Origin of the sequence: Microcystis sp. M144S2, from assembly GCF_020246065.1 — a bacterium.
Lineage (GTDB): Bacteria > Cyanobacteriota > Cyanobacteriia > Cyanobacteriales > Microcystaceae > Microcystis > Microcystis ichthyoblabe_A.
In genome coordinates this window covers 1-57671 of the sequence record NZ_JADBTR010000050.1, presented here as the reverse complement: position 1 = coordinate 57671, position 57671 = coordinate 1, and the positions used below count along the sequence as shown (strand labels likewise).

General features: G+C 42.9%; 51 protein-coding genes (1 of these 51 running past the window's edge). 16 read left to right on the top strand and 35 right to left on the bottom strand.

Going from position 1 to position 57671, the window contains the following annotated elements; genetic code table 11:
* Positions 1-196, top strand: the 3' end of a protein-coding gene (locus tag IM462_RS06905) for a universal stress protein (RefSeq protein WP_287703692.1). Its footprint begins 659 nt before the window's first position; only the last 196 of its 855 coding nucleotides appear in the window; its start codon lies beyond the left edge, outside the window; it ends in the stop codon at positions 194-196.
* A 76-nt stretch (positions 197-272) separates the two neighbouring features.
* Here the strand turns inward: IM462_RS06905 and IM462_RS06900 are convergent, their stop codons facing one another.
* Entirely contained in the window at positions 273-797 is a 525-nt protein-coding gene (locus tag IM462_RS06900) for a DUF2062 domain-containing protein (protein WP_149987772.1), read from the bottom strand.
* 64 nt (positions 798-861) lie between these two features.
* Here IM462_RS06900 and mnmE point away from each other — a divergent pair, with 64 nt between their 5' ends.
* Positions 862-2235 (top strand): tRNA uridine-5-carboxymethylaminomethyl(34) synthesis GTPase MnmE, encoded by a 1374-nt coding sequence (mnmE, locus tag IM462_RS06895; RefSeq protein ID WP_287703690.1) that lies wholly within the window; start codon positions 862-864, stop codon positions 2233-2235.
* Positions 2236-2297: 62 nt separating this feature from the next.
* Here mnmE and IM462_RS06890 read toward each other — a convergent pair whose 3' ends face one another.
* The 4 genes from IM462_RS06890 to IM462_RS06875 all read right to left on the bottom strand — a co-directional run bounded on the left by IM462_RS06890 (position 2298) and on the right by IM462_RS06875 (position 3833).
* On the bottom strand, positions 2298-2615 hold the full coding sequence (locus IM462_RS06890; RefSeq protein ID WP_287703688.1) for a polyhydroxyalkanoate biosynthesis repressor PhaR: 318 nt from the start codon (positions 2613-2615) through the stop codon (positions 2298-2300).
* A gap of 112 nt (positions 2616-2727) precedes the next feature.
* Positions 2728-3024, bottom strand: a complete 297-nt coding sequence (locus IM462_RS06885; protein WP_221275376.1) for a polyhydroxyalkanoate biosynthesis repressor PhaR — start codon at positions 3022-3024, stop codon at positions 2728-2730.
* Between the two features lie 112 nt (positions 3025-3136).
* On the bottom strand, positions 3137-3445 hold the full coding sequence (locus IM462_RS06880; RefSeq protein ID WP_287699711.1) for a DUF4164 family protein: 309 nt from the start codon (positions 3443-3445) through the stop codon (positions 3137-3139).
* Between the two features lie 112 nt (positions 3446-3557).
* Positions 3558-3833 carry a polyhydroxyalkanoate biosynthesis repressor PhaR gene (locus tag IM462_RS06875; RefSeq protein ID WP_084990060.1) on the bottom strand — a complete coding sequence of 92 codons (276 nt, stop codon included), beginning with the start codon at positions 3831-3833 and terminating at the stop codon, positions 3558-3560.
* A gap of 346 nt (positions 3834-4179) precedes the next feature.
* On the opposite strand from IM462_RS06875, the gene alr reads away from it, so the two are divergent.
* Both alr and IM462_RS06865 read left to right on the top strand, forming a co-directional pair.
* Positions 4180-5376, top strand: a complete 1197-nt coding sequence (alr, locus tag IM462_RS06870; RefSeq protein WP_287699713.1) for an alanine racemase — start codon at positions 4180-4182, stop codon at positions 5374-5376.
* A gap of 434 nt (positions 5377-5810) precedes the next feature.
* Positions 5811-7115, top strand: a complete 1305-nt coding sequence (locus IM462_RS06865) for a cytochrome P450 (protein ID WP_287699710.1) — start codon at positions 5811-5813, stop codon at positions 7113-7115.
* 90 nt (positions 7116-7205) lie between these two features.
* Here the strand turns inward: IM462_RS06865 and IM462_RS06860 are convergent, their stop codons facing one another.
* The 8 genes from IM462_RS06860 to glyS form a co-directional block, all read right to left on the bottom strand.
* Positions 7206-9197: an ABC1 kinase family protein gene (locus IM462_RS06860; protein ID WP_287699709.1), complete on the bottom strand. Its 1992-nt coding sequence runs from the start codon at positions 9195-9197 to the stop codon at positions 7206-7208.
* A 95-nt stretch (positions 9198-9292) separates the two neighbouring features.
* Positions 9293-9469: a hypothetical protein gene (locus IM462_RS06855; protein ID WP_287699708.1), complete on the bottom strand. Its 177-nt coding sequence runs from the start codon at positions 9467-9469 to the stop codon at positions 9293-9295.
* A gap of 27 nt (positions 9470-9496) precedes the next feature.
* The gene (locus IM462_RS06850) at positions 9497-10591 is read right to left on the bottom strand and encodes a glycosyltransferase family protein (RefSeq protein ID WP_287699707.1); all 1095 of its coding nucleotides are present in this window, start codon (positions 10589-10591) and stop codon (positions 9497-9499) included.
* Positions 10592-10665: 74 nt separating this feature from the next.
* The gene (locus tag IM462_RS06845; RefSeq protein ID WP_002803390.1) at positions 10666-11355 is read right to left on the bottom strand and encodes a retron system putative HNH endonuclease; all 690 of its coding nucleotides are present in this window, start codon (positions 11353-11355) and stop codon (positions 10666-10668) included.
* Complete coding sequence (locus IM462_RS06840; protein WP_287699706.1) at positions 11352-12776, bottom strand: AAA family ATPase; 1425 nt, start codon at positions 12774-12776, stop codon at positions 11352-11354. The genes IM462_RS06845 and IM462_RS06840 overlap by 4 nt, the downstream gene beginning before the upstream one ends.
* Positions 12777-12846: 70 nt before the next feature.
* Positions 12847-13920 carry a magnesium chelatase ATPase subunit I gene (gene bchI / locus IM462_RS06835; RefSeq protein WP_002760148.1) on the bottom strand — a complete coding sequence of 358 codons (1074 nt, stop codon included), beginning with the start codon at positions 13918-13920 and terminating at the stop codon, positions 12847-12849.
* Between the two features lie 83 nt (positions 13921-14003).
* Positions 14004-14393, bottom strand: a complete 390-nt coding sequence (locus IM462_RS06830) for a hypothetical protein (protein WP_287699705.1) — start codon at positions 14391-14393, stop codon at positions 14004-14006.
* A gap of 210 nt (positions 14394-14603) precedes the next feature.
* Positions 14604-16736: a glycine--tRNA ligase subunit beta gene (gene glyS / locus IM462_RS06825; protein WP_287699704.1), complete on the bottom strand. Its 2133-nt coding sequence runs from the start codon at positions 16734-16736 to the stop codon at positions 14604-14606.
* A gap of 132 nt (positions 16737-16868) precedes the next feature.
* Here glyS and IM462_RS06820 point away from each other — a divergent pair, with 132 nt between their 5' ends.
* On the top strand, positions 16869-17453 hold the full coding sequence (locus IM462_RS06820) for a MiaE family protein (RefSeq protein ID WP_287699703.1): 585 nt from the start codon (positions 16869-16871) through the stop codon (positions 17451-17453).
* A gap of 28 nt (positions 17454-17481) precedes the next feature.
* On the opposite strand, the gene IM462_RS06815 is transcribed toward IM462_RS06820, so the two are convergent.
* Both IM462_RS06815 and IM462_RS06810 read right to left on the bottom strand, forming a co-directional pair.
* On the bottom strand, positions 17482-18672 hold the full coding sequence (locus tag IM462_RS06815; RefSeq protein WP_287699702.1) for a GNAT family N-acetyltransferase: 1191 nt from the start codon (positions 18670-18672) through the stop codon (positions 17482-17484).
* A 36-nt stretch (positions 18673-18708) separates the two neighbouring features.
* Positions 18709-19389: a RibD family protein gene (locus tag IM462_RS06810; RefSeq protein ID WP_287699701.1), complete on the bottom strand. Its 681-nt coding sequence runs from the start codon at positions 19387-19389 to the stop codon at positions 18709-18711.
* 91 nt (positions 19390-19480) lie between these two features.
* Between IM462_RS06810 and IM462_RS06805 the strand changes: the two genes are divergently transcribed.
* Positions 19481-21406: a sensor histidine kinase gene (locus IM462_RS06805; protein WP_287699700.1), complete on the top strand. Its 1926-nt coding sequence runs from the start codon at positions 19481-19483 to the stop codon at positions 21404-21406.
* Between the two features lie 41 nt (positions 21407-21447).
* On the opposite strand, the gene pheA is transcribed toward IM462_RS06805, so the two are convergent.
* Both pheA and IM462_RS06795 read right to left on the bottom strand, forming a co-directional pair.
* Positions 21448-22302, bottom strand: coding sequence for a prephenate dehydratase (pheA, locus tag IM462_RS06800; RefSeq protein ID WP_287699699.1), 855 nt, complete (start codon positions 22300-22302; stop codon positions 21448-21450).
* A 114-nt stretch (positions 22303-22416) separates the two neighbouring features.
* A complete protein-coding gene (locus tag IM462_RS06795) occupies positions 22417-23334 on the bottom strand; it encodes a ribonuclease D (RefSeq protein ID WP_287699698.1) in 918 nt (305 codons plus the stop codon).
* A gap of 18 nt (positions 23335-23352) precedes the next feature.
* On the opposite strand from IM462_RS06795, the gene IM462_RS06790 reads away from it, so the two are divergent.
* Positions 23353-23841, top strand: coding sequence for a universal stress protein (locus IM462_RS06790; protein WP_149987986.1), 489 nt, complete (start codon positions 23353-23355; stop codon positions 23839-23841).
* A 9-nt stretch (positions 23842-23850) separates the two neighbouring features.
* On the opposite strand, the gene lepB is transcribed toward IM462_RS06790, so the two are convergent.
* From lepB to IM462_RS06715, 15 genes are all read right to left on the bottom strand, one after another.
* A complete protein-coding gene (lepB, locus tag IM462_RS06785) occupies positions 23851-24426 on the bottom strand; it encodes a signal peptidase I (RefSeq protein ID WP_104395402.1) in 576 nt (191 codons plus the stop codon).
* The gene (gene mazG / locus IM462_RS06780; protein ID WP_287699697.1) at positions 24426-25259 is read right to left on the bottom strand and encodes a nucleoside triphosphate pyrophosphohydrolase; all 834 of its coding nucleotides are present in this window, start codon (positions 25257-25259) and stop codon (positions 24426-24428) included. Before mazG ends, lepB begins: the two co-directional genes overlap by 1 nt.
* A 502-nt stretch (positions 25260-25761) precedes the next feature.
* Positions 25762-26133 carry a hypothetical protein gene (locus IM462_RS06775; RefSeq protein WP_271947410.1) on the bottom strand — a complete coding sequence of 124 codons (372 nt, stop codon included), beginning with the start codon at positions 26131-26133 and terminating at the stop codon, positions 25762-25764.
* A 391-nt stretch (positions 26134-26524) separates the two neighbouring features.
* Complete coding sequence (locus tag IM462_RS06770; protein WP_002803367.1) at positions 26525-26992, bottom strand: nucleotide exchange factor GrpE; 468 nt, start codon at positions 26990-26992, stop codon at positions 26525-26527.
* Between the two features lie 2 nt (positions 26993-26994).
* A complete protein-coding gene (locus IM462_RS06765; protein ID WP_002803365.1) occupies positions 26995-27366 on the bottom strand; it encodes a J domain-containing protein in 372 nt (123 codons plus the stop codon).
* A 14-nt stretch (positions 27367-27380) separates the two neighbouring features.
* Positions 27381-29840 (bottom strand): tetratricopeptide repeat protein, encoded by a 2460-nt coding sequence (locus tag IM462_RS06760; protein WP_287699696.1) that lies wholly within the window; start codon positions 29838-29840, stop codon positions 27381-27383.
* A 20-nt stretch (positions 29841-29860) separates the two neighbouring features.
* Positions 29861-30358 (bottom strand): LysM peptidoglycan-binding domain-containing protein, encoded by a 498-nt coding sequence (locus tag IM462_RS06755; protein ID WP_287699695.1) that lies wholly within the window; start codon positions 30356-30358, stop codon positions 29861-29863.
* Between the two features lie 2 nt (positions 30359-30360).
* Complete coding sequence (locus IM462_RS06750) at positions 30361-32577, bottom strand: Hsp70 family protein (RefSeq protein WP_104395409.1); 2217 nt, start codon at positions 32575-32577, stop codon at positions 30361-30363.
* Between the two features lie 736 nt (positions 32578-33313).
* Positions 33314-33445, bottom strand: coding sequence for a hypothetical protein (locus tag IM462_RS06745; protein WP_287699694.1), 132 nt, complete (start codon positions 33443-33445; stop codon positions 33314-33316).
* A gap of 97 nt (positions 33446-33542) precedes the next feature.
* Positions 33543-33944 carry a phosphomannose isomerase type II C-terminal cupin domain gene (locus tag IM462_RS06740; protein ID WP_287699693.1) on the bottom strand — a complete coding sequence of 134 codons (402 nt, stop codon included), beginning with the start codon at positions 33942-33944 and terminating at the stop codon, positions 33543-33545.
* A 94-nt stretch (positions 33945-34038) separates the two neighbouring features.
* Positions 34039-34335 carry an Asp-tRNA(Asn)/Glu-tRNA(Gln) amidotransferase subunit GatC gene (gene gatC, locus IM462_RS06735; RefSeq protein WP_287699692.1) on the bottom strand — a complete coding sequence of 99 codons (297 nt, stop codon included), beginning with the start codon at positions 34333-34335 and terminating at the stop codon, positions 34039-34041.
* Positions 34336-34441: 106 nt separating this feature from the next.
* A complete protein-coding gene (locus IM462_RS06730) occupies positions 34442-34963 on the bottom strand; it encodes a photosystem I assembly protein Ycf3 (RefSeq protein ID WP_287699691.1) in 522 nt (173 codons plus the stop codon).
* 201 nt (positions 34964-35164) lie between these two features.
* Positions 35165-35818 (bottom strand): PEP-CTERM sorting domain-containing protein, encoded by a 654-nt coding sequence (locus IM462_RS06725; protein WP_287699690.1) that lies wholly within the window; start codon positions 35816-35818, stop codon positions 35165-35167.
* 348 nt (positions 35819-36166) lie between these two features.
* On the bottom strand, positions 36167-37336 hold the full coding sequence (locus tag IM462_RS06720; protein WP_287699689.1) for a GumC domain-containing protein: 1170 nt from the start codon (positions 37334-37336) through the stop codon (positions 36167-36169).
* A 259-nt stretch (positions 37337-37595) separates the two neighbouring features.
* Positions 37596-38537 (bottom strand): glycosyltransferase family 2 protein, encoded by a 942-nt coding sequence (locus tag IM462_RS06715; protein WP_287699688.1) that lies wholly within the window; start codon positions 38535-38537, stop codon positions 37596-37598.
* Between the two features lie 327 nt (positions 38538-38864).
* On the opposite strand from IM462_RS06715, the gene glmM reads away from it, so the two are divergent.
* The 7 genes from glmM (at position 38865) to IM462_RS06680 (ending at position 46244) form a co-directional block, all read left to right on the top strand.
* Positions 38865-40304 (top strand): phosphoglucosamine mutase, encoded by a 1440-nt coding sequence (gene glmM, locus IM462_RS06710; RefSeq protein WP_287699687.1) that lies wholly within the window; start codon positions 38865-38867, stop codon positions 40302-40304.
* 57 nt (positions 40305-40361) lie between these two features.
* On the top strand, positions 40362-42089 hold the full coding sequence (hpsL, locus tag IM462_RS06705) for a hormogonium polysaccharide biosynthesis protein HpsL (RefSeq protein WP_287699686.1): 1728 nt from the start codon (positions 40362-40364) through the stop codon (positions 42087-42089).
* Between the two features lie 367 nt (positions 42090-42456).
* Positions 42457-43452, top strand: coding sequence for a hormogonium polysaccharide biosynthesis glycosyltransferase HpsN (gene hpsN, locus IM462_RS06700; RefSeq protein ID WP_287699685.1), 996 nt, complete (start codon positions 42457-42459; stop codon positions 43450-43452).
* Positions 43449-44618, top strand: coding sequence for a hormogonium polysaccharide biosynthesis glycosyltransferase HpsO (gene hpsO / locus IM462_RS06695; RefSeq protein WP_287699684.1), 1170 nt, complete (start codon positions 43449-43451; stop codon positions 44616-44618). The genes hpsN and hpsO overlap by 4 nt, the downstream gene beginning before the upstream one ends.
* Positions 44619-44764: 146 nt before the next feature.
* Positions 44765-45349 carry a sigma-70 family RNA polymerase sigma factor gene (locus IM462_RS06690; protein ID WP_287699683.1) on the top strand — a complete coding sequence of 195 codons (585 nt, stop codon included), beginning with the start codon at positions 44765-44767 and terminating at the stop codon, positions 45347-45349.
* A complete protein-coding gene (locus IM462_RS06685) occupies positions 45349-45723 on the top strand; it encodes a hypothetical protein (protein ID WP_287699682.1) in 375 nt (124 codons plus the stop codon). Before IM462_RS06690 ends, IM462_RS06685 begins: the two co-directional genes overlap by 1 nt.
* Positions 45724-45743: 20 nt before the next feature.
* Complete coding sequence (locus IM462_RS06680) at positions 45744-46244, top strand: Spy/CpxP family protein refolding chaperone (protein ID WP_287699681.1); 501 nt, start codon at positions 45744-45746, stop codon at positions 46242-46244.
* Positions 46245-46345: 101 nt separating this feature from the next.
* Here IM462_RS06680 and IM462_RS06675 read toward each other — a convergent pair whose 3' ends face one another.
* Positions 46346-47497 carry an NAD-dependent epimerase/dehydratase family protein gene (locus IM462_RS06675; RefSeq protein ID WP_287699680.1) on the bottom strand — a complete coding sequence of 384 codons (1152 nt, stop codon included), beginning with the start codon at positions 47495-47497 and terminating at the stop codon, positions 46346-46348.
* Positions 47498-47944: 447 nt separating this feature from the next.
* Here IM462_RS06675 and IM462_RS06670 point away from each other — a divergent pair, with 447 nt between their 5' ends.
* Both IM462_RS06670 and gloB read left to right on the top strand, forming a co-directional pair.
* Entirely contained in the window at positions 47945-49795 is a 1851-nt protein-coding gene (locus IM462_RS06670) for a polysaccharide deacetylase family protein (RefSeq protein WP_287699679.1), read from the top strand.
* A 45-nt stretch (positions 49796-49840) separates the two neighbouring features.
* Positions 49841-50614, top strand: a complete 774-nt coding sequence (gloB, locus tag IM462_RS06665) for a hydroxyacylglutathione hydrolase (RefSeq protein ID WP_108936741.1) — start codon at positions 49841-49843, stop codon at positions 50612-50614.
* A gap of 384 nt (positions 50615-50998) precedes the next feature.
* Here the strand turns inward: gloB and adhE are convergent, their stop codons facing one another.
* Both adhE and IM462_RS06655 read right to left on the bottom strand, forming a co-directional pair.
* Complete coding sequence (gene adhE, locus IM462_RS06660; RefSeq protein WP_287699678.1) at positions 50999-53665, bottom strand: bifunctional acetaldehyde-CoA/alcohol dehydrogenase; 2667 nt, start codon at positions 53663-53665, stop codon at positions 50999-51001.
* A gap of 240 nt (positions 53666-53905) precedes the next feature.
* A complete protein-coding gene (locus tag IM462_RS06655; protein ID WP_287699677.1) occupies positions 53906-57628 on the bottom strand; it encodes a class I SAM-dependent DNA methyltransferase in 3723 nt (1240 codons plus the stop codon).
* Positions 57629-57671 lie beyond the last annotated feature (43 nt).

The following is a 57671-nucleotide window of genomic DNA, read 5'->3' as shown; positions in this document are numbered from 1 at the left end:
TAAACCGGGGGAACAACTCTGCAAACTCGTCGATGATTATAATGTGGATCTCTTACTGTTGGGTTCGCCCGATCGCCGTCCTTCCGTGGCTAAGAGTTTACCAGATCTCGATCGCCTTCTCGGTACTTCCCTCTCGGATTATGTGCGGGTTAATGTCAATTGTCCCGTCCTTTTAGCTAGAAAAGAAGGGATTTAGCCCGATTTAGCCCACATCGTCTGGGGATGGTGTGGGTAAAAAATGATTGGCTCAAAAATTAAGCAAATAATCCGCTTTATCGGCGTTTTCTACCAGTTTGTCGGCGATGATGCCATTGACTGAGGAGACGATAACTAACAAAATAAGTCATAATGCCCGCCAACAGACCTGTAATCAAACTACCGAAAAATAGCTTTAATAAAAATTCGCCGCTCAAACTCGCCCAATTTTCCGCCCAACTTTGGTTAGAGGCAAAAATACGACTATCGATCGCTTGATTTCCTTGACCTAAAAACAATTCTCCCAATTTATAGTTAAACAAAAACAGGGGAATATAGGTAAAAGGATTACTCACCCAAGTGGCTGCCGCTGCTGCGATTTTATTGCCCCGCACACAGAAAGCTAAAAAAATCGCAATAATGATCTGTAATCCCATCCAGGGAAAGGCCCCAGAAAACACCCCCACCGCTAACCCGCGAGCGATTTCGATCGGATGTCCCTGCAATCGCACCAAGCGAACCCACCAGTAGCGACAGGAGCGCGTCAGACGATTAATTAAGCCATTCCCTTTATTTTTCGCTTTTAATGACCGTGAGCGCATATTTTCGGGATAAATGCTGACAAAATTGATACCAACTTCAATTTTAGCAAGGAGTGATTAAGAGATGTTAAATACAGGGGATACGATCGCCGCCATCGCTACGGCGATCGTTCCGGAACAGGGTAGTATCGGTATTGTCCGTTTATCTGGTAGTCAGGCAGTGGCGATCGCTCGTCGGCTTTTTCATAGCCCCAACCGTCAACCCTGGGAAAGTCATCGTCTTCTCTACGGTTATATCCGGCATCCCCACAGTCAAGCAATTATCGATGAAGCTTTGCTGTTGCTCATGTTAGCGCCCCGCTCTTTCACCCGCGAGGATGTGGTGGAATTTCACTGTCATGGCGGCATTATGCCCGTACAACAGGTGTTACAGTTATGTCTAGAAAATGGGGCGCGTTTGGCACAAGCGGGGGAATTTAGCCTGCGTGCCTTTCTTAACGGCAGAATTGACCTAACTCAAGCCGAAAGCGTCGTCGATCTCGTTGGGGCGCGTTCTCCCCAAGCGGCACAATTTGCCCTCGCTGGGTTGCAGGGGAAACTCGCGCAACCGATCCGGCATTTGCGTGCCACCTGTCTCGATATTTTGGCTGAAATTGAGGCCCGTATTGACTTTGAAGAGGATTTACCGCCCTTGGATCACGAGGCGGTTCTCGATAGCATAGAACAGGTTTTTTGTCAAGTAAATTTAATTTTAGCTACCGCCGAGCGCGGGGAATTGCTGCGTAGTGGTCTGAAAGTGGCGATCGTGGGACGGCCGAATGTGGGTAAATCCAGTTTGTTAAATGCTTGGAGTCGGAGCGATCGAGCGATTGTCACCGATTTACCCGGCACTACCCGCGATATCGTCGAATCTCAGCTAGTTGTGGCGGGAATTCCCGTACAAGTCCTCGATACGGCTGGAATTCGCTCGGCCAGCGATCGAGTTGAACAAATTGGGGTGGAACGTTCCCGTCAAACGGCCCGGTCTGCTGATTTAGTTCTCTTAACCGTCTCCGCAGAGTCAGGATGGACCCAGGAGGACGAGGAAATTTATCGCTCTGTCAGCGATCGCCGATTAATTTTAGTGATTAATAAAATTGATTTAGCTCATCCCGAAACGGTAATTTATCCAGCAGAAATTGAGCGCGTTGTCAAGCTATCCGCCGCCCAAAATCAGGGGATTGAAGACTTAGAAAAAACTATTATTAATGCTGTCCAAAATCAAGAAATACAGGCGGCAAATTTGGATTTAGCCATTAATCAACGACAAGCGGCCGCTTTAACTAGGGCGAAAATTGCTTTGGAACAGGTCAAAAAAACAATTGACCAAAATTTACCTTTTGATTTTTGGTCGATCGATCTGCGTACTGCCATTCAAGCTTTAGGAGAAATTACCGGTGAAGAAGTGACTGAATCGGTACTTGATCGCATTTTTAGCCGTTTTTGTATTGGTAAATAAGCAATTAGGAAATCTGGTCAACTGTGTTGGGTTAACTGTAGTCTTGTTGAGGATTGTATAACTCAGATATTATTGGAAAAAAAGACTTTCCAAGCGGCCGTAATAATGGCACTCCCCAAAAGGATGATCAATGTCCAGACCTGATTTTTTTGGGTTCCTTCCACTGATTTTAGCCGATTGTCGATGCCTTCGATTTTCCCGTCTAAAACTTTAATATCCCCTTTGATATCAGCTTGTCCTATCTCAAGTTTTGTTAAGCGATTATCTAATCGATCAAACCGTTCATCAATCTTATCGAATTTCTGGCTAACTTCCTTGATACTGTCTTTAATTTCTTTAAGGATGACATCAAGGGAATAAGTAACAGTTTCGTTAGACATTGGGTCAACTCCTATACTGCATCTGGTTGGATATAATTTTATCTTAGTCTAGGCTTTAAGAAAATTTTCTTTCAGGAGCGATTAACTGTAGTCTTGTTGAGAATTAGAGAACTCAGATATTACTGGAAAAAAATACTTTCCAAGCGGCCGTAATAATGGCACTCCCCAAAAGAATGATCAATGTCCAGACCTGATTTTTTTGGGTTCCCTCTACCGATATTAGCCGATTGTCGATGCCTTCGATTTTCTCGTCTAAAACTTTAATATCACCTTTGAGATCAGTTACTCCTATTTCTACTTTGGTCAAGCGCTCATCAATCTTATCAAATTTTTGACTAACTTCCTTGATACTGTCTTTAATTTCTTTAAGGACAGCTTCTAGGGAATAAGTAACAGTTTCGTTAGACATTGGCTAAACTCCTATACTGCATCTGGTTGGATATAATTTTATCTTAGTCTAGGCTTTAAGAAAATTTTCTTTCAGGAGCGATTAACTGTAGTCTTGTTGAGAATTAGAGAACTCAGATATTACTGGAAAAAAATACTTTCCATCCGGCCGTAATAATGGCACTTCCCAAAAGGATGATTAATGTCCAGACCTGATTTTTTTGGGTTCCCTCTACCGATATTAGCCGATTGTCGATGCCTTCGATTTTCTCGTCTAACACTTTAATATCCCCTTTGAGATCAGTTACTCCTATTTCTAGTTTGGTTAACCGATCTTCTACCTTGTCAAATCTTTCGTTAACCCGCTTCTCAAGCGAGTCGATCTTTCCCTCAATCCTTGTGAGGACAGCTTCTAGGGAATAAGTAACAGTTTCGTTAGACATTGGCTAAACTCCTATACTGCATCTGGTTGGATATAATTTTATCTTAGTCTATGCTTTAAGAAAATTTTCTTTCAGGAGCGGTTAACTGTAGTCTTGTTGAGAATTAGAGAACTCAGATATTACTGGAAAAAAATACTTTCCAAGCAGCCGTAATAATGGCGCTTCCCAAAAGGATAATCAATGTCCAGACCTGATTTTTTTGGGTTCCCTCTACCGATATTAGCCGATTGTCGATGCCTTCGATTTTCTCGTCTAACACTTTAATATCTCCTTTGAGATCGGTTAATCCTATTTCTACTTTTGTCAAGCGCTCATCAATCTTATCGATCTTCCCCTCAATTCTTGTGAGGACAGCTTCTAGGGAATAAGTAACAGTTTCGTTAGACATTGGCTAAACTCCTGTACTGCATCTGGTTGGATATAATAATTTTATCTTAGTCTAGGCTTTTTGGCATTCCTTACCCTATAGTTAACTTCACTTCTGTCCAACCACTGAGATAGTGTTAGGTGAAAACTTCGCTACTTTCTTGTCACTGATTACCCGTTACTGTTCATTCTCTACGGAAAAACCCTAACTGCCAATTTTTTCGGGAACTTCCTAACATCCCATTCATCTTAAAGCCTAGATTCCGCCTGGAAAAAGGAGGAAATCCAGAGGAGTTTCCGGCTTTTTTCCTAGCCCTCTCGGTTTTCTTTTGGTATAAATTGGGTAATGTGTGCAAAGGAGTGAGCGAGTGGTGTTTAGCATCGAACCAAAAATTATCAATCCGCCCAAAAACCGTCATGATTATCAATTGTCGGAAGTAATTCGCTATCGTGCTTGGGTAGAGATCGATCGCTCTGCCTTACAACAAAACGTGCGAAAAGTCAAGGCCTTATTAGCCCCAAAAACGGAATTAATGGCGGTAATTAAAGCCGATGCTTACGGACATGGGGCAGTTAAGGTGGCTAACAGCGTTTTAGAAGCCGGAGCGCAGTCTTTAGCCATCGCGACTATCGGGGAAGGTATCGAACTACGGGAAGCGGGAATCGTTGCCCCAATTATGATTTTAGGGGCAGTCAATACCCTGGAAGAAGTGGCAGCCTTAGCCCATTGGCAATTGCAACCCACCCTGGTGCAAATCGAACAGGTACAAATTTTTGCCACCGTGATGAGACGCTTAGAACAGCGGCTGCCGGTTCATATCAAACTAGATACGGGGATGTCTCGCTTAGGTACACAATGGCAAAACGGCACAAAATTCGTCGAACAGGTTTTAGAGGCTCCTAACCTGAAAATTGCCAGTATATACTCGCATTTTGCCACGGCTGACGATCCCAATCCCGAGATCATGCAGTTACAACGGCAAAGATTCCAACAAGCGATCGCCGAGTTAAGATCAAAAGGTTATCATCCCCCCTGTCTGCATTTAGCCAACTCTGCCGCTACCCTAAGCGATCGATCTCTGCACTACGATCGAGTTAGAGTCGGATTAGCTCTCTACGGTCTTTATCCCGCCGATCATCTCACCGATAAAGTCCCTTTGCAACCGGTGCTGCAAGTAAAAGCGCGCATTGCCCAAGTCAAAACCATTGCCGCCGGCTCGGGAGTGAGTTATGGTCATCAGTACATAGCGGCAAAAGATACTCGTATTGCTGTGGTCGGTATCGGTTACGCCGATGGAATTCCCCGCAATCTCTCCAATCGTTTAAAAGTATCCCTGAGAGGACGTTTAGTACCCCAAATCGGCGCGATAACCATGGATCAGTTAATGATTGACGTGAGCGAGATTCCAGAGGTAAAAACAGGGGAAATCGTCACACTTATCGGTAAAGACGGACCACAGTGCATTACCGCCGACGATTGGGCGCGGGATTTAGGTACAATATCCTGGGAAATTCTCTGCGGGTTTAAGCATCGTTTGCCGCGAATTATTATTAGCAACGGCTAATTAGGGTTTGCGGCAAAAAGTTTTTCGGTGGGGGCAGGGTGTGGGGTGTAGGGTGTAGGGTGTAGGGTTTTAGCGATTTTGAGGGGGTCAATTACCTAATTTTCAGGGAAAAAGTACCTAAATTTTCCCCCTGATCACTCCCATATATGCTACTTTTTGGTTTCTAAAAAGTCTAAAAGTTTTACCCAACAAGGTTTTCAGATTTATTGATCAAGCCCTAATTATGGCGGTGATCTTAAAAAATGTCAATTGGCGGCAATTCTTATTGTTAACTGACTGGTGAGATCTGTAATTAATTTTGCCTAGATACTTGCCTTGGTCAAGTGCGATCGCTGATTGCTGGGCTAGATGAGGGGATGAATTCTCCGGTGCTTTAGGTTAAAATAAACAGGGTTAATCGACGGCAAATGATTAGTTTTACCCTAGAGGCAGCGATGACTACAAGCAAAGATTTACCCCTACCCCCCGGCAGTTTCGGATTACCCCTATTAGGAGAAACAATCGCTTTTTTGACCGATGGGGATTTTGCCAGTAAACGTCATAATAAATATGGTCAACTTTTCCGTACTCATATTTTTGGCAGTCCCACGATTATTTTATCCGGTGCCGAAGCTAACCGGTTTCTCCTCAGCAACGAGAATAAATACTTTGCAGCAACTTGGCCTAAAAGTACCAAAACTCTCCTCGGCAGCGCATCTTTAGCGGTGCATACAGGAGATGTCCACGCTTCCCGTCGTCGCTTAATCTATCAAGCTTTTCAACCCCGGTCCCTAGCAAGTTATATCCCTACGGTAGAAACAATTACCGCTCGCTATTTAGAGCGTTGGCAAACCGCAAAAACCCTGTCATGGTATCCTGAATTAAGAAACTATACCCTCGATATCGCCTGTAAATTATTTGTCGGTCTTGATCATGGTTCTGCTACCAAATTAGGAGAAGCTTTTGATACTTGGTGTGCGGGACTATTTACCCTTCCCATTCCCCTTCCCTGGACAGCTTTCGGCAAAGCATTACGCTGTCGAGAAGAATTACTGGAAGCCATAGAAACTATCATTTTAGAAAGAAAAAAAAATGATGACTTAGGCCAGGATGCTCTGGCTATCCTTTTACAAGCTAAAGACGAAAACGGTCAAAGTTTATCCCTAGCGGAATTAAAGGATCAAGTGCTATTATTACTCTTTGCTGGTCATGAAACTTTAACCTCTGCTATCGCCACTTTCTGCCTACAAATGGCACTGCATCCCGATATTTTTCAGCTTGTCTTGGAGGAAATAACTAATTTTGATCTATCCACTCCTTTAAGCGTCGATACCCTTAAACAGATGACCTATTTAGATCGCGTTTTAAAAGAAGTTTTACGTTTTACTCCCCCCGTGGGAGGAGGATTCCGTCGGGTAATAGAAGACTGTCAATTTAACGGTTATCATTTGCCGAAAGGATGGACAGTGCAGTATCAAATCACCAATACCCATAAAGATAATAATATTTATTCTCGTCCTGAAACCTTCGATCCCGATCGCTTTTTAGCCGAGGAAAAACCCTACGGATATATCCCCTTTGGTGCGGGATTGCGCGAATGTATCGGCAAGGAATTCGCTCGTTTAGAGATGAAAATTTTAGCCGTCCGTTTAGTACAAAAATACGATTGGCAATTACTCCCCAATCAAGATCTCACCCTCACCTCTATCCCCACTCCTCACCCCCGGGACGGTTTACAAGTTACCTTTAAACCCCGTTAACCGGCTAGGATAAAAAAACTTTTAAAAAAGTTTAGCGTTCTTCTCGTAGCCGTGAAATTTATTTCACGGCATTTATTGACCGAACAGAGGTTAATCAGCAGCGGGTAAAGCTTTCGGTAATTCTCCATTTTGCTGATGATTTGGTGTATCGAATTCGAGAACTAGGTAACGAATCAAACGCGCTAGGGATTTTTGTAGCAAACCTTCAGCAATTTTTTGTCCCATCTGTTGGGTTTCCGGTTTAGCGATTAGTTTAGTCATCACTGGGACCATAGCCATGGCATCGAATCCTTTTGTTTCCTGTAAAATACTAAAGATGTTGCGAAGATGCTCAAAACTCTTGGCATCACCTAACAATTCTGGGGGAGTTTCTTGTACCGCTAAACCCACCTGTTGCCGGAAATTAACTGTGAGATTAAACCAAGTGCGACGGCCGAAGTTATCGAGCGCATTGACTAACTCATTAACTAATTTTTCGCGGATAAATATACCCCTGTCTGAAAGGAGAAAATCTAACGCTTGATCGGTCACTTTCTCGAAGTTAAAATCATTAGAATCTTTAGCATTTCGCAGGAGATTTTCTAAACGATTCCAGCGAAAAGTACCGTCTTTAAACAATAAATCTCGCAGGGAATCTCGCAACTCCGTGGAAGGATCGGTGAGCAGACGTTTAGCAATATAAGGATAGGCTTTACTCAGTACCTTAAAATTAGGATCGATGCCAATTGCTATTCCCTCTAAAGTCACCATCGAGCGAATAATCAGGGCATAATAGGCAGGAACTCGAAAGGGAAACTCATACATCATTGCCGACATTTTATCGGTGATACTTTTAAAGTTTAATTCTGCCACACTCGCCCCTAAAGCATTACCGAAAACTTCCGAAAAAGCGGGAACAATTGGCTCTAAATTGGTAGTTGGTGACAGGAAGTCTAACTTAACGTAATCCTTGGCCAAAGACTCAAAATCCCGGTTGACTAAATGCACCACCGCTTCGATTAAACCGTAGCGTTGATAGGGTTCAATATTGCTCATCATGCCGAAATCAAGATAAGCTAATTTACCGTCGGGAGTCGCTAATAAATTACCCGGATGGGGATCTGCATGGAAAAATCCGTGTTCAAGTAATTGACGCAAAGAACACTGCACCCCCACATTAACTAAGTGGGTGGCATCAATACCCTGAGCTTGAATTTCTTTGATATTAGTTAATTTTGTGCCGTCCACCCACTCCATGGTTAAAACCCGTCGCCCAGTATATTTCCAGTAGATTTTGGGGATGTAAATTTCGGCAATGTGACCATAAAGTTGAGCGAATTTTTCGGCGTTTTGTCCCTCGTGAAGATAATTAATTTCTTCAAAAATACGAGCGGCTAATTCGTCGGTAATTGCCACTAAATCGGAGCGAAGTCTTTTAATATTACCTTTCACCCAAGTCGCCAAACTACGCATGATATACACATCTAAAGTTATACAGCGAATCAAATCGGGACGCTGTACTTTAACGGCGACTTTCTCTCCGGTTTTTAATTTACCTTTGTAAACTTGTCCTAGGGAAGCGGCCGCTATGGGATTGGGGGATAATTCTGCGTAAATTTCCTCGGGAGAATAACCTAATTCTTCCTCGATAAAACGATAGGCAATTTCGTTAGGAAAAGAGGGTATTTGATCCTGTAGAGTGGTTAATTCTTCTAAATATAAAGGTGGTACTAAATCAGGCCGGGTAGAGAGAGCTTGACCGATTTTAATATAGGTCGGTCCCAATTTGGTCAACATTTCCCGCAATTGTACGGCCCGTCTAATTTCATTTTTTGGCGATTTTCCCCGCAGTTTATCCCACCAGATACCGATGACAAAAGATAAAACCGGCAGGGCAATTTCGATTAATCTCCCCACAACGTCTAGAGGTCGCCCACGGTAATAGTCGTTAATAACTTGGGGATTGTAGCGCCAACTCTCGGCTACGTTGTCATCCATGGGGCCGATATCTTCCCGATGCTCTTCGGGAATATGGACCGGCTGCACTTCAACGGTAATCGCTTCTGGGTTTTGCGTCTCTGGGGAGATCATCTGTTCGGACATAGTTCGGTGACGGGGCAGGGTGATTTGTAAACTATTGTAACAAGTATCGGCTTGCTGCCCGATCTTGTTTCTGTCTCCCTAGTTCTAGGTTCAGGTTAGCCATCAACTTTCCCAGGATGTTTATCGGTGTTTTCGACGATTTCGAGGCTGATACTGCCCTGATTATCCTGAATGTAGGTGTCAAAAAATAGGGCGGTAATTTGGCTGATTTCTAGGACTTTGTTAAATAAACTAGGGACGGCTGACCGATAACTAAATTCACCGCTAATCATCCGAGGTTAAATTGGCTAAGTTAATCATTATTGTTGCCTCTCAAAGTATTCTACGATAGCTCTCGCTATCGATTCTGCACCATCTTTAGCCAGTTTAACCTTTAATCTGGGCGGTTGGGGAGCTTGCCGTAAAAAGTCCCAATTACCTTGAAAAAATTCTTCACTGCTAATAATTTGATGATAACTATAATCTTGGATCCCAGCCAATAAAATCGCTGATTCGGCGAAACCTTCTCGCATCAGGGAAACAATCGGAACCTCTAATTTTAAAGCCTCGGCAAAGGTACTATATCCTGGTTTGGAAATAATTCGATCGCACAGGGGCATAAAATCCACAGGACGATAGCTCCGATCTGGTTTATCCTGTAGGCGGATTAAATTGGGCAATTCGGGCGCGTTTTTTTCAAAAGTGATAAATTGCCAATCGGGAAAACTGGCGAGATTATCATAAGGAATTGCTTCTAATCCTAACCCACCAAAACTCAATAAAATAGTTTTTTCTTTAGGTGAATTTAGCTTAAATTCCTGTCGCAATTGTTCTTCACTGTAGCGGGGTGTCCCCCCGGTTAAATTTGCTTCTGTAATGTGAGGAAATGCTGTCATTGCTTCTGCTAAAGGCAGTTTAAACAAGCGATCACATTGATTATAACAACCACTAATCCAATCACTAATACTGGCAAATTCTTCACCCCAATCACGATAGATAAAATCCCAGCCAAAGTTACCGATCATCCAACAAGGAAGCCCAGCGCTTTTGGCAATTAGTGCCGCTAAGGGCGGTAAATCGGCCACAACTAAACCCACACGATTAGTTTTAATAAAATTAACTTCACTGGCAATAATTGACCTTGATTGAGCAATTATTTGTTCTAATTTTTCTTTAGTAGCTAATTTATCCATCGTTAAACTATCCGATTGGATTACCCCCACATCAAACCCCCGATGTCTTTGAATATATTCTCCGGATATATAGGAATCTAATAACCAGCGCGGGGCCGTGGTGACTAATATCGGCAAAATTTCGGGATTAAGTTCAATAATATTAGCTACCACCGAAGCACTGCGGACAGCATGGCCAAAACCATGATTAGTAACGGCAAAATAAACAACAGGACGAGACATAAATATCAAGTAGGGTGAGAATAATAAGCGAGAAATTTTGTTTTTCAGACTGTAGATAATAATTACCCCTGATTTTAGGGAGGCAAATGAGGCAGTATATAAATACTAGCAAAAGCATAATATTCCGCTCCCGATTGACAAGCTTCTTGCAGTAAAGATAAAGCCTCCGAGTCTCCTTGTTTTGCGAAACGTAATAATGCTAACAACCTTTTAATATATTGACTACGATAGTTAATTAATTCTTTTCGTCCACGCATACCATTGAGATCGAACAAATCTTCAACAATTTGACCACGCCGATCCCGACCATAAACACTGGCCAATTTTGCCATTTCATCCCAAACAAATTCAAGATGTGTATTCGGATCGGTTACTCCATCCGTGGGGTCTATTAACAGAGGATTTCCTGTGATATCATCGAGAGGAAAATTTGTGCCTTTGTGATTGGCATCATTACATTTATCACAAGAAAGCAGTAAATTCTCCCAAGTAAAAGTCAGATCAGGATACTGGCTTTTTGGATAAAAATGTTCGATCGCTCCGTAAGTTACCACTGTAATCTTACTTTCACAGTAAGCGCATTTCCCATTAAACATTTTAACTAATGCGTCTTTAACTTGCGGATGACTGTATTTATTTTGTGCTTGGTTAATTTGAGCTTTAGTTGCCTTGTTGTTTGATTTTATTGATTCTAAAGCCTCTAGCCAACGAGCGGCATTTTTAGCTAATACGGGTGGCTCTGATATTCTGGTGACAGGAATCAAGACAAACGCTCCTCTAGTAAGGCATCAATTCGGGATTCTAAACTATTAGGTTGACTAATTTCGCCAAAGGGTTTAACGTCTTGAACAAATAATGACAGTTGTTCATATTCTTGCTTTTCTTCTGCTGCCAGATTTTTATTTTTACGATTTAGTTGGTGGTAACGCTTAATTTTATTTTCTGTCTCAGTGGGAAAGGTTGATTTCAAACCAAAAGCAGCACTTGTTAAAGTACGATCAACATTAGCCGCTAATTCTAAATAAGGAATTTCTACAATCTCTGATTCACCCGCTACCAGATCGATTCGTAGGGTTAAAGACTTTTCCCCCGCACCGGCAGCGATTAAAGGACTATGAGTAGCGACAAAGAATTGAAGGTTGGGAAAAACTTCCTGTAACCATCCAGCAATTTCCCTTTGCCAAGAAGGATGTAAATGAATATCTAACTCATCGATTAAGACGACTCCAGAAGCCTTTGTGGGGTCATCTAGATTGGGGAAGGATTGTAATAATCGCCAAATTAAATCCCCAGCTAAAGCAATCATACTCCGAAAACCATCGGATAAACTAATGGTTGGAACTTTTTGACCGTTAACTAGAAACTGAATCAAGGCATCGGCAGTTACTTCAGCAATTTCTACATTACCGGGTAACAGTTTAGTAATTGCTTCTTCGCCGATTTTTTTCATTTGTTTGGATTTACTATCTTCAGGATTTTTGGCTATTCGATAATCTAAATACACCATCCATCTCTCAAAAGAACTTAAAGATGTATCCTCATTAAATTGGCTGAAAAAGTTGCTAGAGCGTTGCGGGGGTTCAAGACTAGGAACATTCCGTTGATTCTCTCGTGTCAAACGACGGAAAGCTCCATAACCGACGGCAAACCAACCACGACTATCGGAGGCAAAAGCATTGGCTCGCAACCAACCCAAAATTTTGCTATTTTCTTCGATTAATGCTGGTTCTGTATAGGTTTGTTTGTCCTTACTGCCTCCTAATTCTAACCTTTCCTTGCCTGTAACAAAATAGGAATAAGCAAAAGTTTTTCGAGTTTTATCCGTACCATATTTTCCCGCATCCCCATCTTCTTGATGAAGCACTGCGGTTAATTTACCCGGTGTCTTGGGATTACATATCCAACCGGTCGGACGGGGTAATAATTCTTTGGCTGCTTCTGGTCCTGCGAGCAGTAAAGCTAAAGCCTGTAAAATCGTGCTTTTTCCTACTCCATTTTCTCCTAATAAAGTGATCCAATGATAAGGTTCAGCACGCGAACGACGTTGATTCTTGGGATTACTAATAAATTTAATCTCTTGATTCTGGAAGCATTTAATGTTTTCGAGTGTTATACTTTCAACCCACATGGACATTCCCCCAGAGAATAACAGCGATCGATAAAATTCTAGCTTATTTGGCCACATCTAGCCCTTTTTGCCCTTCATCTCTAAATCCAGTCAAAAACCCTCTCTTCGGAGAGAGGGTGAATTAGATTTAGGAATTTTCCTCTAATCCAAAGACGCGATTAAAAGCTTTCAAGACTTTATAACCAGAATCGATCGATTCTAGGGGATCTTTCCGCAAACGGTGACGTAAACAGAGAACAATTACCCGACGGATATCATCTACCGTCACAGTTGTCCGTCCTTCCAAAGCGGCCAGAGCTTTAGCGGCACGATTGGTAACGATATCGCCGCGCAATCCATCCACGTCCAACTCGGAACAAACCTCGGAAATTTTCACCCGCAGATCATAATCAAGCTCCACGGAAGGCAAAAGATTCTGGGCCTCCACGAGCTTTCTTTGCAGTTCTTCCTGTTCTAAGTTATATTTCTCTAAAAACGAGAGGGGATTGCCATCAAATTCCGCACGCTGTTCCACGATTTTGACCCGTAGAGGTGGTTCTTTGACGGTGTGAATCTCGGCGTGCATTCCGAAGCGATCGAGCAGTTGTGGGCGCAATTCTCCCTCTTCTGGGTTGCCTGATCCCACCAAAACAAACCGGGCCGGGTGACGGATGGAAATTCCTTCCCGTTCCACCGTATTCCAACCACTAGCGGCCGAATCCAATAGCACATCGACGAGGTGATCGTCAAGTAAATTGACTTCATCCACATAGAGAATGCCGCGGTTAGCTTTGGCCAGCAAACCCGGTTCAAAAGCTTTTACCCCTTCTGACAGGGCCTTTTCGATGTCAATCGTGCCACAGACCCGATCCTCCGTCGCACCGAGGGGCAAATCTACCATAGTGACTTTTTTCTTGGCAATGGTCAAGGGGATGGCCTCGTCCACCTTTTGCCGCACCTCATCGCTCATTAAATCGGGATCATTGGGGTCAGAATTAAAGGGATCGTTAGCAACTACGTCAATTTCTGGTAAAAGGTCGGCTAAAGCCCTAATTGTGGTCGATTTTCCCGTACCTCGATCCCCCATAATCATCACCCCGCCAATTTTGGGGTCGATGACGTTGAGCATTAGGGATAATTTCATTTCTTCCTGGCCGACAATAGCGGTGAAGGGAAAAACCACGCGGCGAGTTTTCGGAGGAGCTTGGGGAGTCACGGTCATAAGTTGATTCAAAAGTCAAGAGTTTTTGAGTAAAGAATTATATCTAGTGGGGGTTCTAGCCGTCAGCTTTCAGCAAAGCTTTATCATTGTAAGTCTTTTTTCCTGCTTTTTAAGATCCAGCGCCAGAGGGGATGACCCGGCCCTTTGGCCTGAATTTTCTGCACCCGTTGCTCTAAGCGCAGTTTTTCTCTGGGGGAAAGTCCTAAAATAATGTTGCGACTTTGCCAGACTAACACTGCTCCTGTAATGGCAAGACAAAAGGCTAGACCGATAGAAGCCCAGTAATTGAAAGCTAAAGCGTATCTTAGGGCTGTCCAAGTAAAATACTGCCGCATTAAGGCTATATCATCCCTCAAAACCCATAAACTCGCCGAACCAATCCCTAACCAACAACCCAACACGAACAACCAACGACCCCATACCGTCAGTCGATGTAATCTTTGGACCTGTTGCTGTAGTTCGGAATCGGCCATTTTAGTTATCAGTGAGCAGTAATCAGTGGAGGTGTGGGGTGTGGGGTGTGGGGTGTAGGGTGTAGGGTGTGGGGTGTAGGGTGTGGGGTGATGGGGTGATGGGGAGAATCAATAAAGGTAGTCTATTGACAACTGCTCACTGATTACCACTGTCCACTGAAAACTCAAATCTGATAACTGATAACTGATAACTGATAACTGATAACTGAATTATCCCTTGACAATTGCGCCAAAATCTGCTAGGACTCGGGCGTGATTTCGCAGTAAACCCAACAGATTTAAACGATTGCGACGGACAGATTCTTTTTCTGCCATCACTAACACACTATTTTCGCCATCAAAAAAGTCAGCCACCAGGGGAGAAATTGCCGTTAAAGCAGTGACGAGACGCTGATAATCTCTTTGCTCTTTTGCGCTGATAGTTTCGGGAATTAGGGCAATTAAAGCGTCATAAAATGCTGGTTCGGAGGATTGTTCAAATAACTCCGTATCGATGATTGCCTTGGCTTCTAGGGTAGTTGTATCTAAATCTCCTTTTTGTGCTAAACGGGTGGAGCGATTGACGGTTTCATAGATGTTGGCTAACTGACCATCCTGACGAATTTGTGATAAAAAGCGAGCGCGTTCACGGGTATCTAATAAATTTTCTAAAGCGCGAGACTTATACTCCGGATCGTTTTCCCCTAAAACTGCATTAACGAGATCATAATCTATCCTCAAATCATCAATTAAGAGAGTTTGCAGACGTTGTAAAAAGAAATCTTTAATCAGATTGACCGGGTTGGGTTTATCGGGATGACTGGTGACAAAATCCTTAGCTATTTGCTCAATTAATGCCAAAAGATTGATATTAAAATTGGCTGACCAGATAATACTAATTATTGCATTGGCAGCCCGACGGAGAGCGAAGGGATCTGAGGAACCAGTGGGCAGCATTCCCAGTCCAAAAATACCGACTAAAGTATCTAAGCGATCGGCAATTCCCACCACTTGACCGGTTATTGTTTCCGGGAGTATATCCCCGGCATTGCGAGGCAGATAATGTTCAAAAATGCCCCGGGCAACTACGGCCGATTCACCGCTAATTAAAGCATATTTTTCGGCCATTACTCCCTGTAATTCGGGGAATTCGTAAACCATTTGGGTAACTAAATCCGCTTTACAAAGCATGGCAGTGGACTCTATATCACTGCGACTTTGTTCATCGAGATTTAACTGTTCGACGATCATCTGGGCAATTTCCATAATCCGATCGACTTTATCGCGCATGGTTCCCAATTCTTCTTGGAAAGTGACGGTTTCCAGTTGGGGAAGAAAACTATCTAAGGGTTCATCACAATCGGCAGTATAGAAAAATCTGGCATCGGCTAACCGTGCGCGGATAACCCTTTCATTTCCCGCGGAGATAATCTCAGATTTCTGGGGATCGCCATTGGAAATAGTGATGAAATAGGGTGACAAACCCTGGGGAGTTTTCACCGGGAAATAACGCTGATGTGTCACCATCACGGTAATAATTACTTCTGGGGGTAATTCCAGAAATTCATCGTCAAATTTGCCGACAATTGCCGTGGGATATTCGACTAAGTTAGTCACTTCTGCTAATAAATCGGCGGGAATTTCTGCCACTCCCTCCAGTTGTTTGGCCAGGGTGGTAATCTGATCAGTAATTATCTGTTGACGCGCTTGCGGATCTGCTTCCACAAAAATTGATCGCAAACTGGTTAAATATGCTTGGGGGTGACTAATGGCTAGGGATTGCGGGTGTAGAATGCGATGACCAAAAGTTAATCGATCGCTGGTTAAAGTGGTAGAGCCATTAATTAATTCTAGGGGTAAAACTTCCCCATCAACTAAAGTTAATAACCAACGAATTGGCCGGGGAAATCTTAAATCTCCATCTCCCCAACGCATAAAACGTCTTCCTTCCAAACGAGTAATCCATTGGGGAATTAATTCGCTTAAAATCTCGGCTGTTGGACGACCCGGAATCGTTTTTTCAATATAGACAAATTCTCCTTTGTCTGTGGCGCGAATTGAGAAAGCGTCGGTGCTAACTCCCTGTTTTCGAGCAAAACCCTCACCAGCGGGGGTAATTTTGCCATTTTTGTAGGCTGCACTAACTGGCGGTCCTTTGATCTCCTCGCTGCGAGCCTCTTGCTCCGTCGGTAATCCTGTGATTAACACGGCCAAACGGCGCGGGGTTGCGTAAACTTGAATAGCAGTCGCGTCCAGAGATTCCGTCTCTAAACTCTTGCTAACTCTTTCCCGCCATTGTGCGATCGCGCTATCGACAAAATCTGCGGGTAGTTCTTCTGTACCGACTTCCAGTAAAAAATCCATCTGATTGATTGGCCGTGTTTATGCTTCACCAATCATCTAGGCTATCACAGAAGCCGTGTCCTTAGTTTTTGACTGGTGTTGTTCGACTTTTTGGGTTAGGGTGAAAGATGAAGCAAATTGGAATCAGCGACGATGGGAAAGATTAATTTATTAGTCAGTGCCACCTCTGAGGATTGGATAGAACAGGCAATTAATAATTTAGGGATTATTCTGCTCGATCATTCCCATTGTGAGCGAAAAGCGGCAGGAGTGGCCTTAAATCTCATGTTTCGTTATCCTTCCTACGCTTCCCTCGTGCGGAAATTAACGGCGATCGCACAAGAGGAATTAGAACATTTTGAACAGGTCAATCAATGGTTGGATAAATGGGGAATTCCCCTCGCTCCCTTAAATTCTCCCCCTTATGGTGCTAAATTAAAGGCCCAGATTCGTCACCAAGAACCCGATCGCCTTTTGGATTCTCTGTTAATATCAGCTTTAATTGAGGCGCGTTCCCACGAAAGATTAGGTTTATTGGCAGAATATTGTCCCGATCCTCAATTAGCTCAATTTTATCGCGGTTTAATGGCTTCCGAAGCGCGTCATTATGGTATTTATTGGCTATTAGCAGCGGATTATTTTGAACGGACAGTGATCGAGCAACGCTTAGAAACCCTAGCGGCGCTCGAAAGTGAAATTCTCACTACTCTGCACCCGGAACCTCGTATTCATAGTTGATTGCACCCAGGGACAAACCCTATCTAAATCACTCGTTAAACTCAATTTCTCTTTTAGAAAAGGGTAAATCTTGATTGATTGCATCAATTTCTTCCTGTTCCATTTGATTAATTTCCTGTATATAATTGCGGAGAATTTGAGTCATTTTGCCATGATAAAAACGGTGTAAACTGTGATTAGCAGTGGCGGGAAAACCCCGTCTTTTTTTATGTTGTCCTCCCGCACCGGGGTCAAACATGGTAATACCTTGACTAATTGCCCAATCGATCGGTTGATAGTAACAAGCTTCAAAATGTAAACAGTCGTACTCTTGAAAACTTCCCCAGTAACGACCATAAAGATTAGTATCTTTGCGAATACAAAAAGATAAACCCACCGGTTTAGTATCCTTTTCATTTTGGTAGGCAGTAATCAAAACCACTCGCTGACGATAATTCGGATATAATTGTTCAAAAAAATTTTGTGTCAGGTATTTACTTCCCCAGTAAAATTTATCACAGGTACTGCTATAAAACCGATAAATTAACGGGAATAAATGATGGGGAATTTCTTCGGCGGCCAGAGTTTTAATAATTAACCCCGCATTAGTCACCGCTTTCCGTTCCCGTTTAATGTTGCGGCGTTGATTAGCATTAAAAACCGTCAGATAATCTTCAAAACTTTGAAAACCCTTGTTATTCCAAATATAACTATGATGTAACCAGGGAGTAAAGCCAAAATTTTCCATTAAAATTCGCCATTGGGGATCCACAAAAAGAAAATGACAACCCGACAGATTATTTTGATCACAAAAATGATCAATTGCCGCTATCATTAAAGCAGTAATCTCCAGTTCATTTTCCCCCGGAGCAATTAAAAAACGATAACCTACCGCCGGAGTAAAAGGGGTCATTCCTAACAGTTTCGGATAGTATCTAATCCCTAAACGATGGGAAAGATCCGCCCATTGGTGGTCAAAGACAAATTCACCATAACTATGACTTTTAATATACAAAGGAGCGGCGGCAATTAACTCAGTACCGCGCCAAACGGTTAGATGAGCAGGTTGCCACCCCGTCCGTCCCGTGGCGCTGCCGGAAGTTTCGATATTATGTAACCATTCCCACTCTAGAAAGGGAGTAGTTAGGGGTTGAGCGAGAGCATCCCATTTTTGTTGGGGAATCTCACTCATTTTATCAATCCAAGCCACAGAATATTGAGGTTTAAGCTGTTCTACCATGGGACAAGATAAGTCAACCTTTTTATTTAAGGTAATCTAGTTTTGGGATTTGTGGGAATCTCGTTCAAGGGAATAATGTAGGAAAATTTCTGCTTCCACGGTTTCCACGCTCAAAAGTTGTAATTTTCTGGCAGAATCAGCCATAAATCCAGGGCCTCCCAGGGGAGTTGCCGCTTTATTGCCTCCTAACAGCAACGGACAAATGGTTAGATGGATTTCATCGATTAGATCTTCAGCTAAAAGAGAGGCAATTAATTCACCTCCTCCCAAAATCGCCAGCTTTTTGATACCTAGGGCGGTAAATTGACTAAAAATGGTCTTCCAATCGCCGCAGACTAAAACAAGCTCAAATAAACCCCGATTTTCCCATGCCGCCACTTTTTCCGCTGCCGTGATTAACCAGCGAGGGAAAGGCTGCTGAAAAAATTTCATCCGGGGATCAAGCCGGCCTGAATAAGAACAAACGATCTGTATCGGTTGCGGGGATAATCCCCGTTGTTGACGGTATGCGAGAAAATCGCTATGACGGATAGGAAGACTGGTGTGATAAGCACGCAGGGTGTTAGCACCGAATAAAGCGGCATCCATGCGCGATAAATGTTGTTCTAGACGCATTTTATCGGTAGCAGAGGCAAATCTGGCCGCTGACTGGTAAGCGTCGGCAATTTTACCATCGGCACTCATGGCTAAAATAACGGTGGTGTGAGGATGATTCATGGCAAATGATGAGGGATATCACCGGATCCGATTGGTGAATAGGCTAGTATAGTCTGGAGTTTGATAGCAAGAATCAAACCGATTTCTGCCCATGTCTATCGGTCAATCCTCCTTTCGTCGTATTCTGCTCTCTCGCCTACTCCTAGTCAGTGTACCTGTACTACTGATGGGTGTTTATGTCACCTATCGTAAGGCGCGATCGGCTTTTTTGGAAACGGCCCGTCAAAATCTCACCGAAAGTGCCATCAGAAAAGCAGACAATATTGAGCAATCAATTCAACTTTTGCAGGTCAATCTGATCACTGCGGGGGAAAGTCTGGTTTTAAAACAGGGAACCTTAGCCGAAAAACAAGCTTTTTTACAACAATTCACGGCGCAGCTTCCTAATCAGATTAACTGTGTGGAATTAATTGATATTAAAACCAAGAAACCTTTATTAAATCGAGCCTGTGAACCAGAAATTATCAAAGTTTTACCTCTGGAAAGATGGACAGAGAAACGGACTAGCTTTGCTGGAAACATCGAAAATATTTTAATTAAAAGTTTACCTCGACAACTTTTAACCAAATCTCCCAATAATAATCGTCAATTAGAATTAGTTTTTGCTGTTCCCATCTACGATAATCAAGGACAATTACAATCTAGTCTGATTCTGCAAACTTCTCTACTTTACCGTGAGAAGGTTTTACCCGGTTCTTTATCAGGTTATCCCGTGGTTATTTCTGAAAATGGCATTATTCTCGCTCATCCCTATTTTCATCGCATTGGTAGGCATATCAGTCAAGAAGCTGATGCTGAACGCCTCAATCTGATCATCAGTAATGCTGTTAAAGGTCGGCAGAGATTTCTCCATTTATTTTCTTTCGAGAAAGATGGCAAAGAATTAGTCGCAGGTTATAGTTCCCTCCCCAGTCCATTTACGGGAGAATCATCGCAAAAATGGATAGTTTTAGCCATTAGTCCCCTCTCCCAAGCTCTGGCTCCTCTACAACAAATTTGGGAGGCAATTTTTTATCTAATTTCTGGGTTATTATTAGCTTATTTAGTAACTATTGTACTGATTGCCAGGGATTTAGCTATACCTTTAGAAAAACTGCGAGATTATGCCTTAAATATTCAGAAAATTCCTTCCCAAAAGATTAGACCAGAAAACTTTAATATTCGAGAAATTAATCAGTTAGCCTCGGCCCTAGAGGGAATGCTCGAAAGGTTACGTCTTTGGGGAGAGGAAATAGTTAAGAGTCGGCAAGAAGCGGAAAATGCTAATCAATTAAAAAACCAATTTTTGGCTAATACTTCCCACGAATTACGCACCCCTCTTAATGGTATTATTGGCTCAATTCGTTGCGTTATGGATGGATTTTGTAACAGTGAGCAGGAGGAAAAAGAATATCTGCAACAAGCGGATAAGGCAGCCGTACATCTGTTGGAAATTATTGATGATATTCTCAGTATTGCTAAAATAGAAGCGGGCAAACTTTCTGTTAATCATGAACCAGTAGATTTACATCAAATTATCAATGAAGTTATTAATTTACAAACAGCTTCGCTGCAACGTAAGCACTTAAAATTCAATCTACTTTTTTGTCCAGAAATTCCTATAGTCTATGCTGATACTACTAAATTTAAACAGGTAATTTTGAATGTTATTTCTAACTCAATTAAATTTACTGATACAGGCACAATTTCTTTAATAACTCGCCTAGAAAATACACAGGCTATTATTACTATAATCGATACAGGAATCGGTATAGACCCCCAGCAGCAATCAAAATTATTTCGCCCCTTTGTGATGATTGATGGTTCCACAACGAGAAAATTTAGCGGTACGGGTTTAGGATTAGCTATTTCTAAGAATTTTATGAAAATGATGGGGGGAGATATTACTATCTCTAGTCAAGGTCAAGGTTTAGGAACAACTGTGGAAATTATTCTTCCTCTAGTGGGGGAAAAAAAGCTTGATTCTACCCCAGAGGAAAACTCATCTTTGCCGATTCTTCCCTCTCTTAAAAGCTAAAATATCTCTATTTAATTTCTGTAATTTATGAGGAATTTAGTTTATAATTCCTCTAAACTTTCTACAGGCAAATTAACCACCTGATAAGCACCAAAAACCTCGATCGCATCGGTATAATTGGTTAATTCTTCTAAAGTTGCCGCGATTAAATGCTGTTGATCTGGATTAATTTCTAGATCGATAAAAAATATGTATTCACCTAAAGATATTTTAGTTGGTCGCGATTCAATCCGAGATAAATTAAGCTGACGTTTGGCAAAAACTTCTAAAGGTTTCACTAAAGCACCCGGTTGATCTAAAACTTGAAAAGCGAGGGACATTCGCTCCCCTTGGGGATGGGAAGTTAAAGCCATTACCCAAAAACGGGTACAATTATCGGGATAATCATTAATTGGTTGTGTTAATATTGGTACATTATAGAGTTTTGCCGCCCGGGGGGAAGCAATAGCGGCCGAATTAGCCTCTCGATCGAGAATTTGAATCGCTTCTGTGGTAGAATTGGTGGGAATAATTGGCACGTTAGGTAAATTATTTTCTAGCCATTTTTGACATTGGGCTAAAGCTTGGGGATGGGAATAAACGGTTTTAATTTCTGTTAGCGATTGTCTGGGAGATAGAAGTGCATGGGAAATCGGTAAAACTAATTCTTGTTGAATCTGTAACCCAGGTAATTGCCATAAAGCATCAAGAGTCATTACCACACTTCCTTCGGTGGAATTTTCCACCGGGACTACTGCTAAATCGGCCTGATTTTGGACAATTGATCGCAAGGCCAAGGCAATGCTAGGATAGGGTATTAATTGACGAGGCTGGGGTGGTAAACTATTAGCAAATGCTAAAGCGGCTGTTTCTGAATAGGTTCCCACCGGTCCCAGATAAGCGATCTTTACAGTCATTTAGATTATCCCCGCAAGCAATTTTTTCTAGCTATTACAGCCATTCTCATAAATATCAAGTATAACCTAATTTGGTATTTACTCCTATCTCCTATCTGCTGAATTCTGCTATAATCATCTCAAGTCAGCTTCACTTTGTTTGATGGTCAATTGACTGATTTTTTGGCGATTTTCCTCGATGGTTAACCCTTGGGCTAAATCCCCCAATTCTTTGAGCAGATCATTAGTTAAGGAGAGAGATATTTGGCTATCCTGACCCGATAAATAGACAACTTTGGCTAATTCAGCCAGTTTAACTTTTTTGCTGGTGCGATTTTGGTAACTGACCGAAAATCCGTTAATCTCTGCAGCCTCTTGCTCAATCATTGCCGATTTTAAACGTTCCTTGAGATGTTCCATCTCTGTATCTAAAATCTTCCATTGCTGGTAAATTTCCCAATAACGATTAGTTAATCTTTTCAGATTCTCACCGGCAGGATCGGGAGTAATTAAATGGGAAAGCTGCAAAAGACGATGGTGGATTTGGGCCGTATATACGGGGTCTTTTTGTGCATATTCTAGCTGGGCAACAGTTAAAGGTCTTTTGCCCCAGTTTCCCCCCTGTTCAGTCTTATCAATAGGGGGAAAATGACAAAGACATTCAGCCAGGGTTTTTAGTTGATAATTGGGTAAAGGAGCAATATAGTAGGGAACCTTTTTAGCTAACTCTAGGGTACAGGTAATTTTTTTAACTTGGCTTTTACCGCCCAAAAATTTACAATCATAACTAGCATTGTGAAAAACCTTTTCTATCCGGTCAACCAGCATGATTTTAGTGATAAAATAGTTAGTAAAATCCGGTTGATCGAGAACATCCAAAATTGTCACCCGCTCCCCCGTTAAGTCCGTGGAATCAGCCAGAATTTGAATCAGAGACAAACGCGGAGTCTTGCTATTGTAATCGGCCACTTCCGTATCTAACCAAAGAATGGGAAAATGACAAAAGTGATCGATCGCATTACTAATAGCGTCGGATTCCGTTAAATAAGACATGGTTGCAGAGGCTGAAAAATGTATCAAAAAATCTTGATAGCAGTAGATTTATCAGAGATGGGGGAGAGTGTCTTTAAGGAGGCTGTATCCTTAGCCAGTAAGTACGAAGCTAACCTTCTACTACTGCACGTCCTTTCCCCTGAAGAAGATTATAGCCCTTTACCGATTCCACCCAACTTAGCCGATATTTACCCCGCCCAGGGTAATGATCTCACTCTCGATTTTTGGCGGCAACAATGGGAAGAATTCGAGCAGAAAGGGGTGGCCATGTTGCAAAAAAGGGCTAATCAGGCGGGAGAAATGGGTGTTAAGGGAGAATACCGGCAAATTTACGGTCATGCAGCCAAAACTATCTGTAAAGTGGCGCGAGAGGAAAATATTGATTTAATTGTCATTGGTCGGCGTGGGCGATCGGGTCTAGGAGAGTTATTCTTAGGTAGTGTGAGTAATTATGTTCTCCATCATGCCCCCTGTTCCGTCTTAATTGTTCAACATCGTCAGGGCTAAAAATTTCTGTCAGCGATTCCCCCCTAAAATCCCCAAACGATTAAAGGGAAAAAAGCGAAAAACCGCCCTACCAATCACGTTATTTTCCGGTAAAAACCCCCAGATATGGGAGTCATTGCTATTATTGCGATTGTCTCCCATGACAAATAAATTATTTTCCGGCACAAGCAAAGGCATTAAATTATATTGAGGGGATTCGAGAATATAATCCTCTGACAAGGGTTGATTATTCAGGTAAATTTTGCCCTCCTTGACAGCAATCACATCCCCTGCGGTGGCAATCACTCTTTTAATAAAAGCTTGGTCCTTTTGATATCCCTGTAATTGTAATTGTACCGGCGGTTCAAAGACGACGATATCCCCCCGTCGAGGAGGATGGAAATCGTAGGAAAGTTTTTCCACCACTAAGCGATCGCCCTGTTCTAAAGTGGGTAACATAGAATCGGAGGGGATAAAACGAGGTTCAGCCACAAAAGTGCGGATCAGCAGGGCTAAAACCAAAGCTATAGTGATAATTTGCAGATTTTCTCGAATAGAAGCCCAAAAACTCTTAGATTTGTCCTTATTAATTTCTTGCTCTTGCATTATTGCCCGGATGATGGTTGGTGTAACTTAGCTTTCGCTTGCTGCCAAAAAACTGTTAATTCCTCTAGTGTATAGTCATGGAGAGGCTTTTCTGCCACGGATTCCACTAGGGAAAAACGTTGAATAAAACGCAGATTAGTCTCTTGTAAGGCGATGCTGGGGTCCAAATCATACCAGCGAGCCAAATTGACAATAGTAAAGAGTAAATCGCCTAATTCGGCCTGTTGATGCTCTTTATCGCCCGATTCTAGGGACTCTTGCCATTCTGCTAACTCTTCGCCGAATTTTTCCCAGACTCCTGCGATATTTTCCCACTCAAAACCGACTCGCGCCGCTTGCCGAGAAATTTTCATCGCCCCGATCAAGGGTGGTAAAGTTTGGGCATAACGGGTTAATTTGCCGCTAATAGTCGGGTCATTTTTTTCCTCAGCTTTGATTTTCTCCCAATTTTGACGTACCTGTTCGGGATTTTCTAGGGATAGCTGCCCGAAAACGTGGGGATGACGACGAATTAATTTATCAGTGATGCCTCTAGCCACTTCTTCTAGGCTAAAATTACCCTCATCGCTGGCAATTTGGGCTTGTAAAACCACCTGTAGCAGTAAATCGCCTAATTCCTCGGCAATGGCAGTTTTATCACCGCTTTTAATCGCCGCTACCACCTCATAAGCTTCTTCGATAACGTAGGGAATCAGGGTTTCCGGGGTTTGGGCTAAATCCCAAGGACAGCCGCTTTCTGGATCTCGTAAACGGGCAACAACGCTGATTAAATGGTTTAATGCCGCTAAGATGGCCTTGTAACTGGGATTGTCGGTTTCTGGAAGGCTAGACATCGATTTTTTCCGGTTTTCTCGCCCATTATACCGGTTAGTTATCAGTTATCAGTGATCAGTTATCAGTTATCAGTTATCAGATGTGAGTTTTCAGTTAACTGATTACTGTTTAAGTAGTCTTGCAAAATAAATTTCCTAGTGAAGATAGGTAAGAGACAAGAGGCAAAAGGCAAAAGCTTTATCGAAATGTGTAACTAATTTTGCTTAGGTACTTATCAACCACAGCCAAAAAGCTCTCATCTCCCTATCTTCCTAATATTCAGTTACAGCCTTTCTCATAATAGATGAAGTTTAACCTAATTTGAGCGAAGACCTACCCCCAAAACGAAAACTTTGTACCTCACCATTCAGATAACTGCTTTAGTTCAATAACAATGAAAAAACCCGGTAAAACCGGGTTGCACTAGCTTGGAGTGTGTATAATCAACCGATAAGGCAGTTGAAAACTTAAATAAATCTAAATAGAAAAAAGGTAAGCAATTCCGCTGTAAGAAAATCAGATTTAATGAATCATCCCGCAAGTTAGGGGACAAGAAGCATAAACAGCTTGATGAGAAGTTTTTACCTCACCGTGTAACCAGTGCAGCCAGCTAACTTCATGGGGATGAACACCTTTTGCTGCTAACAAAGCGGCACTAATTAGGATAGCCAAAATGTTAATACCAATAATCATTCCCGCCACTAAAAGCACGGAACTAACCGGTAAAACTGACTGTAAGACAATCGCAGACAATGCCCCCACTGTCATCATTAATACTACTAAAGGAAATCCCACTACTAATAAACAGACAGTGAGGACGAAACTCCAGAGAAGAAAGCTTTTTAGCATTGCTAAAGAAACGTGGCCCCAGTTATTTCTTGCGGTTAATTGCATCTTCCTGACCTCTTACAAACTTGGTGGTCTAACTTTTCTGCACGTTGGCTCAAAGTTGATGAAGACCAGTATAGGAAAAACACCGAAGAAAATGAGCTATTCGCAATATAAATTTACAATCATCGCCGATCATCTATGTTATATGTATCGAACTATTACAAGAATCGGCCAGAGGTATCGAAAACTTTACAATCGGTTTCCCTTGATCCCCAATCCAGTTTCCTACTGAAATCCTTGATCCCCGTCGATAATCCTTTCTTGTCTCCCTGCCCTCAGATTTTTCCTCGTCTCCTTGTAACAAATATTTACAAGTACCTCTAGAATTCTCAGAAAATAAGTGGACGGGAGCGCCAGAGTGCCGAGTTGGGAGTGGGAAGTGGCAAAGGGTTATCTATTCTTGTTTAGATGTAATAACCTCCATCGGTCTGAGTAATTTATCCTCGATAGTAAATCCCTGCCTGACTATTTTTGTGATCGTCTGTTCTGCCAAATCGGGGCGTATTTCTCGCTCCACCACCTGACAAATAGTAAAATCTGGCTGATCAGCGGACAGTTCTATTTTCAGCACCTGACGTTTTTCTAGAATACTTAATAATTTTGTCTGTACACTTTTTAAAGATTTCGGTAATCTTTTCCAGACTCGCTCATCTGGTTCGGGTCGATCTTCTAAAAAATTTAATAACGATTCGAGGGTATCAAACACCTCTAATAGTTCTAAAAAAATCTGTTCTTTTTCCGATCGATTGTTCTCTCCTTGCTGCCGTAAAGCTTGTTTTAAACTTGCCTCCTCGTTGATTAAATTTACAATTAGGCTTAATAATTTATTTCTATCTTCTTGGCTAATTTTGTAATTATTCATCCTTAGTCCTCCCCAAAATTTAGGTCTTTGAGTATCGATGAAGCCAGTTCGCCAGCGACTTTTTTAAATTGTTCTTGATCGTAATTATTAATATCATCCATGCTATTTAAGATTTCTAAAGATGGTAAAGGTTCAGACAATTCCGAGAAAGACATGGTTTTCAAGCGTTGAACCAGAGGGAGATGAGGACGTAAATAATCGGCAACTATCCTATCTTGAGGATTCATTAATATCTTACGCGCTTTAGCTATACTATCCATAGAATAGCTACGTCGTTTCATAGCTAGACCAAAAGCTTTAGTGATTTCGGCAGTGGAAGCGGCTGGAGAAATTTCTAGAATATCGTAAGGATTACTATCTAAATTATCGTACATTCATCTAACTCCCATTAAATAATATGAAATAGTTTATATACTTCTCGAAACTCTGGATCGTCGGGGCATAATTCGTAAGCAGATCTAACAAGTTCTATTAGTAATTCTGGGGGTAATTTTTGAGAATTTTCTATTAAAAGAGTGAGACAGAGTTGGGCGGTGATGTGACGGAGTTTTTGCGATCTCGATCGTTTCGCCTTTTCGATCGCCTCGGAAAATCGATTGCGCTCCATCAATCGCCTTACCTCCCTTGCGTCTTTTCTAAAAATAATCTCCTCGATCAATTCGTTTAGTATGGCATTATTGTAATCTATCTGTTTTAATTTCTCCAGTTCGCTTAAAGCTTTGGACTCGTCTATCTTTTGCTCATCCAATCTCCCGACTATTGCCAAGGCTTGATCTCGGACGTAATACATTTTCGAGTTAAGGGTTTGTACTAACTCGTACCAATTTCTATTCATCCTTAATAGATTCTCGAAACCCTCAATCTCCTCCTGTAATTCTAGGTAAAGTCGATCGATCTCTTCAATCCATTCTGGGTGATTTTTAAGGGCTGTTTTCGCCTCTTTTAAAGGATTCTCGGCTTTTTGCCACTGTTTCTGTTGTAGATAATGACAACCTTGATGGAATGATACAAAAGTATTAGCTATCTGTTCGAGAGTAGATTGGCAGGTTAGGGGTTTTAAAGCCACCCCGCGAACCCGATCCCCCTGTAAACAGGCAGCCACAGATTCCCCCCAACGGGTATAGAGAGTCGCCCAGAATTGCTCAGGCAGTTTCACAGTATTTCTATCAGGGTGAGTCCGATACAACCCGGGTAGGATGGTTAACCCTTCGATCTGGATTCCCTCTAGAGGATGATCCCGTAATAACCCTAGGGCCACAGCATCGCGACGGTAAAGATCGCGAAGTTGCAGGTAGTAATTGAGGTCTTCTTTGGTTCGATCGATCAACTCCTCAAGTATTCGGGTTAATTGTGCTTCTAAGTCCCGTATATCACCGTCATCGATAACTTTCCAAACCACATTCCTGACACTGGTGTTAAGATTTAAATTCGCCGTAGCGGATAACCAGACGGGTATTAATTTCTCTAGGGTAGCGGGATTTTCTACCGCTCGATAATAAAGGGCGATTGCTAAATTGTGCAATGATTCCAGATTGCGTTTTTTTTCCCATTCCCTCTCGGCGTTGATAACGATTTTCTCCCGATCCTTAGATCGCCATAATTGCTGATCTATCCGAGGAAGGATATGACTATATAAATTATAGATAACTTGCGGATCATCGCCGAATTTCTCTAAAAACACCTCGCTTTTCGAGCGGGCTAATTCTAGGTTTTCTTCTGGAATTAGTTCTTGTATTTCCTGCTGTAGAGTTAATTTTTCCCTTTGGCTATATCGGCTGAGCAGCTCTATCTGTTCTTTAATTTCCGGTCGATCGATCTTTTTCCATTCCCGATGCGCTTTCCTCCATTCCTGTAATCTCGCATAACCGTAACCCCGGAAGTAGATCGATTCCCTATCTTCGATTCCCTCTAATTGTTCTATTCCCTCTCGATAGTTCCCCGCTTTAATATTGGTTATGCCTAATCGCCGGTTTATATCGATTAATTCCGGTGTTATGAGTAGGGCTTTTCGATAGTTATCTATCGCCTTGTTTAGATCGCCGTTTTTTTCGGCAGCCACTCCCTGTTCAAAATAATTGAAGGCGATCGTTATCTGTTCTACTTTAGTTAATAGGTTTTTAACGTCCAGTCGCTGGAAATCTGCTAGGGCTTGATTTATTAACTCTCTCGATTGTTTTAGTTCTCCCTGTCGGGCCAATTCCTGAGCTTTTTTCAGTCTTACTTGACAGATATTTTCTTGCTCTACCTGTAATCGACATTTCTGGATTTCTAAACGGATTCGGTGATGGGAATAAAGAGCCTGTGCGCTTTCCAGTACCCCTAAAGCCTTCTTAAAATATCTCCGATTTCCCAACTCCTTGCCCTGTTTAAAAAAATCCAGAAATTTTTTTCTTTTTTCTAATTCTTGTTCAAGATTTTTCTCTAAAGATCTTAACTTAGGATCATTAATTAATTTGTTAGCCTCTTGGTAAAATTTTAAAGCCTCCGATAACTTGCCTATCTCGAAAGGGTTCCCCGTATCATCAGCCTGTAATTTTCTCCCTTGATAGGCTAGTTCTCTGCCCTTTTTTATTTCTTCTATTCGTCTATAAAAAACCAATAAAATCAAAACAAATGTAGTGATAGAAAAATAAGTGATAAAATTCTTATCTAAAGCCAACCAATTTTTGAGGAAAAAGAGGATACATATAATGACAAGTCCGCCACCCAATCCAGTTAATATTTCTAATTTTCTTGACCAATAGTTATTGTCTTTATTAGTAGGAAACCCTAAAAAAACAGCCTTTAAACTAATGGCGAGAAAAAAAGCTAAAACAAATCCAATAGCATAGCCCAAGAAAACTAACATAATATTCCTACTGGGTAAAATTAACAGGATTTATCAGAGTTGGGAATCAATAACTTTTCACCGACCTCGAGAGAATCGAGCCGATCGAGCAAAAAGGGATTAGCCTCAAGTATGGGAGATAATAGAGACTCATTCCCGTAAAAACGTTGAGCGATACGAGATAGAGAATCACCCGCTCTAACCCGATAGTTAAACCCATCCACGCAGACAGTTTTAGTCAGCTGCTTCGATGGCTCGATCAGTTCCCCAACAGGAGGGGTAACGGGACTAGATTCGGTGACAGGGAGTAGGGAACGGGGGAATAGATTAGAAGCGATAGCACCCAGAAAAATCCCCGAAATTAACAGCAAAAGAGCCAATCCCAGTAATAAACCACGGCGGTTAGTTGCAGTCCGATTATCGACAACGGGGGATAGTTCCATTAAAAGACGTAGAGAGGATAAATCCGTCTCGCAATTGGGGCAAACATTCCCCTCCACGTTCGATCGTTGACAAACGGGACAATTAATTTTACTCATAATTAAAATCGGGTTAATCCAGTGGCCACATTGCCTGTGGGTAATTCGATCTCGCAATTCTGGCGAACTTCCGGTAATAATCGCTGTAATTCTCGTTCCGCCGTTTCTCGATCCCCCGCTTGCAACGCGGTGATAACCCCTAGGAATTTTCTCGCCATACTATCCGCGCTGGCTTGATTTACCACTCCAGTACGGGTGATGACGCTACGACACAATAGCAGCAGCAGCAACAATTCGGATAAATTTTTCCTCTCCTGTAGTGCTGTTTCATTTAATCGCTGTATAGCCGAGAGATTACCGTTATTGATAGCTTTATTTAAATCTTCGATCAGTTGCTCGATGCGTGCCTTTTGTTCTTCCGGAACCAGAATCTGACAGTATTTTAAAACGAAGTCGAACTCGGAGATCAAGATTTGACCCTGACTACTATCCTCGCAGGAGTAAGTTTTTAACTCCCGTAATTTTTCCCTGGCCACCTTGACCCGATCTTGCCGCGATTTTCCATCCTCTCCGCGGATTTGATTGGCCGCCCGAACTATTTCCCCAGCTATTTGATAGACGTATTTGGCCCCCACCTTGGTTAATAACTCCTTACGGTTCATCTCCTCGATACTTTCTTCTACCTGTCGCGAGATCTCCTCGTCCTCACCCCCGCGGGAAAAATCGGAACTCACTTTGATCGAGGGGTCATTTTTTAAACTTGCCACCATCGATAGAGAATTATTCTGTTCGTCTAGGGAAACGGCTAGTAATATTTCTGTGCCCTTTGGATAGGGTCGATCGAGAGCTAACCACATTTCGCCAATTTTCTCGTCGCACTTCTCCCCGGTACTTTCTGCCCGCACCCGATCCGGACTATAAAATTTAAAATGGATCAGACTCTGATCATCCGCTTCGGTTTTAAAAGTTTTGATGGTTTTAACGGGTAATATATCTCCCTGTCTGATGATCAGCTCTTGGCTGCCGTCGGCCAAATGGATACAGTAATCACGCGATACTGTCATCACCTTCTCTGTTAAACCAGCAGCCACGATCGCTGCTCCCTCCGCTACTGCATACATCGGCCGTCGGTGAACTACCACCCTCTCGCAACCGAAAACTTTTTTAACTTCCTCTTGCACGAAAGGAATCTGGGAGGAACCCCCCACTAATAACACCACATCGATCAGATCTTCGGGATAGTCGGAATACCGGATCGCTTCTTGACAGATGGCGATCGTTTTCTCCACTAGCGGCCGGATCATCTCTTCAAATTCACTCCTCTTAATCGTCACGGCAATGGTGATCGCCATACCCATCTCATCGATCAGCGGGGTCGCGGGGATAATGGTGGCACTTTCAGCACTACTTAAATCTATCTTTGCCCTCTCTACGGCGCTCTTGAAATCCCCTAAAAATCTTACTCTTTGATAATGGGGCATCGCGGCGATCAGAGCGTCCACATCCTCTAGATCTTCTTCTTGTGCCACTTTTTCCTTGACAAATTGCATTAATTGTGCATCTATATCATCTCCTCCTAACCAGAGATCCCCAGCTTTCCCCGATTCTATAAATTGATTTCCTGCGGCGGTGATCAAACAAGAATCGAAAGTACCGCCACCGAAATCGTACACCAGTATGTTTTTTACCTCCTCCGAATCCGGTTTATAACCGTAGGAAATTGCCGCCGCGGTCGGTTCCGAGAGTAACTCCCGGGCGATGATACCAGCCCGTTTTGCCGCCATCTTGGTGGCGTGACGCTGTTTATCGTTAAAATAGGCGGGAATAGTGATCACAGCTTCCTGTATCCTGCTTTTCTGACCGTTAGCCCCTTGATAATTCTGGGCATTAGCTACTACTTTTTTTAAAATCTCGGCCGATATGTCTTCCGGTTCGTATTCCTTGCCCCCTAACCATACCGATAGACTATCCTCCGTACCCCAGCTCGAGCGAGTGACTTTATAGCTTAAACGGGGTATTTGTTCCTGAACGATAGTATCGCTAAAACTCCTACCCATCAAACGCTTGATCGACATGATCACGTTTTCTGGGTTCGCCTTGATCTGTCTGTAGGCTTCTTCTCCAACGATCAGCCCCTCTCCGGCTAGGGAGACGAGCGATCGGGTTAATTTTCTCTCCGGAGGCGAGTTATCTGCGGCGGTCACTACCTCCACCCCCGCTAATTTAAATGCCGCTACTGAATTTGTCGTACCCAAATCTATCCCGACAATATTACCCATCGGATACCTTCATCTTTTCTAAGATTGCTCTTAATTATACCCATGATTACTCTATTTATTAAAGGAAATACTATCTATCGTTAATAGATTTTATTCTATACATATTAACCAATGCACATATAGTTGATTTTTGGCAAATTCTCGGGATTTTTTACCGCATTTATCAACAAGATCAAGCCGTTTCCTCACTCCATCCTACATAGGGTTTGCTGAATAAATCTAAAAACCTTGTTGGGTAAGACTTTTAGCAGCTATTCTCATTTTGAAACGATTTTGCGTTGTTTCAGCGATCTAGAGATTCGTTAAGAATTATTAACCCCTCTAGGTGCAAGGGTTTTAATGTCATGAAACCTTAAAATGAGAATTGCTAGACTTTTAGACTTTTTTCCCCTCAAAAAGTGCCAGCACTTGGAGTGATCGGGGGGAAAATTCCGGGACTTTTTCCCTGAAAATTAGGTAGTTGACCACCTGAAAATCGGTAAAACCCTACACCCCACACCCCACACCCCACACCCTGCCCCCAGGAAAAACTTTTTCAGCAAACCCTACATAAATAATCATTGCCCCTTGTCTCTTGCCCGACTCCTGCTCGGCTTTTCTTTGTCACAGAATTGACATCTGGCTGTTATAGTCCTGACAAATGAGAGTTATATGCTGAAGTTAATCCAGCAAAGGAATAAATCATTTCCCCTAGCCTAGCTTTCCTCAAGCTGCCCACACAGGGTCTAGGGGAAGTTTATTTTTCTGTAGATTTTACCCGTTCTTTGCTCACCACAGGATCAATATAAATCCCCGTCCCCGTGCCTTTACCTCCCATAAGGAAAACCGCTACCCGGCCAGAAAAGAAATTTTTTCTAGAACTTGTCAAGCCTTGACAACAGGGAAGATAGTCAGGCAGACTAACCTAAAAGGGTTTTTGGAGCGAAAATATAGTTTCTTGCCTTTCTGTCTCCCTAAACAGGGTCTTAGCTCTGATGGCGAGCATAATCATCCTGAAAACGGACTATATCATCCTCTCCTAAATATTCCCCATTTTGCACTTCAATTAACACCAATTTGATCACCCCGGGGTTTTCCAGACGGTGAGCGGTACACTGCGGCACATAAGTGGACTGATTAGAACCGAGAATTTCTTCGTTATCTCCACAGGTGACTTTTGCCGTCCCCGAAACGACAATCCAGTGTTCACTGCGATGGTAGTGCATCTGTAAACTGAGACGATGACCCGGATTCACTTCAATCCGCTTGATTTTATAACCGGGACCCTCTTCTAGGGTGGTGAAAGAACCCCAGGGCCTAAATTCTGTTGCTGCCGATTCTACGCTCGAAATAAGCTGAAATGGTGCCACATCTTGGGATGCGATCATTATATTATGTCTCCATTGCTAGGTCTGATCTTAGTCCAAGATAGCAGCAAAAACCCTAGATGGCATCTAAATCAGTGATCGGTTGATCACTGATTCACTCTTCGTCGCTGTTGAGAATACGGGGAACCCGGAAATAATCCCCTTCCGGGGCCGGCGATTCCTGCACTAAGACCTCGTGATCGGGATAAAGTCTATTACTATCGGCGCGAGTAATATTTTGAATTTCGATCGCTCGCGTGGTGGGTGGCACATTTTCCGTGTCTAATTCGCTTAACTGCTCGAAATAATCCAGTATCCCGCTTAATTGCAGCGCAAATTGTTCTTCTTCAGCGCTGGTAATCTCTAAACGGGCTAAATGGGCGATTTTTTCAACTGTAGCTCGATCGATCATGGGAGAAATGGGGTAATGATGAATGATGAATTATGAATTGGGGAGTGGGGGAGTAGGGAGAATAAATAAAAGCAATTTCCTGACTCCTGTCTCCTGACTCCTCAATTTAAAAGAAAACATCAATTTCCGATCGCCCAGTGATTTTCAGCCAGTTTTGGGCTTCAATGTAGTTATTGGGGGCTAATCGGATGGCTTGTTTCCAGTATTCTGCCGCTTTGTCGTAGAGTGCTTCTGCTTCGGCCTGTTGTCCGTCTTCTCTGGCTTTTTCCCCTTGAAAATGGTAAATAACAGCGATATTATTCAAGGCGGAAGGCATTCTGGGATTAAGTCGGATAGCTTCTTCGTAGTATTCTAAGGCCTTTTCATGCTCGCCGTTACTAGCGTGGATAATGCCGATATTGTAGAGGATATAACTGCGATCATTAGGATCCTCTTCTAATGTTAAAGCTTCATAGTAATTATCGAGGGCTTCGGCGTATTCGCCGTCAGCTTGCGCAGACATCCCATCGCGATAATAAACAAAAGCCTCCTTGGCCTTTTTATTGGCGGGGAGTATCTTTAAAATGATATCCGCCATGACGGTAAAAGATTTATCAATAAAGTTATCGTTACGTTGAGTGCGTGGCATAGTTAGGTCGAGTGGGCGATCGAGATGACTATCTACCTTTATAGCACTCGCCGGCAATTCTAGGGCTGTTTTTCTAGTTTTTCCTGCCAGGATGACGCGGCTTTAACCAAGATTTTGAGTAAGTAGGTCGGACTTTGGGTACGAAACCTAATAAATGCCCTGTTACGGGATTATCCTATCATCCAACCTACTATCCAAAGATTAAGCTCTTTTTCTCAAACCAACGCCCGCTAAGCCCAAGCCTAACAGAGCCAGGGAGGCAGAAGGTTCGGGGATTGATTTAAATGAAATCTCATTGAAGCCAACACGTTGTGCGTCACCATAGTTGCTGGTGATATTCAATCTAACATGAGTGGCCTTGACCAGGTTAAAATTGATTAATTCTGGACCCCCAGGAGTAGTACCTCCTTGTGCGAAGGTGCCAGTCCAAGCACTAGTGAAAGTCGTTCCGTTGGTGGAGTATCCAAGGCTCGCGTTTCTAACTCCAATAGTGGTGGAATCAGCTCCAGTAGTATTCCAGAAACTAAATCCAATCAGATCAGTGGGAACAGTACCGAGCTGAAAAGTAATGCTGATGACATTACCAGCTGCCAGTTGGGCACCGGCGGTGTTAAACGACCGCCAAGCATTAGCACTAGACGAGACAGCGTGTACTCCCCCCAGACTTGGTTGGTTGCCGGGCAACCCGCTCCCATTGGTGACATTGGCTAAGGCCCAATTTGAGCCGGTACCGGTCAAACTCGTGGCCGTGACGCCAGTAATCAGTCTGCCAGCTTGGGCGTTTTGTGCCACCCCTAGCATTAGTCCGAAAGTGGCAGTGGATAACAAAAGTGATTTAGTGGTTAGTTTCATCATGAAATCTACTCAAGAAGGTAAAGTTAAGTAAAGCCGAGCGGATATGGAATATCCTCGCATATTCTATTCGCTTTTTTTCTTCTCGTCTGTTACTTTTGATACATTTTTTCAATCTTTATTATGTTATTGAAGGAGGACGGATGCGGATTTCGATTTTTTTTCTCCCGTCTGTTACTTTTGATACAGTTTTTTAATCTTTATTATGATAGACAAGGAGGCGGACGCAGAGACACAGCCTGGTAGTGTCGCCCACTTCGGTGTTAGGGTTTATGTCTCCACCGTCGTGGGCGGGTCAGTCAATGATTATATTGTAATACAAAGCCGTCCTCAAGGGACGGGGTTTCAGACCTAAAAATTTCGATGAGATTCTGGCATTGTGGTTTTGCTATTGTCCCCATCGGAGAATAAATCATCGCTAAATAGATCATCAAGGGTAAATTCTTCGTCAGAAGGCAGGGATTCTAGATCGCTCACTCCCGCATCATCCCACATACTAAAGAAATCTAGTTCCTCTTGGTTGCTGAGAACAGATTGGCGATTAGATTCAACTTTAGGGGTTTCTTCAGCAAAAGGCTCGAATAGTTCGGGGCTATTGCTGTCAGTAATATCGGCAAATAAGTCATCTAGAGAATTTGGGGCAGCGGCGAATTTTTCTGATTCAGTGGCTAATAAATCAGGGAACCCCGTGTCACTGCCAACGGTTTCTTGACTGTAGATCTGATCGTAATTACCCGATAATTCTTCTAGGCTACCGATCATTCTAGTTTCTTCCTCTTCGCCAAACCTATCCATCTCAGGAGTGAATTCTGCTGCCAAATCTAGATTTTCTTCAGTGATAAAACCATCAAAAGTATTGATTTCACTGGCAAATTCTGGCTCATAAACTGTGGTTTCTAGCATCGTTTCAGGAGCAAATTCCGTTTCCAATCCTAGATTTTCTTCAGTGATAAAACCATCAAAAGGATTGATTTCTTCCCCAGGTTCGATTGTTTGGTTGGCGTTTTGTAGTTCTAAGAGTTGGCTTTGATAACCCTGTTCTAGTTGTTTAATTTGCGACTGATAGCCGTTTTCTAATTCTAGAATCTGCGCCTGTTGACTTTGACGCAGGGCTTCCATTTCTGCTTGCTTCCCGTCGATAATCTCTCGAATTTGACTTTGATAGCTTTGGCGCAATTCCTCGATTTTAGTTTCGTATTCCTGTTCAAGTTCCTGAATTTGGGTTTTATAGGCAACTTCCATGGCTTGAACTGGATTTGCGCCGGCTGCCTCTTGTAAACGTCTTTGGCTGTCTTCTAACTCTTTTTGCAATTTAGCCACTTCTTCTTTATAGGTGGCTTCGATATTGCCAAACTGTCCTTTGGTATCTTCTAACTCCGCTTCGGTTTCACCTAAAGCCGCCTGAATTTTCTCCTGTTTTTGCAGTGCTTCCTTGATTTTTCCCTCTTGCAGGGCATATAAAGCTCCACCCCCGATCGCACCTCCACCGACAAAACCGATTAAAATATCGACGATACTCATTATGGAATTCCTCCTCTAGGAAAATCTACTTCTAATATGCCTAATCTCAGACGATAATTGACAAGGGACAAAGGTGGTTAGTATTTTCCGCCGCTCTCGCTGCCGATTGCTTTTGATTGTGGCAGCAATTATCGGAAAAAGAAAGAAAATATTAAGTTTTTTTCTCGGCAAATATGGTGAGGTACAAAGTCTCTGGTTTTAGGGAGCTGGTTGTCGATGCTAAATGCTGTCACACCGCATCGCTGTTCGCCAAGACATTTCACTGAGGCTGCATTTCCCGATAAGCTTGATAAACGCCGCGCACGTTGTACCGATTGAGAAAAATGCGGGCAATTTCTAGGGCTAATTGCGGTTTACCTCGATCGATTAACCATTGTAACAGCGGAGAGAGGCTGCGTTCATTCAGAGTTCCGCCTAGGGAAAGTAAACCCCACAACAATCGGTGAATCCAAGTCATTTGAATCATCATCCGCACTTCCCAGGTGGGATGTTTTTGATAAAAAAGCACTCCCATTCGTCCCCGTTGAATTTCCTTATCGATGAGATTGGGAATTTGAGCGAGATTAAAGGGGGGATGCCAATGATAACCGACGGCTTCAGGACATTTAATTAATTTTAGTCCTAATTGCTTCAATCTCACCCCTAATTCCAAGTCTTCCCAACCGTAGAGTTGAAACTGGGTGTCGAATAATCCCGCTGCTAATAACCATTTTTTAGCGATCGCTACGTTGCCCGTGGCAAAATAGGCGGCGGAGAAGTCGGTGATTTTATAGGGTTCACTGGTGGGATGCTCGAAGTTACAGGTATTAATGACATTGCCGTAGGTAAATAAGCGATCGCTGCCGAGACTGGCTGCCCCAGCAGTTAAAGCGTCGGCGTGGGCTTGCAAAAAATTTTCTGTCACCACTAGATCGCTATCAATAAAAATAATCGTATCACCACGAGCTTTTTCTACCCCCAGATTCCTAGCGATCGCCGGTCCGCCGTGATCCTGTTGCCACAGTTGCAGGTGGGGTAAATTAGCCTTTTGAGTTTCTAGCCAAGCGATCGTCCCATCGGTAGAACCATCATCGACAACGACTATTTCGTAGTTTTCCACCTTATTATCGGTTAAACGCTGATTTTCTAGAGCGATTAAACATTTTTTTAAAATTGCTTGGCGATTGTAGGTAGGGATGACAACACTGATCAGCACGGGCATTCGGGGGTCAAGATTACCGTTTTAGCTTACCAAATAACCTCGGTTCCTTGATTAGACCTCCTGCAAAAATCAACAATCTTTATTCAGGAGGCAGGATTCAGGAGGCAGGATTCAGGAGATAGGGTGATAGGGTTTTGGGGTGATAGGGTTTTGGGGTGATAGGGTGATGAGACAGCTTCCCCACTTCCCTACTTCCCCACACCCCACACCCTACACCAGATGTAAGGAACTCCGGGAGGAGGATTAAGGTCAACTGGGAACATTGATTTTAAAAAATCGGTGATCATGTTATCCTCTGAATGTGTTGTGTGAGGGAAAGAATCGGCCATGGTAGCTTCTCTATCGTATCAAAATGGGCAAAAAGCTCGATCGCATCCCCTGTTATCCTTAGGGGGTTTAATCGAATTACCGTCATCACCCCTGTTCGGCACGGACGGAATTCGCGGCCAAGTGGGAGAATTATTAACTGCCCCCCTAGCGCTACAAATCGGATTTTGGGCGGGACAGGTATTAAAAAATCAAGCTGGTGTCACCAAACCAGTAATTATCGGTCAAGATTCCCGTAATTCCAGTGATATGTTAGCTAATGCTATCACTGCGGGTTTAACCTGGGCGGGAATAGAAGTCTGGCAACTGGGATTATGTCCCACTCCCTGCGTCGCCTATTTAACCAGAGAAAGCGAAGCGATGGGGGGGATCATGATTTCTGCCAGTCATAATCCTCCCGAAGATAACGGCATTAAATTTTTTGACAGCAGCGGTTTAAAGTTATCTGGCAGTTTAGCGGCACAGATAGAAGCGGGTTTAAGGGGCAATTTAGAATTAGCCGATAAACCAGTAAATTGGGGAAAAGCGACTTTTTGTCCCGAATTAATCCAAAAATATTATCAAGCTGTCATTGCTTCCGTCGGGACGGATATTAACCTATCGGGATTAAAAATAGTTTTGGATCTAGCTTGGGGGGCAGCCGTTAACCTAGCACCTTTAGTATTCCAAGCTTTGGGGGCGGAAGTTATCTGCCTACACGATCGAGCCGATGGCGATCACATTAACGTTAATTGTGGTTCTACCCATTTAGAAAGCTTACAGGCGGCGGTGATCAATCAGCAAGCGGATTTAGGGTTTGCCTTCGATGGCGATGCCGATCGAGTCTTGGCCGTGGATAGTCAGGGTAGAGTAGTAGATGGCGATTATATCCTCTATTTTTGGGGTCGTTCCCTCCTGGAAGCAGGACAGCTACCCGATGGGTTATTAGTAGCAACGGTGATGGCTAATTTAGGCTTTGAACGCGCTTGGCAAAAACTGGGGGGTCAATTCTTACGTACTGCCGTAGGTGATCAGCACGTTCAGGCGCAAATGTGGGAAACTGGAGCCATGCTAGGGGGTGAACAATCCGGCCATATTCTCTGCCATCATTACGGAGTTTCCGGGGATGGAATGCAAACCGCCCTACATTTAGCGGCTTTAGTGCAGAAATCGGCGGTTTCCTTGGCTAATTTAGTCGATCATAGCTTTGTCACCTATCCGCAGATTTTACGCAACGTGCGGGTGGAAGATAGAGAAGTGCGACGTAATTGGCAGCAATGTGAACCTTTGCGGCGGGAAATCCGCCAAGCTGAGATAGCCATGGCAGAAAAAGGCCGAATTTTGGTGCGCGCTTCCGGAACAGAACCGTTAATTCGGGTAATGGTGGAAGCAGAAACCCTAGAATTGGCCAGTTTTTGGACAGAAAGGCTCGTGGAAGCGGTGCGAAGCTATCTTTTGTAGTCGATCGAGGGGAACAGGGATTATAATGCCCTTAGCCTAGCGTAGCAGGGGATAATTATGACTGGACTAAGTATCGATCGCAAGAAAAAAAAGAATAAACAAGGCGAAACAAAAGCCGATAGTCGCCCACCTAACATCAAAGAGAAACTTGCCCTAAAAAAAGAAGAAAGGCAAAAGAAACAAAAGTTAACAGGGTTGATTGTTTTTGCTATTTGTGCAGCAATTTTGATCGGATTACCCCTCAGCTTATTATTTGATCCCAAGATAGGAGCTACAGTAAGTTTAGCCTTGATTTCAGGAGCTTTCTCCTTTAGCTTTCCTCGCACGGCTCTTTGGGCATTTATTATCTATGTCCCCTTCAATGGCACTGTCATCTATTGGTTGGGGGGTAGTCCAATCCTCCAGATCAGTAAAGATATCTTTTATGTACCCGCTTTAATCGCCTTAGTTTTAGAATGTCGAAAAAAGCAATTACCAATTATTGTCCCGAAACAATTGGGTGCAACTCTATTATTAATCTTTGTTTTCTGTGTAGTCTGTCTATTAGCCGTCAATTTACAGAGACAATTTCTGCCCACTTGTGAATCTGTAGAAGGAATGAGAGTTTTCAGAAACGGCTTTTTGGTTCCGGTTCCCTGTCGGATAAGTGAGCCTTTTCTGCAAGGACTATTAGGATTTAAAGTTTTGCTAGGTTATATTCCCTTGATCTTCTGCACTTATTACTTAATCAAAGATAAACCCACCCTATTATTTTTTGGTCGTCTTTTGGTGACTTTAGTGATTATTTGTTGTGTTCTGGGACTAATGCAATACTGGATGCTGAAAACAGGTCGTTGTGAAGGAACTAGAGGCTATGTGGCCGATGCACTATTCAAAGCCACCTTAGAGGCAAGGTGTTTGGTTGGTGGGGGATTAGTGTATAGTCCAGAAGTGAATATGATCCGCCTACCGGGTACTTTTGTTTCCCCCTGGCACTGGGCTTGGTTTTTGGTCTCTAGTGCCGTAATTTGTTATGCCAGTGCCTTTAGTGAAATTTCCCAAAAATGGCGACTAGCAGCCCTAGTGGGTTTAACCCTAGTTTTTATTAATGCAGTGGTCTCCGGACAAAGATTAGCTTTCTTTGCTGTGCCGATGATTGTTGGTCTGCTGACGATTCTTACGGGACAAATCGCTAACTTAAAAAGATTTTTGCCGATCATTTTTGCCGCCGCTTTACTTCTAGCTATCGGTTTTTCTTTCCTTAACCCCGATTTTGTCCAACAACGCTACGATAGTGCCATCAGCCGTTGGCAACAGGCTCCCCCCACCGCTTTTCTTCAAGATCAGTTGGATTTTGCTATCCGTAATCAGGGCGGTATTTTAGGTCGTGGACTCGGTGTGGCCACGTCTGCTGCTAGGGTTTTCGGTGATATTTCCTTTGTGGAAACCTATCACACTAAAGTTTTATTCGAGTTGGGATACATTGGTTTTGCCTTGTACATGATATTCATGACCCATCTAGTTTATCTGGCCTTCCGCACCTATCGTTCCCTCAAAGATCCGACTCTGCGAGGTTTTGCCGGTAGTTATTGGGTTTTGCTGCTCTTTGTTGCCTATCTTCCCTATTGGTATGCCCTCGATACGGATCCTGTGGGCGTTTATTACTGGATATTCGCAGGAGTAATTTTTAAATTACCCGTGATCGAAAAACAGGAAAAAGAAGCCAAAATTCTAGCGGGAGAAACCGCCACAAAATCCTCCAAAAAGGGCTTAAAATTTAAACGCAAAGGTGTTTCTTTAGCTTGAAATATGGGTGCTGGGTATTTCAGTTATCAGTTATCAGTTATCAGTTATCAGTTATCAGTTATCAGATGTGAGTTTTTAAGTGTGCGGTTTTCTACTGTCTTTTTACTGATTACTGTGGTTCTTCGTTACTTGGTATGGTTCGATCGGGGGGCATAAATCGACTAAATCCTTATCTGGCAAGAGATTTAATTGATTAGTTCGCTCTAGATCAAAAAAAAATTAACAAAAATCGCTAAATGCCTTTCTATATAAGGGTTACATACCTTATAACCCCCGTCCATTGCATAAGACAAACCGAAGAACCATTAAATAGAAGTTTTCTACTGTCTTTTTACTGATTACTGTTTACTGATCACTGATTACTGCTATGAATTTTCCCTCGATTTCTGTCATCATACCCACCTATCGACGTGAAGAACCCCTTAAAGATACTCTCGATGACCTACTCAAACAAGATTACCCCAATTTTGAGGTATTAGTTATCGACCAAACCGCTACCCATAGCCCCGCCATACAATCCTATCTAGAAAATCTGGCTAATCAGCACAAAATTAGCTGGTATCGGCTAGATTGGGCGAGTTTACCCGGTGCCAGAAATTATGGAGTCCGTCGGACCCAGGGCGATATCGTTCTTTTTATCGATGATGATGTGCGGCTACCGGATAATTATCTCAAAGCACATAGTGAGAATTTTGTCAAGAATCCTGAGATAGGTGTAGTGGCCGGTCGGGTATTCGATCGCATGAAATTGGGTGACTCCCAAAAAATGGTGACAGATACCAGCAAACCCTACGAAATCGACTTTTTACCCCCCCAAGCCATGGATCCCGGCATTGCTTGGTATTACATCGATCTTGTCCACACCACTAAACCCCAGCAGGTAATCTCGGCCCGGGGCTGTAATATGTCTTTCCGGAAGGATATATTTACTAAATACGGCATTTGGTTCGATGAACGCTTTCGTGGCAGTGCCGTGCGCGAGGAATCGGATTTTTGCTTAAGGTTACGCCAGACTCCCTATCATGTCTGGTACGATCCCACCGCTTATCTGGTTCATTTAGGGGAAGAAACCGGCGGCTGTCATGATATTAGCACTCGTTCTTTGAGTTATCAGACGACTTTTTATCATAATCACTTTCTGATGGCCCTGAAAAATCTCACTCCCGCTCAACAATTGCGACTCTACGCTAAATTATTTGATTGTCACGTTCTTGGCAATCCTCCCTGTAATAAAGGTGGTTCCCCGATTAAAATCCTTTCTAGGGGAATTTTTTATAGTTTAGGTTTTCTGGATGCTCTGAAAACTCAAGTAAAGTCCCTCTGGAATGATGGCCAAATTTATACAAAACTAGATAATCTATGAAAATTTTAGTCGCTAGTCATACATATATAGTTGATCTCAACTGTGAGAAACTGCGCGCCCTGACAAGATTAAATCCCAATATTGAGGTTACTATTGTTGTTCCCCAACGTTGGCAACCGGGAGGAGTCCAAAATAAAATTATTGAAAGTCAACCGAAAATAGCCGATAATTTCCGAGTCATTCCTATCTCTAATTTTAGCCAGAATAACCAAGCTTTATTAACTTTTGGTGTTGATATAATTCCTTTGTTGCAAAAATTTAGACCTGATATTATTCAGGTGGAACAGGGTTCTAAATCTCTCGGTTATGCACAATTTATTACTCTGAATCGTCTCTTAAATCTCCGGGCTAAAAATGTATTTTTTACTTGGTGGAATCTTCCCTATACTCCTAAATTTCCCATCTCTTGGTTAGAAGCTTATAACCTGAAAAATACCGATGGTTTAATCGCCGGTAATCAGGACGGAGTAGATGTTTTAAAAGAACGGGGTTACAGGGGTAAATACACCGTTTTACCACAATTAGGCGTGGATGAAGTTCTTTTTTCCCCCAGCAAGCAACCCGATTTAGCCCGATCTTTAGGCATTGAAAGCAATGAATTTGTGATTGGTTTTGTCGGTCGTTTTGTGGAAGAAAAAGGCATTCTAACGCTGATTAAAGCTGTAGCTAAATTAACAGGTAAGTGGAAATTATTACTGTTAGGTCGGGGCATCTTGAAAGATAAAATAGTCAGCGAAGCTACAGCCGCAGGAATAAGCGATCGCTTGATGATAGTGGAAAGTGTTCCCCACGATCAAGTAGTTAATTATATTAACCTGATGAACACTTTAGTTTTGCCTTCAGAAATCACCTATCAGGTCAAAACTTTAACGGCCGTCGGTTGGAAAGAACAATTCGGTCATGTTTTAATTGAAGCTATGGCCTGTCAGGTTCCTGTTATTGGTTCTGATTCAGGAGAAATTCCCTTTGTTATTGCTGATACGGGGTTAATTTTTCCCGAAAAAGATGGGGAAGCACTGGCTAAATCTATACAAACTCTCTTAGATAATCCCAGCTTCGCTCAAGAATTAGGCCAGAGGGGTTATCAGAGAGTAATGACCAATTATACTAATAAAGCCCTCGCTCAAAAACAATTGGATTTCTATCAACAATTACTCCTTCGGTGATGGGGAGATGGGGAGATGGGGAGCAGGAAGAAAAAAGCTGATAACTGATAACTGATCACTGATCACTGATCACTGATAACTGATCACTGGTTATGAACCATTCTTGACATCCGCTAGTCTAAACGGACAGGCATCCAGCGGGGGTAATGATCAGGGTGATAACCGAGAAGCAAACAAGTGTGAGCGATCGAGAGTTAATCTTAAAATGTCAAAGGGGTGATCGGGGTGCTTTTCGTCACCTTTACCGTCTTTATCAACCAAAAATCCGCTCTACTCTCTATCAACTCTGTGGACAGGAATTCCTAGAGGATTTTGTCCAAGAGGTATTTTTAAGAGTGTGGCACGGGTTGCCGAAATTGCGTTCACCTGAATACTTTTCCACTTGGGTTTATCGGATCACTTGGAATGTGGCGATCGATGGTCGGCGACAATTAGCCAAAAGACAAATGAGGATCGCCAAAAGCACTGATGAGGAAAACTCCCTTGATAGCGAATCCCGTCCCCAAGATAGTCCCGATTTGATGCAACTGCATTATGAGGAAGTGGTCCGACAAGGGTTGGAAATTCTCAGTTTAGAACATCGCGCTGTCCTTGTCCTTCACGATCTAGAAGACTTACCCCAAAAGGAAATCGCTCAAATCTTAGAAATTCCCCTCGGTACGGTGAAATCACGCCTTCATTATGCGCGTAAAACCATGGGTCAATTTTTGCAAAAACAAGGAGTTCTCTAATGTCCCCAGAAGATGAGAAAGTGGTTAATTTTCTGCGTCGCTATCGTCCATCGCTGCCACCTCGACCGATAGATCAAGAAGAACAGTTAATGCAAATGATTAGGGAAGAAAAGCCAGTAAATTTCCCAAAATTGCCGCCTTTATTGGGGTGGATAACTGGTATTACTGCCTTATCTGTGCTGATTTTTGCTTCCTATCGTTGGTCCGATCCTCATCCACAACTGAGCCAAATTTCCGACGAGCAGTTAGAAGCTTTTTTAGTGGAGAGTTGGAACCATAGCATCGCTCCACCGATTGCTGCTCCTAGCGTTTATAGTTCCCCTTGGATGAGCTTAAACGAGCCTCATCTCACCTATTCTACCTATAATCCTTAATTTCTTTGTGGAGGTCAATTATGTACTTTTCTACTGTCTCGATTCTCGGCACGACCATGGCTTTAACTCTAGCCGCTAACTTGGCCCCAACTGCCACTGTGCTATCCTATCCCCAAGATCGTCTATTTATCGCTCAAACTAGCTCTCCCCAGCGTCCTGAGAGTCGTCCCCGTGGGATGAATAATTCTCGAGAAAGACTAATCGAACAATTAAACCTTACCGATGACCAAAAGTCAAAAATTGCCGCTATTCGTCAGAAATACCGGGGACAAATGCAAAAATTACGGGACACCCTGAGAAGCAACGAACAAGAATTAAATAGTTTATTATCGAATAATGCCTCCGATCGAGATATCCGTTCCAAACATCAGCAAATCTCCCGCAATCGCCAAGAAATGAGTAACCTGCAATTTGAAAGTTTTTTGGAAATTCGTCAAGTCCTAACTCCCGCTCAAAGAACGGAATTTTCGCAATTAATGCAGGAACGTTGCCCTAATTCCCGCAATTGCGGACGACAATAATTCCTATCAGTGCGGATTAAGATCGAGTTTGATGGCGATACATTAGAAAAACGGAAAGGATGGGCAAGTAACCCATCCTCAACTTATCATTTACTAATAAATTATCGTTTCCAAGTGACTTTTGGTAGGATATGATTCATATCTACCCGATTTTTATACTTGGTGGCGAAGTTCAAGAGGGAATCGAGGAGAGAATCGGAGAGATAGTGAGGTTGTAGGCCTAGATCGAGTAATTTCGTGTTTTTAGCGTTAAAATAATGTTCCTCTAACTCGATGCGCGGGTTGTCAAGATTGTTAATCTCCACATTTAACCCTAACGCGGAACCAGCTTTTTTCACCATCAGTGCCAAGTCACCGACGCTAAACAGTTCGGTAAATTGGTTAAAAACGCGAAATTCCCCCGATTGAGCAGGATTTGCGATCGCTAATTCCAAACAACGCACGGTATCGCGGATATCTAAAAATCCTCGCGTTTGACCACCTTTACCGTACACTGTCAGGGGATGACCGATCGCCGCTTGAATACAAAAACGGTTTAAAGCAGTACCAAAAACCCCATCGTAATCGAGACGGTTAATCAACATCTCATCCATTCCCGTTTCTTCGGTGAGGACTCCATAAACCACCCCTTGATTAAGATCCGTGGCTTTTAAACCCCACATCCGACAGGCAAAATGGATATTATGGCTATCGTGGACTTTGCTGAGATGGTACATACTACCTGGCTGTTTGGGATAGGGTAAAGTATCCTTACGACCGTTATGTTCGATCGTGATGTAGCCTTCTTCAATATCTATATTAGGTGTGCCATACTCACCCATCGTTCCCAGTTTCACTAGGTGCGCTTCGGGAAATTCCTCTTTCATCGCGTAGAGGATGTTTAAATTGCCAACAACGTTGTTAACTTGGGTTAAAACCGCGTGTTCGCGATCGATCATGGAGAAGGGTGCAGATCTCTGTTCTCCGAAGTGAACAATCGCATCCGGTTGAAACTGTCGCAGGGATTGAATCAGAAAGTCGTAGTCATTAATATCCCCGACAAAAAGATCGAGCGATTTTCCCGTTAGATCTTGCCAGCGTTGAATACGATGAGATATGGGTGCGATCGGTGTTAAGGTATCGCAGCCTAATTGTAAGTCCCAATAGCGACGAACTAAACTATCAAGTATGCCTACTTCGTAACCCCTATTTGATAGATGGAGTGCCGTTGCCCAACCACAATAGCCGTCTCCGCCAATAACCAAAACTCTCATACAATATCTGTAAAGTTTATATACTCGTCTTTGGTAACTCTAGCAGTTTTGTGTCACGCTTTACCAGCTTAATCCCCGTGAACATAGTGGGGTGTAGGGTGTTAGGGTGTAGGGTGTTAGGGTGTAGGGTGTGGGGTGTGGCCCCCCCAACCCCCCCGACATCGGGGGGGTTGGGTGTAGGGTGTGGGGAGAATAAATAAAATAATCTCCTATCTCCTGACTCCTATCTCCTGACTCCTGACTCCTGAATACTGACTCCTATCTCCTGATGAGGGTGTTCTAGAAAACTTGACAAGGGAACGGATTACAGAGAAACTCAGCTTGTAATCAGTGGGCTTTGCTGACGAGAAAACAAAAGCCAAAAATCTAGATAAAAAGCAGTTTTTTCGGTAACTCAAGGACTATCTGCTTTTTTACTTTTTACTTTTTACTTTATTACTTGATCTTATGCGTTGGCAAGCTCGGCAAAAATCTTCGTTTCCCTTGTTTCCCCTATACGGATTTTTGGCATTTATCGTCACTTGTCTGATTATTTGGACAATTTCTCTCTATCCTCGTTCTAATGCTCTGGTGGGGGGTGATTCTCTCCCCGCACCTTTTAGGGAGTTTCAACCGGAATGCGCGGATTATGTTCTAGAAAATAGTTCTTTTAAGGATATATCGAGAGTTTTTGATTGTAAAACCTATAAAAACATCTCCGATCGCGTGATTGTTTCCCTATCTCTCCAAAAAAACGATATTAGTCTCGATAATTGGCAAAATAACTCGGCAACAGCGATCGAATTAGCCCCCTGGCCGGAAATTCATCCCCGCGCTCAAGGGGCAAAAGTACCAGTTTTAATGTATCACGACATTTTACCAAAAAAAGAGGTATTTTTTGACGTTACTCCCGCCGAATTAGAGGCACATTTTCAATTTTTGCAGGAAATCGGGGCAACTCCTATCAGTATCGATTGGTTAATTTCCCATCTGCGGACAGGGATCCCCCTTCCCGCTAAACCGGTTTTATTGACTTTTGATGATGGTTATGGGGGACATTATCAGTATGTCTATCCTTTATTGAGAAAATATAACTATCCTGCTGTTTTCTCGATTTATATCAATAAAATGGCTCAAAAAACTGGCAGAACCAGTGTCACTTGGCAACAACTCCGGGAAATGGCCGCCGATCCTCTAGTACAGATTGTCTCCCATAGCGTCAGTCATCCCCGGGATTTAAGATTATTGTCCGATGCAGATTTGGAGCAAGAAGTCAAGCAATCGAAACAAATCTTAGAAAAAGAATTGGGCATTCCGATTAATTATTTCACCTATCCGGAAGGGAAGGCGGACGATCGAGTGAAGGAATTCGTCAAAAAAGCGGGTTATCGGGCGGCTTTATCGATGAATGACCTAGATGAGCATTTTGCTGGTCAATCCCCCGATTTACTCACGATTGGACGCTTTGGGCAATCACGCACGCGAGAAGTTGTACCGCAAGCTTGGGGAGGTGATCCCTTACCCCGTACCGATGGCGGTTTTAACTTTGCCACCACCATCCAAAAACGGGAAGTGGAACTCCCAACTAATACACTTGTATTAATTAGTGGCGGCATTCCCAAAACCATCCACGCTGATAGTCGTTATCAAGTGGAGGAAATTATCGCCGGCACAGAAGCGATCGCGGCTGTAGATGGCGGTTTTTTCTCCCTCAAGGAATTGGACTCAAATCAGATGATCGGGCCGGTTTTAAGCCAAAATGGCGGCTTTATCCCGGGATATGAAGGGGAAATCGGCAAGTTAGAGGGTCGTCCTTTAGTAATCATTACTGAGCGATGGGTGCGTTATCTTCCTTTTGATCCTGCCCGTCATAATACCCTAGAAGGAATCGCAGCGGAGGCCGGAGATGATCTCAAGGTGACGGATGCTTTTGTCGCGGCCGCTTGGTTAGTCAAAGATGGACAACCACAATCCCGAGAATCCTTTGGTACACTTTACGGTTTTGATGCCCTGCGTCACCGGGCTTTTTGGGGGATTAATCAGGCAGGACAGCCAGTAATCGGGGTTTCCCGAGACCCGATCGATTCCATGGCTTTGGGAGAATTATTAGTACAGGCAGGTTTTCGGGACGCGGTGATGTTGGATTCAGGAGCAAGCACCTCCCTCGCTTATCGGGGCCAGTCGCAAGTGCATTATACTCCCCGTCCCGTTCCCCACGTTGTCGCTTTATTTCCCCCCACAGAACCCGATATTGTTCCCATTAATCATGTGGGGATTCCCTGCGTAATTTTTGCCGATTCCTGTGCTGCGGGGAGTTAGGTTAGCACTATATGATCGAGTTAAACCTTAGCCCAAGATTCTACCATGGAGATCGAACGTCTTAACGCCCTTTCCGATAATTATATTTTCCTCCTCTACGATCCGGCACAAAAAATTGCGGCCGTGGTGGATCCGGCGGAACCTGAACCCGTTTTCAGGCGATTAGAGGCTTTACAGGTGGATTTAGTCGCTATTTTTAATACTCATCACCACGGCGACCATGTGGGGGCTAATCAGGCTTTAATTAATCGTTATCCCCATCTTTGTGTTTATGGGGGAAAGGAGGATCGCGGTCGCATTCCGGGCCAGCAGCTGTTTTTAGAGGAGGGGGATCGGGTGGAATTTGCCGGTCGCTGGGCCGAGGTTTTCTTTGTCCCCGGCCACACTCGCGGCCATATTGCCTATTATTTTCCCCCGGTTAACCCCGGAGATTACGGTGAGTTATTCTGTGGTGATACCCTGTTTTCTGGGGGTTGTGGTCGTTTATTTGAGGGAACACCGGGCCAAATGGTGGCTTCTTTAACTAAATTGCGATCGCTGCCCGACCAGACCAGGGTTTGGTGCGCTCACGAATATACGTTAAATAATTTAAAGTTTGCCTTGACAGTTGACCCTAATAATGCTGCTCTGCAACAGCGTTATCGGGAAGTGGAAAAACATCGCGCTGAAGATCTGCCCACGATTCCGGCAATTTTGGGGACGGAAAAGCTGACTAATCCTTTTTTGCGTTGGGATAGTCCCGCTTTGGCCATGACCATGGATAGCAGCGAACCAATACAAGTGTTTGCGCGGCTGCGGGGGAAAAAAGATAATTTTTAAGTAGTGGCTAAGTAGGGTCTGCTGAAAAAGTACGGGCGAAGCATTCGGATAGAAAATCTACGGTTTCACCGATAGGTTATTGCCCGAATGCTTCGCCCCTACAGGACGCGGGCCGATGAAGATGCAAGGTTTTGAACGACGATTCTCTCAAAATCTTGCACCTGTTTCGCGAGAAAAGCCCCAAAACCCTTACTTTGCCTACATTTCACATTTATTCAGCAAACCCTAAGTAGGTAGGTTTTTGGTTTCTGTGGTTAGCCCCCCTTATTAAGGGGGGTAGGGGGGATATCCCCTGATTAAGGGGGGTAGGGTTGATTGATGGTAGGGTTGATTCATGAATCAACCCTACTAGGGGGTAGGGGGAATCAAAGGCAAAATCTATCCCTACAAGCTCAAGGGTTGCGGATCTAACTTCAAATCGGCAAGACTGACATCACCGTGACCATTTACCGCCACCTCTAGGGGCAAATTGCCGTGATAAGCTTGGATTAACAGGGTTTTTAAGTCCTCAATCAGGGGATAACGGGGATTGGCTCCGGTACACTGATCATCGAAAGCTTGTTCGGCTAAATGGTCTAATTTGGCCATAAATTCGGCTTCAGTTTCGGGAATTACCTCTTTAATACTGGCCGGAATACCGATTTCCCGTTTTAAACATTCGATCGCTAATACCAATCTTTCCACACTTTCGGTCTCGCTTTCTCCTCCCAATCCCAAGGAATGAGCGATCCTGGCATAGCGCCACTTCACGTTAGGATATTTGTACTGAGAGAAAGTCGCCTGTTTAAAGGGGGCATCGGTGGCATTATAGAGGATGACGTGGGAAATCATCAAGGCATTGGCTAGACCGTGGGGAATATGGAAAATTGCCCCCAATTGGTGGGCCATGGAGTGACAGATGCCTAAAAAGCCATTAGCGAAGGCCATTCCGGCCATTGTCGCCGCGTAATGGACTTTTTCCCGCGCTTTCGGGTCTTTAGCTCCGTTATGATAGGAACTGGGCAAGTATTTAAACAGCAGTCGGATGGCATCTTGAGCAAGAGCGTTAGTATATTCTGAGGCTAAAACCGAGACGTAGGCCTCAAGAGCGTGAGTTAAAGCGTCAATTCCGCCGTAGGCTGTTAATTTTTTCGGCATATTCAGCACTAATTCCGGATCGACAATGGCCATGCTGGGAGTTAGAGCATAATCTGCCAAAGGATACTTAATATTATTACGGCGATCGGTCACGACGGCGAAGGGAGTCACTTCTGATCCTGTTCCCGAAGTGGTGGGAATACAAACCATCAGAGCTTTTTCGCCTAAAGGGGGCAATTCATAGACTCGTTTGCGGATATCCATAAAACGCATGGCCAAGCTCTCGAATTCTATCTCTGGATGCTCGTAGAGTAGCCACATGATTTTAGCCGCATCCATGGGGGAACCACCACCGATAGCGATAATTACATCGGGATTGAAGGTATTAATTACATTTAACCCCCGTTCGACGGTTTCTAGGGAAGGATCGGGTTCCACATCATAAAAGATATTAATCGTGATGCCGATTTCTTCTAAAACCTCCTCTAAAGCTGCGGTAACTCCTAGGTCAAAAAGAGGTTTATCGGTGACAATAAAGGCCCGTTTTTTGCCGGCTAATTCCCGAATAGCGACGGGTAATGCTCCGTATTTAAAATATACTTTTGGTGGTACTCGGAACCAAAGCATATTTTCCCGGCGCTCGGCTACGGTTTTAATATTTAATAGGTGGGTAGGTTCGACGTTTTCGCTGATGGAATTACCGCCCCAAGTGCCACAACCGAGGGTTAAACTAGGATCGAGACGGAAGTTATAGATATCACCGATCGCACCCTGGGAGGAAGGGGTATTAATTAATACCCGGGCCGTTTGTACGTTGTCTTGAAAGTGCTTAATATGTTCCCGATTGGAGGGTGCGGTATAAAGCACGGCCGTATGACCTCGACCGGCAAATAAGACCAGTTTTTCGGCTTTTTTTACCCCATCTTCAAAGTCTTTCGCTCGGTACATGGCTAAAATTGGCGAGAGTTTTTCGTAGGAAAATGGTTCCTCTAAGCCAATATTTTCCACTTCTCCGATTAGTAAGCGGGTATCTTCGGGAACGGAAATTCCGGCCATGGTGGCTAATTTTTCTACCGGTTGTCCGACGATATCGGGGTTGATATGACCATCTTTTAGGAGAATCTCGGCGACTTTTTCCCTTTCTTCGGGGGAAAGAAGATAGGCCCCGCGATCAATAAATTCCTGTCGAACTTCTTCATAGATGCTATCGACAACGATTACCGATTGTTCGGAGGCGCAAATCATGCCGTTATCGAAGGTTTTACTGAGAATAATCGAGGAAACGGCCATTTTTATGTGAGCAGTTTCGTCCACTAAAGCGGGGGTATTGCCGGCACCGACTCCTAGGGAAGGTCTTCCGGAAGAATAGGCCGCTTTTACCATACCGGGACCGCCGGTAGCAAGGATTAAATTAATGCTGGGATGTTGCATTAATGCTTGGGAAAGTTCCACCGATGGCTGATCGATCCAACCAATAATACCGGCCGGTGCGCCCGCTTTGACGGCCGCTTCTAAGACTATTTTGGCCGCCGCGATGGTGCAGTCTTTGGCTCGCGGATGGGGGGAAAAAATGATGCCGTTGCGGGTTTTCAGGGCAATTAGGGCTTTAAAAATGGCTGTGGAGGTGGGATTTGTAGTGGGTACGATCCCCGCTAAAATGCCCACGGGTTCGGCGATTTTTTGCAATCCAAAGGATTTATCTTCTTCGATAATGCCGCAGGTTTTGCTGTGTTTATATTTGTTGTAGATGATTTCTGAGGCAAAATGGTTTTTAATCACTTTATCCTCTATTACTCCCATTCCTGTCTCTTGTACTGCCATTTTAGCTAGGGGAATGCGCGCGTTGTTGGCTGCTAATGCCGCTTTTTTGAAGATAAGATCTACTTGTTCTTGGTTATAGTTGGCAAATTGTTGTTGAGCTTTTTTTACCTGTTGTATCAGTTCTTCTAGCTCTTGTCTATTGGTAACTATCATAACAATTTTGTTGAAAAAATTAGGCATTTTATTCTATTATAGCGTTTTTTGGCAAGGTACTCGCTCAATCTTGGGATTTTCTTTATAGTTTCCTAAGAATTGGTATTATAGGATACTAATAATCCTAGGTAATACTAAATCTGGTTATTAAAGACTGATTATTTATTCCCCTTTTTGCATGAGTGCATGAGTAGAAAACGGGTTTCTCCGAGAAACCCGTTTTCTGTGCTACATTTATATCTATTTTATTTCTCCCTCTATTATCCTGATTTCTTCCTCACTTAATCCATACAATTCATATACTATTTGGTTAATCTCTTTTTCTAACTCCTTGACTTCTTTTCCCTTAGCTTCTAAACATTGTTTAACTAGATATTTGATCGCTTGTTTTTGGGGTTCTGTTGCACTAGCGATAGGAAAATATTTGATAAAAATAGAACTCGGTTCATAAAAGTTACCCTGTAATTTTGCTAGTATTTTTTCAAACAGAAACATCACCACATTAGAATTAAGAATAGCTAGTAAAGTTAGATCATTACAGGAAATAATAAAGGCTTTTTGATTAGTGTAATAACCAGAATTGTCAAAGGTAAATTCGTTCCGTTTACAGATATTTGGATAAATAATTTTAGGTTGTTCAAATTCTTGCCAGTAAGCGATATTATCCTGAATTTCATACCATTTATAACTCCCTACTTTTCTTCCTATACCTGGAGTCAATTTTTGTTTGTATTGACTCAAATACTGTTCAATTGCAGGGTATTTTTTAATATCAATTCCCCTTCTGGTAAAGATTATCCATAAATCTTTATATTCTACGCACCATCTTTTTACATCTCGTCCTCGGAGAAAAGGTTTAATAACTTCCTCGGAGGAGGGATGTTGACTAATTAATCTATCGCGGGTGATTTTATCAATCACAAAAGCTTCATTTAAACCTGTGGTTATTCCTCGATAAAATCTACCTTTTACATATTCTCCCAAAGGAGTACCGACTTTTTGCAATTTAGCCAATAAATCTAAAGTTTGTGAAGATTCTAATTTCCAACCATCAGCAGATAAATTAGCTTGAGTGATTGTCAGATAATCTTGTTCTAGAATTGTGGCAAACTGGGTGATATTTTGCTCTTTGTGTTTATCCCAAGCTAAAGCTTTAAACTGATTGCCATCCCATTTATCTTTACTTAAAGCGATAATACTGGGATAAGCGGTAGCTTCTTCAAAGACAGGAAAATCACCAAAGTCAATTAAATTAAAAATTTTCGTCGAATTGCTGAGAAGTAGCCTTAATTTTTCTCCGTATCCCGAACGAAAATATTTATTTGAGGAGATATACGTTAAATAACCTTTATTTTTGAGTATTTGTAAACCCCTCTCATAGAAATAGACAAATAAATCAGCAATCCCGGTATAGGATTGATAAATTTTCTGCAAGATAGGTTTAATATTTTTGAGTTCCTCCTGTCGGATATAAGGAGGATTGCCAATTACCACATCAAAACCGATAAAATTCCCCTTATCGTCTAGAACTTCGGGGAACTCGAAGCGCCATTCAAAAGCATTATGATAAATCTTACCGCTTTCAATCTCCTCTAGTTGCGGACGTAACTTATCAATCTCATTCCTTAACTGACTAATCTTCCTTTCCCGCGCTTTCTTTTCCTTAGCTGACTCCTCAAATAACAAAATTTGATTCTCTAGACTATATAAATCCGTTTCCAAACCCCGCAAGCGCTTTTTCAGAGGATTATCTCCCTGTAAAGTCTGACGAAAACTACTCTTAATCTCACTTATCAATCTCTCCATCTCGCGCTTTTGCGATTTATCCTCCGCATTGCGATAGACTCTCACCGCATCCTTATAACTCTCGATACTTAAACGATTTTTGCGGGAAAAGACTTGTAAATCATTGGATAACCCAAAGCGACTAATCAGAGAATTGCCAACCTTGATATTAATATCGATATTCGGTAACGTCTCTAACTCGTTGTCTGCTTTGTAGTAAGCATTCTTGAGTAACTCAATCCATAAACGCAACCGACAGATTTTCACCGAGTTGGGATTGATATCAACTCCAAAGAGACACCCCTCAATCAGACGCTGTTTTTCCTGAAATAAAGTCTCCTGTACTCGCTGACTTTCTCGGTTGCGGGGATTATATTCAAACAGATTACCGTCATCATCGGTGACGATTAACTCATCGTTCACCACCTCAACCCGATAATCCCTGAGAGTTTTCCCCTCTTTATCCAATAAAATCTGTAACTCACTCTTAATCGCGATTATCTCGTTCAAAGCAGAGACAAGAAAATGTCCCGAACCTACCGCAGGATCACAAATTTTGAGACTATTGATAATAGCATTGGCTGCCGTTTTATCTTTGATGCGGTTATACACATCCTCGATTGTCTGACAATCCCATCCCTGACTCTGGTTAAATTTCTCTATTACTGCGCGTCGAATCGTTTCCCGACACATATACATAGTGATGAAACCGGGGGTGAAAAAGGAACCATCCTTATATCCGTTGATTTTCTCGAAGATTAATCCCAACACTGACGCATTGATAAGAGTCTTATTATCCTCCTGTATCGCTTCCCCACCTTCGCTGCTAAAATCGTAGGCATTGAGAAACTCAAATAGGTATGCTAAAGCGTTGATTTCTCCTGTTCGCTTTTTCCCCTGACTATCCTTTAAGACTGTTCCTGCAAAAATCTCTATATTCTCCGAACGCAGGTTACTGATAACTATGGTTGATTGTTCTAAGTCTGTGGGTTCAAATAGGGAACTGTTGAGATAGGGAACCTGAGTATGGGTATTCTGGATGTCTTTGCTTCTTTCTGTCTGTTTTTTGGCCAAAACGCTGAAAAATAAGCGATTTAAGTCGTCATAGTTGGCAATTTTGCCTAAATTGAGAAACCCTAGGGATTTATCCCCCCGATGATACCTAATTATCTGCGCTTCTAATAGTTTGAGGAAGAGGATTCTATTTATCCAGGTTATCCCCAACTCTAAACCGATATTCAATAGTCTCTCCTCTTCCGTCTCCCCAAATTCTTCGGGATTGGGTAAACGAGAGATTTTATCTAAACTCTCCACTTGACTGATAGCGTTCTCTAGCAGCGAACCGGGTTGTCGCGCTGCCGGTTGCGGATGTCGGATGAGTTTTGTTCCTCCCTCTTTTCTCTCTGTCAATCCGATGATATGCAGCAGTTCACTATAAAAGTTTTTGTCGAGACTGTTGCTATCGTTCGCAAAGGGGAGTTTTAAGAGGTGTTCGGGAGAAAAGATTTTATAGAGACTGATAAGGTTATGTTCGTCCTCCCGGATGGTTTGGGAGTATTCCCGCAAGTCAAAATGGGTGTATGTCAGGGAATCGAGTATGGAGTTAAGGAAGGGTTCTCCTATCTGTTTATAGAAGAAGTCGGTGGTTTTTCCCGTTAGTCTCCCCGTCTCAAAGTCATTAAACTGTCTGACAAGTTCCTGATTTTGTGCGAATAGTCTCTCGAAGATATTCCCATCGAAGATAAACCACTCATATATATTGGTAGCAATCAGGTGTTTTATCTCTAGGTTTTTCTCGGTTATTCTTTCCCGTAGGAAGTAGAGGAGTAATTCTTGTAATGCTTTACAGTTGAGTTTGTCTCTCCGCAGCATCTCGCTTTTATTGCTGGGTTTCTTGACTTCCAATATCACCCCCACGGAATCCCGCGATTCTTTCCCATTATGGATGACTAAATCATTCCTTCCCTTGGTGTTGATGAAATGTTGGGGACTATAGTAGCTGTGTTTGAGAAAGTCTGCAAGCAGGTTTTTATGGAACTCCTCGGATTCTGTCTCGTTTATACTCCCCAAAAGTTGTTCTAGGTGGGTTTGAAACTTCTCTACCTGACTACGACTCGGTTTGACTCTTAGGAATGCTTTGTTTAATGCTTGTCGGGGAGAGAAATTTTCCGTCTTCATACCTTTATCCTCTTCCTACTCAACCCGATTTTGGGGTCTATTT

Coding starts and splice junctions, on each gene's coding strand:
- IM462_RS06900 (WP_149987772.1), bottom strand. CDS start 797: ATGCGCTCACGGTCATTAAAAGCGAAAAATAAAGGGAATGGCTTAATT.
- mnmE (WP_287703690.1), top strand. CDS start 862: ATGTTAAATACAGGGGATACGATCGCCGCCATCGCTACGGCGATCGTT.
- IM462_RS06890 (WP_287703688.1), bottom strand. CDS start 2,615: ATGTCTAACGAAACTGTTACTTATTCCCTTGATGTCATCCTTAAAGAA.
- IM462_RS06885 (WP_221275376.1), bottom strand. CDS start 3,024: ATGTCTAACGAAACTGTTACTTATTCCCTAGAAGCTGTCCTTAAAGAA.
- IM462_RS06880 (WP_287699711.1), bottom strand. CDS start 3,445: ATGTCTAACGAAACTGTTACTTATTCCCTAGAAGCTGTCCTCACAAGG.
- IM462_RS06875 (WP_084990060.1), bottom strand. CDS start 3,833: ATGTCTAACGAAACTGTTACTTATTCCCTAGAAGCTGTCCTCACAAGA.
- IM462_RS06865 (WP_287699710.1), top strand. CDS start 5,811: ATGACTACAAGCAAAGATTTACCCCTACCCCCCGGCAGTTTCGGATTA.
- IM462_RS06860 (WP_287699709.1), bottom strand. CDS start 9,197: ATGTCCGAACAGATGATCTCCCCAGAGACGCAAAACCCAGAAGCGATT.
- IM462_RS06855 (WP_287699708.1), bottom strand. CDS start 9,469: ATGATTAGCGGTGAATTTAGTTATCGGTCAGCCGTCCCTAGTTTATTT.
- IM462_RS06850 (WP_287699707.1), bottom strand. CDS start 10,591: ATGTCTCGTCCTGTTGTTTATTTTGCCGTTACTAATCATGGTTTTGGC.
- IM462_RS06840 (WP_287699706.1), bottom strand. CDS start 12,776: ATGTGGCCAAATAAGCTAGAATTTTATCGATCGCTGTTATTCTCTGGG.
- bchI (WP_002760148.1), bottom strand. CDS start 13,920: ATGACCGTGACTCCCCAAGCTCCTCCGAAAACTCGCCGCGTGGTTTTT.
- IM462_RS06830 (WP_287699705.1), bottom strand. CDS start 14,393: ATGGCCGATTCCGAACTACAGCAACAGGTCCAAAGATTACATCGACTG.
- glyS (WP_287699704.1), bottom strand. CDS start 16,736: ATGGATTTTTTACTGGAAGTCGGTACAGAAGAACTACCCGCAGATTTT.
- IM462_RS06820 (WP_287699703.1), top strand. CDS start 16,869: ATGGGAAAGATTAATTTATTAGTCAGTGCCACCTCTGAGGATTGGATA.
- IM462_RS06815 (WP_287699702.1), bottom strand. CDS start 18,672: ATGGTAGAACAGCTTAAACCTCAATATTCTGTGGCTTGGATTGATAAA.
- IM462_RS06810 (WP_287699701.1), bottom strand. CDS start 19,389: ATGAATCATCCTCACACCACCGTTATTTTAGCCATGAGTGCCGATGGT.
- IM462_RS06805 (WP_287699700.1), top strand. CDS start 19,481: ATGTCTATCGGTCAATCCTCCTTTCGTCGTATTCTGCTCTCTCGCCTA.
- pheA (WP_287699699.1), bottom strand. CDS start 22,302: ATGACTGTAAAGATCGCTTATCTGGGACCGGTGGGAACCTATTCAGAA.
- IM462_RS06795 (WP_287699698.1), bottom strand. CDS start 23,334: ATGTCTTATTTAACGGAATCCGACGCTATTAGTAATGCGATCGATCAC.
- IM462_RS06790 (WP_149987986.1), top strand. CDS start 23,353: ATGTATCAAAAAATCTTGATAGCAGTAGATTTATCAGAGATGGGGGAG.
- lepB (WP_104395402.1), bottom strand. CDS start 24,426: ATGCAAGAGCAAGAAATTAATAAGGACAAATCTAAGAGTTTTTGGGCT.
- mazG (WP_287699697.1), bottom strand. CDS start 25,259: ATGTCTAGCCTTCCAGAAACCGACAATCCCAGTTACAAGGCCATCTTA.
- IM462_RS06775 (WP_271947410.1), bottom strand. CDS start 26,133: ATGCAATTAACCGCAAGAAATAACTGGGGCCACGTTTCTTTAGCAATG.
- IM462_RS06770 (WP_002803367.1), bottom strand. CDS start 26,992: ATGAATAATTACAAAATTAGCCAAGAAGATAGAAATAAATTATTAAGC.
- IM462_RS06765 (WP_002803365.1), bottom strand. CDS start 27,366: ATGTACGATAATTTAGATAGTAATCCTTACGATATTCTAGAAATTTCT.
- IM462_RS06760 (WP_287699696.1), bottom strand. CDS start 29,840: ATGTTAGTTTTCTTGGGCTATGCTATTGGATTTGTTTTAGCTTTTTTT.
- IM462_RS06755 (WP_287699695.1), bottom strand. CDS start 30,358: ATGAGTAAAATTAATTGTCCCGTTTGTCAACGATCGAACGTGGAGGGG.
- IM462_RS06750 (WP_104395409.1), bottom strand. CDS start 32,577: ATGGGTAATATTGTCGGGATAGATTTGGGTACGACAAATTCAGTAGCG.
- IM462_RS06740 (WP_287699693.1), bottom strand. CDS start 33,944: ATGATCGCATCCCAAGATGTGGCACCATTTCAGCTTATTTCGAGCGTA.
- gatC (WP_287699692.1), bottom strand. CDS start 34,335: ATGATCGATCGAGCTACAGTTGAAAAAATCGCCCATTTAGCCCGTTTA.
- IM462_RS06730 (WP_287699691.1), bottom strand. CDS start 34,963: ATGCCACGCACTCAACGTAACGATAACTTTATTGATAAATCTTTTACC.
- IM462_RS06725 (WP_287699690.1), bottom strand. CDS start 35,818: ATGATGAAACTAACCACTAAATCACTTTTGTTATCCACTGCCACTTTC.
- IM462_RS06720 (WP_287699689.1), bottom strand. CDS start 37,336: ATGAGTATCGTCGATATTTTAATCGGTTTTGTCGGTGGAGGTGCGATC.
- IM462_RS06715 (WP_287699688.1), bottom strand. CDS start 38,537: ATGCCCGTGCTGATCAGTGTTGTCATCCCTACCTACAATCGCCAAGCA.
- glmM (WP_287699687.1), top strand. CDS start 38,865: ATGGTAGCTTCTCTATCGTATCAAAATGGGCAAAAAGCTCGATCGCAT.
- hpsL (WP_287699686.1), top strand. CDS start 40,362: ATGACTGGACTAAGTATCGATCGCAAGAAAAAAAAGAATAAACAAGGC.
- hpsN (WP_287699685.1), top strand. CDS start 42,457: ATGAATTTTCCCTCGATTTCTGTCATCATACCCACCTATCGACGTGAA.
- hpsO (WP_287699684.1), top strand. CDS start 43,449: ATGAAAATTTTAGTCGCTAGTCATACATATATAGTTGATCTCAACTGT.
- IM462_RS06690 (WP_287699683.1), top strand. CDS start 44,765: ATGATCAGGGTGATAACCGAGAAGCAAACAAGTGTGAGCGATCGAGAG.
- IM462_RS06685 (WP_287699682.1), top strand. CDS start 45,349: ATGTCCCCAGAAGATGAGAAAGTGGTTAATTTTCTGCGTCGCTATCGT.
- IM462_RS06680 (WP_287699681.1), top strand. CDS start 45,744: ATGTACTTTTCTACTGTCTCGATTCTCGGCACGACCATGGCTTTAACT.
- IM462_RS06675 (WP_287699680.1), bottom strand. CDS start 47,497: ATGAGAGTTTTGGTTATTGGCGGAGACGGCTATTGTGGTTGGGCAACG.
- IM462_RS06670 (WP_287699679.1), top strand. CDS start 47,945: ATGCGTTGGCAAGCTCGGCAAAAATCTTCGTTTCCCTTGTTTCCCCTA.
- gloB (WP_108936741.1), top strand. CDS start 49,841: ATGGAGATCGAACGTCTTAACGCCCTTTCCGATAATTATATTTTCCTC.
- adhE (WP_287699678.1), bottom strand. CDS start 53,665: ATGATAGTTACCAATAGACAAGAGCTAGAAGAACTGATACAACAGGTA.
- IM462_RS06655 (WP_287699677.1), bottom strand. CDS start 57,628: ATGAAGACGGAAAATTTCTCTCCCCGACAAGCATTAAACAAAGCATTC.